The following is a 56,476-nucleotide window of genomic DNA, read 5'->3' on the forward strand; positions in this document are numbered from 1 at the left end:
GGGGACCCCGCTCAATCCGCGGGACGTACTTCCATGCGGGTCCTTTGGTGCAACGGAGCTCACATCAAGCGGAAGCTGGCGCAAGTCGAATGTAGCAGCATAGGGACCCGACCTTGCCACGAATGTTCTGAGCTCTCGCCAAATGGTCACGGCCCGATGGTTGTCGGTCGAGCGAATCGGAACGAACTCGTGTGCGGCGCGACAACTTCTGCCGGGCTCCGCGCCGCTGGCGAGAGAACACAACATGCTAGGAAGGAACACTGCAAATGCGGATAGCCGAGTGTGCCACGATCATTGTTGCGACGTGCACCTTTCTCACGCCGGCAGAGCCGCAAGAGCGGATTGCAGTCACCGTCTTCGAGAACGTGCGCATCTTTGACGGGAAGAGCCAGACGCTTTCCGTCCCATCGAATGTCGTCATCCGCGGAAACATCATCGAGCGGATCGTGACCGCGCCCATTCCAACCGATCGTCGCGTGGACGCCCGCGTCATACAAGGCGGTGGACGCGTGCTGATGCCCGGGCTCAGCGACATGCATTGGCACGCGATGATGGTCCGTCCGACACCCGCGCAGATGCTGTCGAGCGACCTCGGATATACGACGCTGCTGGCGAGCGCGGAAGCGACAGCGACACTGATGCGCGGATTCACGACAGTCAGGGACATGGGCGGCCCCACCTTCTCACTCAAACGCGCGATCGATGAAGGTCTCGTCCCGGGTCCTCGCATCTATCCATCGGGAGCCGTCATCACGGTCACCGGCGGCCATGGAGACTTCCGCGAGCTTTGGGAGCTGCCGCAAAGTCAGGGCGGAACAAGCCGCGTCGAACAGCTCGGCGGAAGCATCATCGCGGATGATCCCGACGAGGTCCGCAAGCGCGTGCGCGAACAGCTCATGCAGGGCGCGTCCCAGGTCAAGCTGACGGCAGGGGGAGGCGTCGCCTCGCCTTTCAGCCCACTTGATGTGACCACATTCAGCGAAGCGGACTTGCGCGCGGCCGTCGAAACCGCCACCGATTGGGGGACGTATGTTGCAACACACGCATATACACCGAGCGCAATTCGACGTTCCATCGCCGCGGGCGTCAAAGTGATCGAGCATGGTCATCTCATGGATGAACCGACTGCACGCCTCATCGCCGAAAAGCAAATCTGGCTGAGCACTCAGCCGTTCGTAGACCTCGGCGGCGCAGCCATGCTCCCGCCCGCCCAACAGGCGCAGATGCGCCAGGTTGTTGCGGGAACGGACACCGTGTACGGGTTCGTCAAGAAGTTTGGGATCAAGACCGCCTTTGGGACAGATATCCTCTTCTCGAAGCCACTGGCCGAGCATCAGGGTCAGGGCATCGTAGACCTCACGCGGTGGTTCACGCCGGCGGAAGCGCTGACGATGGCGACCTCAACCAATGGAGAGCTGCTCGCGCTTTCCGGAGCGCGGAATCCTTATCCCGGCAGGATCGGAGTAGTCGAGGAAGGCGCATTGGCCGATCTCCTGCTCGTCGATGGCAATCCGCTGGAAGACATTCGCCTCATCGAGGACCCCGCAAATAAGCTTGTCGTCATCATGAAGGACGGGATCATCTACAAAGACACCAATCCCAAGTGACCTATTCTCACGGCTGCCCCTGTGACCGATAGTGATTGCCCCTCACCCTGCCTGACGGACGTCAAACCGGATATTTCGACAACCAGCGCAGACCTTTCGCTTGGGTAAGCCAAGATGTGATGGACTCCATGGGCCTGACCGACTTCATGAGCTCCGAGTCCACGAAGTGGGCCGGGATCATCAAGAAGATCGGCATCGAGCCGATGTAGCGATGCTTGACGAAGACCTTTCGTTCCAATCCGCTTGGCGCCTCCAACCTGACCGCATCATGATCTAGATGCTGCGCGGTTGCGTTCCTCTGCATGCCGGCCTCGCAATACGCGACCGGCACCGTCGTCGCCATCGATGGCGGCTTTCTGGCAGGATAGTCAGCCGTCTCCGATCGGCCGCAGATCGTGCCAGAGTTGAAGATGCGGAAGCTCGACAAGGATGCCGTGCGTGGTCCTCTCGCCGCCCTAGGAGTGAGCAGGCCCGGACGGCGCCACATCCAAGCGGACCGCGATCCCGTCCAGATCCGGGGTCGGCGCTGGATAATGCATCATGACCAGCGGATCGTGACCTGGAACGATGTGGTCCGCATCCGGCGCTGCGGCGCGCAGCTTGTCGAACCCCACCAGCATGTCGCCGACATGAAACGCCGTCGTAAAGGGACGCTCGCTGGTCAGGTTTTCGTAGAAATGACTGACGTCGGAAGCGAGCACGACCGGACCGCGGCGCGTGTTGGCCCGGACGAATTGAAGCCCGGCGGAATGTCCCCCCGCCGCATGGACCGTCAGCCCGGGAGCGATCTCAGCATCGCCATCGTAGAACAGGACTCGGCGCGCATAGTTCAGCCGCACGATGCCGCAAACGTCCTCGACCTCGAAAGAATGCGACAACCTCGGATATTGCATGTAGCGGCCGGTGGCGTAGGCAAGCTCGCGCTCCTGGAGATGAAATCGTGCGTTCGGAAAGCGGTCGAAATTGCCGGCATGGTCGTAGTGCAGATGTGTGAGGATCACGTCCTTTATCTCGGCCGGCTCGATATCGAACGCCACAAGAGTCTCCACCGGGCAGCGCAAGAATGTCCGCCTGCGCTGCTTCGCAATTTCGGCGTTGAATCCGGTATCGATGACGAAGGTGCGCCCACCTCCCCGCGCCAGCCACATGAAATAGTCCATCGGCATCGGCCCGTCATGCGGATCGCCGCCGATGAAGTGGTCGCTCCGCTGCGCATCCCGCGTTGCGTAGCGGATGGCGAAGAGTTCGTAGATCGGGTCAGCCATGGATTTGCTCAGGAGCCGGCCGCGTCGACCTCGTTGAAGGCCTCGCGCGCATTGCGGAAGGCGTCGATGCCGGCGGGCACGCCGCAATAGACCGCGACCTGGAGCAGGATCTCCTTGATCTCCTCCTTGGTCAGCCCGTTCTTCAACGCGCCCTTCACGTGCAGCTTCAGCTCGTGCGGCCGGTTCAGTGCGCCGAGCATCGCCAAATTGACGATCGAGCGCGTGCGACGGTCGACGCCGGGTCGCGTCCACAGCGCGCCCCAGCAGAATTCGGTGGACCATTCCGCCATCGTGCGCGTGAACTCGTCGGCACCGGCGATCGATTTGTTGACGTAGTCCTCGCCGAGCACCTCCTTGCGGACTTTGAGGCCCTTTTCGAACAGTTCGGTCTTGGTCATGATCGTCCCTTTCAGGTCTTGCGAGAGTCTAGATGGAAGTTGTTCGGCGCATCGCCGAGGGCGGCCGCAACGATCGCAGCAGTTCGGCGACGTCAGCCACCGCATCGAGACGCCAGACGGCGTCGATGACACCGTCCGCGTCCCAATTGCTCTGGCCCGTTCGCACGCTTTCGCGCAGCTTGGCCTCGAGATCGCGATCTTCAAGCGGCGCTGCCCGGCTGCCGCGCGGCGAGATGACGGTCTCGGTGAAAACCTCGCCGGACGACAGGCGCACGGTCGCGCGTGCCGCACCATCCGGCATCCCGTCATCCCACTCCGCCCTCACCTTCTGCCGCAGCTGCACAATATCGGGCCGGACGACCGTCTCGCGTGCAAACTCGGCGACGCCGGCTCTGCCGAGCAGCAATCCGCACGCCACGCAATGATGGATGCTGACGCGCGCATCGCGCTCGTTGTTGACGGGGCGGTCGCCGCGCGCAAGCAGCAGCGTCGAGCCTTGAACGGTCACGGTGTCAATCTGGTCGAATCGCCGACCGATCCGCTCCCGCAACTGAAGGCAGGCATCAATGACCGCATGAAAAACGATGCCGGCGGGGTAGGGCTTGTAGGTGTTCCTGGCGATCTCAAAGGTCTTGCCGAGACCATCAAGCAAGCGGGCAATATCCGGCTCGTCACCCATGGTGCGTGCCCAACCGAGCGGGCCTTCAATGGCGTGGGGGGCTGCCTCATAACCCTGCTCTGCAAGCAGCGCCGCAAACAAGCCGTTGCGCGCCGCGTTGCCGACGCTGACATTCTTCGCGGCACTGGGCAGGTTCTCGACATTGCCGGCCGACTGGCTCGCCGCGAGCCCGATGGCATTCGCAATGCCCTCCGCGGGCAGCCCCAATAGTTTGGCGCAAGCCGCCGCGGCGCCAAAGATCCCGCAGGTCGAGGTGATGTGCCAGCCGCGCGCATAATGGCGCGGCGAAACGGCGGCGCCGATGCGGCATTCGACGTCCACACCGAGGATGAACGCCGTCAACAATTCGTGTCCAGACAGTTTATGCGTCTCCGCGAGTGCGAGGACTGGAGCTGCGACCGGTGCCGCCGGATGAATGATCGTCTCGGGATGGGTGTCATCGAAATCGAGCAGATTGACCGAGATGGCGTTGAGAAACGATGCGCACATCGCGTCCATCGGCTGCGAATGACCGATGACCGTCGCGGTCGCGGCGCCGCTGAACGGCGACAGGGTTCGCATCGCCGCCATCACCACCGGATCGCGTGCGGAGCCGAGTGCCGTGGCGAAGAAATTCAGAATCGAGCGCCGCGCCTCGCCGCTCTGCGCCTCCACGTCCGCCCACGACGTCGCCGCGACGAAATCGGCGAGCGTCCTGCTCACGCTGGGAATTGGGTCTTGCGGCACGCGGGGCGTCTTCCTCGTTTTTCGGACCTTATGCCGATCCGCGGCAAACTGTCGACCCCAAATGTTATGCTTGACAGCTTGTCTGACAATCATAACAATCCGGCGCGCTGGCACGGGAACCCGCCGCCGCAACGACGGCGGTCGTCAGGGCCGGCCGGCGAACTGACAACGACAAGATCAAGACGGCGCGCCCCGCGTGGGATCGCGCGACAGGGAGTGAACGATGGCGGGAGAGACGCTCGGTGTGATCGGAACGGGCCGCATGGGCGGCCCCATGGCGGCGCGGTTGATGGACGCGGGCTATTCGCTCGTCGTCTACGACACGCAGACCGACGCGACGCAGCCGCTGGTCAAGCGCGGCGCCTTGGTCGGCAAGTCGCCGGCCGACGTCGCCTCGCGCGCCGACATCGTGCTCGCCAGTCTGCCGACGCCCGACATCGTCAAGGGCGTCACTCTCGGCGAGGACGGCATCAGCAGCGGCAACCGCGCCAAGATCGTCGTTGATCTCTCGACCTCTGGTCCCGGCGCGGCGAAGCTCGTTGCGGAAGGGCTGAAAGCCAAAGGCATGACGCTGGTCGATGCGCCCGTCAGCGGCGGCATCAAGGGCGCCGTGAACGGCACGCTCGCCGTTATGGTATCGTGCCCGCAAGCGACTTACGACATCGTGCAGCCGATCCTGAAGAATTTCGGCAAGCTGTTCTACACCGGCGACAAGCCCGGCGTGGCGCAGACCGCCAAGCTCGCCAACAATCTGATGGCGGCGGCGGCACTGGTGATCACGTCGGAAGCGGTCGCCATGGGCGTCAAGGGCGGCGTCAACGCCAAGGTGCTGATCGATATCATCAACGCCAGCAGCGGCCGCAACAGCGCCTCCGAAGACAAATTTCCCCGTTCGGTGCTGCCGGGCACGTTCGATTTCGGATTCGCCACCGGCCTTTCCTACAAGGACGTCCGTCTCTGCGTGGACGAGGCCGAGGCCATGGGCGTGCCGATGGTCTGCGGCGCAGTGGTACGGCAGATGCTGGCGATCACCAACGCCAAATACGGCCCGTCGTCCGATTTCACCTCGATCGCCAAGGTGCTCGAGGAGTGGGCCGGGGTCGAGATGCGCGGCTGAGCGCAAGAGCCTTTGGGAGAAACACTTGCGATGACGAACAGCCCGACCGGATCAGGCAAGGTATCGCTCGCGCGCCAGATGGCGCGGAGCGCACTTGCCGTTGATCTCGGAGATTTCGGGCCTGAAGTGGTCGCCAAGGCCAAGCTCTGCCTGCTCGACTTCCTGTCCTGCGCCTTCGAGGCGGGCCATCATCCCTGGAGTCGTCAGGCAATCGCGATCGCACAAGGTGGCGGCAGCGCAACCATCGTCGGAATGTCGCGACTCTCCTTGCCGGCCGATGCCGCCTTCGCCAATGCCGTGATGGGGCACGGACTCGTGCGGGAAGACATGCATGCCGCCAGCATTGCGCACCACGGCGTGGTGATCTGGCCGACATTGCTCGCGCTGTCCGAACAGTCGCAGCTGCACGGCTCAAGGCTGCTCGCAGCCGCGATAATCGGCTATGAGACCGGCGCGCGGATCGGCCGCGCGTTGCTGACCTCCGATCTCGCCCGGCTCTATCGTCCGACCGGCCTCGTGGCCCCTCTGGGCGCGGCGCTCGCCGGAAGTTTCGCGCTCAACCTGTCCGAAGACGCAGCGACCAGCGCCATCGCGATCGCAGCCAACACGTCCAGCGGTCTCAACGAGTGGCCGCATGCAGGCGGCTCCGACATGTATTTTCATCCGGGCTTCGCCGCCAGCAATGCGATCAAGGCAATCGGCCTCGCCGCAGCCGGCGCTTTCGGCTCCGAAACGATCCTCGAAGGCGAAGCGGGCCTGTTCGCCGCCTATCGTCGCCAGGCCGCGCCCGACAGCATCGCGCTGTTCCCGAATGGCGAATGCGAGATCATGGCGGTCTACAACAAGCCGGTCCCGGCCTGCAATTTCGCGCAGACCGCCGCGCAAGCGGCCCTTCGCGTCTCGCACGAACTCGCCGGCACCGAGGAGATCGACCGCGTCGTCATTCGCGCTCCCGATGCCGCCGTGCGCTATCCTGGGTGCGCCTCCACCGGCCCGTATCGGAACGCGCTCCAGGCCAAGATGAGCATTCCCTTCAGCGTCGCGGCCACCCTCGTGAGGGGCGAGATCGAGGAAGGCAACTACGCCGAACTCGATGATGTCGATATCATCCGCCTGGTTGCGATCACGAAGCTTGAGCCGGATGTCGGCTTCACCACCGCTTTCCCCGACAAGCAGGGCGCGGATGTGACCGTGCATCTGCAGAGCGGCCGGACGATCCGGCACGCGCTACCCGACGTCATCGCCGCAACGCCTTCAGATATTCGCACGCGCTTTCGCACGGCCGCTCAGGGAGTCCTCGGTGAGGACCGCACGTGCCAGTTGGAGCAACTCATCGAGAGCTGCGAACGGCTCGGCAACGCCGGCGATATCGCAGCACTATGCCGCCTGGACACGGCGGAACGGGTTTTACGATCGGCATCATAAGAAGTGCCGGAGCGTACGGGGGAAACATGGTCGACTTCGAGACCCGCTTAGGTTCGTCAGCCGCGCGGAGGCGAAGCTGATGGAAGGATTTTTGCAAGCGCTCGCCGCGGGCCTTCTGATCGGCGCCGTCTACGGCCTGATGTGCGTCGGGCTCGGCCTGATCTTCGGCGTCATGCGCGTCATCAACTTCGCCCATGGCGATTTCATGATGCTCGGCATGTACACTGCCTTCTATCTGTTCACCGCCGCCGGCGTTCAGTCGTTCTTCGGCAACGCGGTCGGACCGTTCGTCTCCATCCTGCTGGCCGGCCCCGTGCTTGCCGTATTCGGCTACTTCGTCCACCGGGCACTGATCTCGCACGTCTCGGGGACGCGCACCGCCTCGCTCGAAGGCGAGGGACACTACGCCCAGCTGATCCTCACGCTGGGCATCGCGCTGATCCTGCAGAACGGCGGCCTCATCGTGTTCGGCTCGGTGCTGGCCTCGATCCGCACGCCGCTGTCGAGCTCGGCCTGGGAGCTCGGCCCCTTCTTCGACATGAGCATCTTTCTCAACAAGGCGCGCAGCATCGACATGATCGTTTCGCTGATCATGATGATCCTGCTTTCGCTGCTGATCACGCGCACGCGGATCGGCAAATCGCTTCGCGCCGCCGCGGATAATCCGACCGCCGCGACCTATATGGGCATCGACGTCGACCGCGCGCACCGAACCGCCTTCGCGCTCGGCTGCGGCATCACGGCGATCGCCGGCGGCCTCCTCGCTACGAACTATCCGTTCCACCCGTTCGTCGGCCTCGAATACGTCATCGTCATGTATGCGGGCGTCGTGCTCGGCGGCATGGGCAGCATCATCGGCGCGTTCTGGGGCGGCATGACGATCGGGCTCGTGCAGCAGATGTCGACGCTGATCCTGCCGACGCAGCTGCAGAACGCCGCGATCTTCGCCGTCTTCCTCCTCATCATCTTCTTTCGACCGCAAGGCTTCTTCGGGCGGATGGTGGAGAGGACGTGATCATGCTCCGGATGCGCTCCTTTCTTCCTCCCCTGCTCTTCACCATCGCCTATGCCGCGCTGTCGCTCGGCGTCACCAATTCCTACTACCAGCTGATCCTGACGCTGGTGCCGGTGTGGGCGGTGTTCGGCCTGTCCTGGAACCTGCTCAGCGGCTACACCGGACTGATCTCGTTCGGCCATGCCGCCTTCTTCGGCATTGGCGCCTATGCCACCGCGCTTGGCCAGATCTATTTCGACATATCGCCCTGGCTGCTGATCCCCATCGCCGCCGTGCTCGGCGGCATCGCCGGGCTGCTGATCGGATTTCCCACCTTCCGCCTCCAGGGCCACTATTTCGCCCTGGCGATGCTCGCCTACCCGCTTGCCATCCTCTACGTGTTCGAGTGGCTCGGCTTCCAGGAGGTGACGCTTCCGATCAAGCGCGAAGCGCCGATCGCCTACATGCAATTCGCCGATCCGCGCATCTACACGCTGCTGGGACTCGCAATCATGCTTGCCACCATCGTGCTGACGCAATTCATCGAGCGCTCCCGCTTCGGCATGGCACTGCTCGCGATCAAGCAGAACGAGGCCGCCGCCGAGGCGGCCGGGATCAATACGCTCGCCTGGAAGCTGCGCGCGATCACGCTGAGCGGGGCCATTGCCGCGGCGATCGGCGGCTTTTACGCGCAGGTGTTGTTGGTCGTGACGCCGCAATCGGTGTTCGGCATGCTGGTGTCGGCCCAGGCGCTGACGGTCGCGATGTTCGGCGGCGTCGGCACGGTCTGGGGGCCGGTGATCGGCTCGGTGATCCTGATCCCGCTCGCCGAGATACTGCATGCCGAAGCCGGCGCGCGCTTCCCCGGCATCCAGGGCGTGATCTTCGGCTTCGCCATCGTCTGCGTCATCCTGCTGGCACCGGAAGGCCTGTTCTGGAAGCTGCGCGATCTCCTGCGCAAACGGATCGCGCCTAAGGCGGCTGCCTCCGACCTGCCTGAAACATCGGCTGCCAACGTCACCACGCTGAAGCCCGCACCGCGACAGCGGGCTGCCACCGGGGAAGTCATGCTCGAAGTCAAGAACCTGTCGCGGTCCTTCGGCGGCCTCAAGGCGGTGCAGGATGTCAGCTTCAAGCTGCACCAGAACGAGATCCTCGGCATCATCGGCCCCAATGGCGCCGGCAAGACCACGCTGTTCAATCTCCTCAACGGCTTCCTGAAACCGAGCGAGGGCGAGGTCTTGATCGATGGCCGCAACATGTCCGGCCAACGGCCGCACGTGATCTGCGAGGCCGGCATCGGCCGCACCTTCCAGGTGATGCGACCATTCCTGCGCATGTCGATCCTCGACAATGTCGTGGTCGGTGCCTATGTGCGCGCGCGGTCCGACGACGAAGCCCGCAAGCTTGCCGCCGATGCAGTTGCCCGTGTCGGGCTCTCTGCCGTCGCCGACCGTGTCGCCGGCGAGCTTTCGACCAAGGAGCTGCGGCTGATGGAGCTTGCCCGCGCGATCGCCGGCCAGCCACGCATCCTGCTGCTCGACGAGACCCTCGCGGGCCTCGGCCACGGCGAGGCGGACGAGGTCGTCGCCGTGATCCAGCAGCTCGCGCGCGACGGCATGACCATCGCGATCATCGAGCACACGATGCAGGCGATGGTTCGGCTGGTCGACAGGTTCGTCGTACTCGACCACGGCGCCGTCATCACCGAAGGCCTGCCGGAAGTGGTGACGCGCGACAACCGGGTGATCGAGGCCTATCTGGGCAAGAAATGGGTGGGCCATGCTGCGAATTGAGGGATTGAGCGCGGGCTATTCCGCCAAACCCGTGCTGAACGACATCTCGATCAATGTCGGCGCCGGCCAGTTCGTCGCGATCGTCGGACCCAACGGCGCCGGCAAGACCACGCTGTTCAAGACCATCTCCGGCATCGTCAAGCCGAGCGGCGGGGCCATCACCTTCGACGGCGTCGACCTCCTCGCAGTGCCGCCGCCGCAGCGCGCCCATCTCGGCATCGCCCACGTCCCCGAGGGCCGCCAGGTCTTCCCTTCACTGACCGTGATGGAGAATCTGGAGATGGGTGCGATGACGGAGAGCGGTCGACGCGACTGGCAGAGCAACATCGAGCGCATCTTCGAATGGCTGCCGGTGCTGAAGGAGCGTCGCAGCCAGTTCGCGGGCACGATGTCAGGCGGCCAGCAGCAGATGCTCGCGATCGGCCGCGGCCTCGCCTCCTCGCCGAAACTCTTGATGCTGGACGAACCCTCGATGGGGCTTGCGCCCTCAACCGCCGACTTCATCTTCGATCGGCTGATCGAGATTCGCCGCCAGTCCGGGCTGACCATGCTGCTGGTCGAGCAGCGCGTGGCGGAAGCGCTGGAATCCGCGGACCACGGCTACGTCCTCGAAGCCGGCCATGTCGTGCTCGAAGGCAACAACGACACGCTGCGCGCCGACGACCGCGTGCGCAAGGCCTATCTCGGCATGTGACGACGATAAAAAGAGACCAGGGAGCAAACAAAATGAACAAGACATCGAAGGGACTCTCGCGACGGACCGTGCTGTCCGGCGCCGCCGCCGTGGGCCTTGCCGGCGTGGCACGCGCGCAGACACCGGCCGAGATCAAGGTCGGACTGATCGTGCCGTTGTCGGGTATCTACACCCGCCCCGGCCAGGTGATGAAGATGGGCGCCGAGATGGGTATCGAGCACATCAACGCGCAGGGCGGCATCAAGGCGCTCGGCGGCGCCAAGCTGAAGCTCGTCGTGATCGATTGCGGCGACACCACCGAGAAGGCCAAGAACGCGGCGCAACGCATGGTGGCGCAGGAGCCGGATCTCGTCGCGGCCACCGGCGCCTATCTGTCGTCCTTCACGCTGGCGGTCACCGAGGTGACCGAGCGTGCCGAGCTGCCGGTGCTGACGCTGTCCTATTCGGACCTTCTGACCGACCGCGGCTTCAAATACATCTTCCAGACCGCCGCGACCGCGAGCCGCCAGTCCGAGCTCGGCTTGCCGACTCTGATGAAGCTCGCGGAGAACGCCTCGGGCAAGAAGCCGAAGACGGTCGCGATGCTGATGGACAACACTGCGACTTCGGTTGCCACGGCCAAGGCGCTGAAGGAGAAGCTGTTCGCGCAGGAAGGCCTCCAGCTCGTCGTCGAGGAAGTCTGGACCCCGCCGCTGTCGGATGCGACGCCGCTGATCCAGAAAGTCCGCTCGGCCAAGCCCGATCTGCTGCTGTTCATGCCGAACGCGGTGTCGGACGCCAAGCTGGGGCTCGAGAAGATCAGCGAGTTCGGCCTTGGCCAGGGCAAGATCCCGACCGTGTCCTTCAGCATCACCATCGCCGAACCGGACATGCTGCAGAGCGTGAGCCCGGAGACAGTGCAGGGCATCATGACCATCGTCGCCAATTGGGGATCGAAAGGTCACGAGGCGCTGATCGCCGAGCTCAAGGCGAAATACAAGGAGCCCTGGATGACGCAGAACGTCATCTCGACCTATGGCGACATGTGGCTGATGAAGGAAGCCTTGGAAAAGGCCGGAAAGGCCGACCGCAATGCGGTCGCGCAGGCCTTCCGCACCATGGATGCCGGACCGTCGAAATACTATCCCGGCGGACAGCTCAAGTTCGACGAGAAGGGCCGCAGGGTCGGCGCCGGCGTCGTCATCGTGCAATGGCAATCGGGCGTGCCAGTCACCGTCTATCCGCCCGAGCTCGCGCAGGCGCAGCCGTTCTGGCCGAAGAAATAGCATCGCACGCTTTTCAGGGAGGAGGATTGTCATGAGAACAACGAGCAAGATCAGGATCACCCGTCGAACACTGCTTGCGGGCGCGTCGGGCATGCTGATCGCATCCCGTGCCTGGGCACAGCAGCCATCTGAGGTGAAAGTCGGCCTCTTGGTGCCGATCTCCGGCATCTACGCCCGTCCCGGCACGGTGATGCGTCAGGGCGCCGAGATGGCGGTCGAGCACATCAACGCGCAAGGCGGAGTCAAGGCGCTCGGCGGCGCCAAGCTGAAGCTCGTGGTGCTCGATTCCGGCGACACAACTGAGAAGGCCAAGAACGCCGCCCAGCGTATGGTGGCGCAGGAGAGCGACCTGGTCGCGGCAAGCGGCGCCTACCTGTCATCCTTCACGCTCGCGGTCACCGAGGTCACGGAACGCGCCAACTTGCCCGTCCTCACCCTCTCCTACTCCGACCTGATCACGGATCGCGGCTTCAAATACGTGTTCCAGACCTCGGCCACGGCAGCCTCACAGGCCCGTCAGGCCTTGCCGCAAATCATCAAGCTGGCCGAGACGGCATCGGGCAAGCGGCCGAAGACGGTCGCGATCCTCACCGACAACACGGCCGCGTCGATCGCCTCGGCGAAATCGATGCGCGAGGGCCTCTTGGCAGAGAACCAGCTGCAGCTGATCGTGGACGAGACCTTCACGCCGCCGCTGGCGGACGCGACGTCGCTGGTTCAGAAGATTCGCTCGGCCAAACCCGACCTGCTCTTCTTCCTGCCGACCGTGATCTCGGACGCCAAGCTGCTGCTCGAGAAGATGAACGAGTTCGGCCTCGGCCAGGGCAAGGTGCCGACCATCTCGTTCGGCATCGCCATCGCCGAGCCTGACATGCTGCAGACCGTGAGCCCGGAACTGCTCCAGGGAGTCCTGACCTGCGTCGCGAGCTGGGGCGCCAAGGGCCACGAGGCGCTGATCGCCGAGTTGAAGACCCGCTACAAGGAGCCGTGGATGACGCAGAACGCGATCTCCACCTATGGCGACATGTGGGTGATCAAGGACGCGCTGGAGAAGGCCGGCAAGGCCGACCGCGTCGCCGTCGGCGAAGCGCTGCGCACCATGGATGCGGGTCCCTCGAAATATTACCCGCTGGGCGAGATCAAGTTCGACCAGAAAGGCCGCCGCGTCGGCGCCGGCATGACCATCGTGCAGTGGCAATCCGGCGTGCCGGTGACGGTGTTCCCGCCCGAGCTCGCGCTGGCGAAGCCGTTCTGGCCCAAGAGCTAAGGTGAGAACCTGATACCGCTCGAAAGCGAAACGGAGAACAGAATGGACAAGGCGACCTACGACCGCGGCCTCGAAATCCGCAAGAGCGTGCTCGGCAGCGAGTTCGTCGACAAGGCGATCGCGTCCGCGGACGAGTTCAACCGCCCGATGCAGGATCTGACCACGGAGTATTGCTGGGGTTACGTCTGGGGCCGCGAAGGGCTGACGCGAAAGACTCGCAGCTTCCTCAATCTGGCGATGCTCTGCGCGCTCAACCGTCCGCACGAGCTGAAGACCCACGTCCGCGGCGCCCTCGCCAATGGCGCGACCAAAGAGGAGATCCGCGAGGTCTTCATGCAGGTCGCGATCTATTGCGGCGTGCCGGCCGGCGTGGACGCGTTCCGCAACGCGAAGGAAGTCTTCGCCGAGCTCGACAAGAAATAAGGGCGCGCGGGCTGCGATGAAGGGCAAATGGACACTCGTGACCGGCGCGACCGCAGGCCTTGGCCTCGCCATCGCGGAAGGCCTGGCCGGCGCGGGCTGCAACATTGTCCTGCACGACATCGTCGCGCCGAAGCAGCCCGCGGACGACCTCAGCGCCCGCTTCGGCGTCGAGGTCATCCCCGCCGCTGCCGATCTGTCCGGGCGCGACGACATCGAGAGCATGATGGTCGGCCTGCTCGACCGCTGCGGAGCCATCGACATCCTTGTCAACAACGCCGTTGTCAGGCATTTCTCGACGATCGAGCAGTTTCCACCCGATCGCTGGGACCAGGCGCTCGCTGTTAACCTGTCGGCGCCGTTCCACCTGATCCGCCTTGCGCTGCCCGCGATGAAGCAGCGCGGCTGGGGCCGGATCATCAATATCGGCTCGATCTATTCGAGCCGCGCGGTCGAAGATCGCATCGACTACGTCACGACCAAAGCGGCAATTCTGGGCATGACCCGCGCGGTGGCCATCGAGACCGCCCGCAGCGGAATCACCTGCAACGCGCTCTGCCCGGGTACGCTGCCGACGCCGGCGATCCTGAACAAGATCGCGACGATGGCAGCGAATAACGGACGCCCCGTCGATGACGTGACCCGCGAATATCTTGGCGAGCGCCAGCCGACGCAGCGCTTCGTCGAAATGGATGCGGTCGCCGCCATGGTCGTCTTTCTCTGCGGTACCGCGGCAAATGACATCACCGGCGCCAGCCTGCCCATCGACGGCGGCTGGTCAATCGCATGAGAGCATTGGAATGGGAGTGCTGAGATGACCGAACAACCAGGCCAGACCGTCGTCCTGACCGGCGCTGCCGGCGGCATGGGACGTGCCATCACCAAGGCGCTGCTGGACAGCGGCCGCCGCGTCGTGCTGGTCGATCGTGACGCCGAGGCGCTTCAGCAGCTGGCGGCCACCGTCGGCGACAGGGTGTTTCCGATTCAGCTCGACGTCAGCGATTCCCGGAACGTGGATAGTCTGCCGGAGGCCATCCCTGCTCATTTCAAGCCGGTCGAAATCCTCATCAACAATGCCGGGCATGACATCGGCGGCCGGACACGCTTCGACGCCGGCTCCGCCGACGACTGGTCCAACATCATCCAGACCAACCTGATTGGCCTGATGCGCGTCACCCGCGCGATCCTCCCCGACATGGTCAAGCGCAACGCCGGCCATATCGTCAACATCAGCTCCATCAACGCCGTCCGTATAATCCCGGATATGGCGGCCTACAGCACCAGCAAGGCAGGCGTGCACATGTTCACCGAGACCCTCCGGGGCGAGCTGGCGGACACCGCGATCCGGGTCACCGAGCTCCAGCCCGGCCTGACCAGGACCAACATCATCCTGACCCGCTACCGCGGCGACAAGCAGAAGGAAAAGGACTATTTCGACCAGTTCAGGATGGCGCTCGAGCCGGCCGACATCGCCCGCTCGATCGTGTTCGCCCTGGATCAGCCCGCCCACGTTCAAATTGCCGAAATGATGATTCTGCCTGTAAACCGGTATTGAATCATTCCAACCAAGGCCCGGACATGGAAAGACGCCGCGAATTGCAGTCGACACTCCGCATCGATGACGTACCGACCGTCCGAGCGATGGTGGCGCAAAAGCTGCGCGAGGCGATCATGTCCGGCACGCTGAAACCGGGCCAGCGCCTGGTCGAGCGCGAGCTTTGCGAGATGATGGGCGTCAGCCGCCCCTCGATCCGCGAAGCACTACGCGCCCTCGAGGCCGACGGGCTGGTCAATACGGTCCCTCACCGCGGCCCTGTGGTCTCCACGATCAGCCTGGAGGAGGCCCGGCAGCTCTACGCCGCCCGCGCGGTGCTCGAAGGCTTCGCCGGCCGTGAATGCGCCAGGCTTCACGACCCGGAAGTGGCTCGCCGGATCGGGGAAGCCCTGACCCGGCTGAAGGCAGCCGCAGCCAAGCAGGACCTCGTCGGATGCCTGGAAGCCAAGACCGACTTTTACGCCGCTCTGATCGGTGGCTGCCGCAACGCGTTTATCGAGCGCATGCTCAAGCCGCTGCACGACCGAATCCAGCTGTTGCGGATCACCTCGATGTCGCAGCCGAAGCGGATCAACAAGAGTTTGCGCGAGGTGACCGCGATCTGGCGCGCGATCCAGAACGGCGATGCGGACCTCGCCGAGCGCTGCTGCGTCGACCACATCAACGCGGCTGCGGTAGCCGCGCTCGACATGATCGAAAAATCGTCGGCAGCCAAGGAGGCGGCGCCTTCCGACGACTAAAACATTGCCGCCAGGGAGTGTTCGATGACGTATCTCGTACGATCGCTGATCCTGTTTGTCCTGCTCTATCCCTGCCGCGCAGCCATTGCGGAAGACTACCCCACCCGCCCGGTCACGATGATCGTGCCGTTCTCAGCTGGCGGTCCCGGCGACGTGATCGCACGCATCCTCGGCGGCGCGATGAGTGCGACGCTAAAACAGTCGATCGTGATCGAAAACGTCGTCGGCGCCGGCGGCACGCTCGGCACCAACCGTGTCGCCAAGGCGGCCGCCGACGGCTACACGCTGCTGCTGATGCATGTCGGCCAGGCCACCGCGCCGGCCCTCTACGCCAAGCTGCCGTTCGATCCGGTCGGCGATTTCGCCCCCATCGGGCTCGTCACCGACGTCCCGATGATCCTCGTGGCGCGGCCGAACTTTCCTGCCAAGGATCTCAACGAGCTCATCGCGCGGATCCGCAATGCCGGCGACAAGATCACCTTCGGCAATGTCGGTCTCGGCTCGGCCTCACAGCTCTGCGGTTTGATGTTCATGAGCACCACCGATACCAAGCTTACCCCGATCTACTACAAGGGCGGCGGCCCGGCGCTGAACGACGTCATCGCCGGCCACATCGACGTTTATTGCGACCCTGCAACCGGGCCGACGCCTTATATTCAGTCGAACACGATCAAGGGCTACGCGATCACGAGCAAGAAGCGGGTTGCAACGCTGCCGAACGTGCCGACCTCGGCCGAGGCCGGCCTTCCCGCGTTCGACGTGACGACCTGGTATGGCCTCTACGCCCCGCGCGGCACGCCGAAGCCCATAGTCGACCAACTCGTCGGCGCGCTGCAGACCGCGCTGAAGGATCCAGCCCTGATCAATCGGTTTGGTGAGCTCAGCATGTCCCCGGTTGAACCCGAACGCGCGACGCCGGAAGCCCTTGAAGCCTTTCTCAAGGCTGAGATCGGCAAATGGGGAAGGATTATCAAGGCAGCCGGCATCGAGCCGCAATAGGTTAGTTAGAGCGGATCGACCCCGTTGCTAACTGTAAAAGATGCCTCCGTCCACGTTGAGGGCTTGGCCGGTCACAAACGCAGAATCGTCAGACGCAAAGAACGCAACGGGCCCGACGACGTCCTCCGGCTGCCCGAGCCGGTGCAGGTCCGTGACCTTCTCGAAATAGGCGACACGCTCGGGATCGCGGAGATTGTTCATCCCCATCTCCGTCACGATGATGCCCGGGCATACGGCATTGACCGTGATGCCGTAGCCGCCGAACTCCATAGACGACACCCGGGTGAAGCCGACCACGGCCGACTTCGACGCGGCATAGTGGGACTGTCCCGGACCGCCCGTCCGTGCGGCGAGCGAGGCGATGTTGACGATCCGCCCGTATTTGCGCTCCTTCATATGTGGCACCACGGCCTGGGTCATCTGGAAGACGCCGCGCGTGTTGACGGCGAAGGTCTGATCCCATGTATCCGTCGTCAGCTCGTCGATGGTCGCCAGCCTGAGGATGCCCGCATTGTTGACGAGGACATCGACGTGCCCGAGACCCTGGACGGCTTCAGCCACCGCACGCCTGCAATCGCCGATATCGCTGACGTCGCCCAGCACCGGGATGCAGCGGCCGCCAAGCTTGCCGACCTCGGCGACGGTCTCGAGCAGAACCTTCTCCTGGGCCGCGATGTCGGTCAGCGCGAGATCGTAGCCTCGCCTTGCAAGCCCAATGGCTATTGCACGGCCAATGCCGCGGCTTGCTCCCGTCACGATCGCATGTCGGGCCATGTTGCGTTCTCCCCTGTTATTTCCAATGAATGTTGGTTCTTTACCGGCGTTGAAAAGATCAGGCGCGAGCCGGCTTGCGGACTGGCAAGGTGTTCATGGCCTTCACGGTTTCCTCGAAGGATACGAGATTGGCGCCCGAACCCAGCCCCGTCGCGACGATCGCGGCCGTCGCGGTCGCAAGCTTGGCGCAATCGAGCAGGTCCCAGTCGCGAGCCAGCCCCGCGATGAAGCCGCCCGTATAGGAATCGCCGCATCCCGACGTATCGCGAACGGCAACGTCGAACGCCGGCACCGTGAACTGGCGTCCGTCGCGGGTCATCACGAACGAGCCGTCGGCGCCGAGAGAGATGGCGCAGGCCCCCGCCCCCTTGTCGATGAAGAACCGCGCGCATGCGGCGGGATCGTCGGTTCCGACCATGGCACTGGTCTCGTCGATACTCGGCATGAAGAAGTCAACGTAAGGCAGCAGAGGCTCGACCAGCGCCAGCGTCTCACGCCGCGCCTGGATGAGATCGAGCGTCGTCGTGCAACCAGCGGCTTTCGCGTCCTGAAGCAATGCGACGGAAGGCGCTCCATCCATCGCAAGCAGAGAGCCGACCCCGCCGAGATGGAGAATTTTGCTCCGGCATGCGGCTACTTGCGTTTCGGGCGCGATCCGCCATCGGGCTGAGGCGCCCCTCGCATGCATGACCGGACGCGAGCCGTCGGGCCGGATCGGCAAAATCGTTGCAGAGGTTGGAGCGCCGGTCATTCGCTCCATCAGAGCGATATCGATGCCTTCGCGCTCCAGCGCGTTCAGCATCCAATCAGCCTTCTCGTCGGAGCCGACGGCACCAACCGCGAGCGCCCTCAAGCCGAGCCGCGCGCAAGGAACGACCGTTCCGCCGGCCGTGCCGGCGACCGCGAGCCGGATTTCCTCGATCAACAACCGGCCACCTCCGGGTGGGATCTCGGTAACGGGGACCCCGAGAATATCCAGGATGTAAGTGCCGCAGACGCTGACGTCGTGAGTGTAGGCCATGAGTTCTCGCAAGGCAGAGGATTATTCGTGATCTAGCTCGACAGCTGGGTAATCTTGGGCGCGCCCTCGCTATCGCGCAGGCCGTAATGCCCCCATCGCTTCAGGATGCTGTCGATCTCCTCGTCCGGTAGCAGCGGAGGAGAGCCGAGTTGAAGACAGCCGTGATACTGCTTGGCGAGCACCTCGACCTCCACCGCGAGCCACAAGGCTTTGCGCAAATTGGGACCGATGGCGATCAGCCCGTGATGTGCGAGGAGGCAGGCGCGGCGATAGCGAAGCGCGTTCAGGGCCGCCTGCGACAGTTCGGCCGTACCATATTGCGCATAGGGCGCGCAGGGGATGTCGTTGCCGCCGGCCGCGGCAATCATGTAGTGAATCGCAGGGATCGAGCGATTCATGATCGCGATGATGGTGCAGAAGACCGGATGGGCGTGAACGACGGCGCCGACCTCCGGCTTCGACTTGAGGATGTCGAGGTGAAAACGCCATTCGGTCGACGGAACATTGCCGGCCGATGCAGTCCATGAGCCGTCCCACTTCATGGCCACGATGTCTTCGGGCTTCATGCGGTCGTAGGGAAGACCGGACGGCGTCAGCAGGATGCCGTCGTCGGCTCGAACGCTGATGTTTCCGGACGTTCCCTGGTTGATGCCTTGCGCCGCCATCTCGCGGCACGCGTCGATGATGGATTGACGAAGTTCGAGCTCTGCTTCGCGGCCGGTCATACCTTGCTTCCACCCTGGTTCATGCACTTGCTCCGAGCTGGACCTGACGGTCGACCAACAGCCAGGTGGCTCGCGCGGTCGCCAGCACCTCCTGCTCGGCATCGAGCAAAGCACTTTCGGCAAACAACTTGCGGCCTTCCCGCCCGGTCGGCCACGCCACCACCGCACATCGATCTCCGGGACGCGGCCGGCGTTCGATCCGAGCGGCCATGCGTCCGAGCAGCGCCGTTTCGTCGCCCTTCAATCCCAGGTGACGGGCGCCAACGCTGCAATAGCCGGTCGGGCAATCGAGAGCGGCCCAGACGAATTCGGGCGCGACATGACCGTCCGCACCGGACAGGCTCCCATGAGGTACCCAGGAAGCCGCGAACACGACGGGCTTGCCCGGGACAGCGCCCGCCTGCAGCGGGCCTGCGAAGATGCGAAGACCATCGCCGTGACCACGCGCGGGGCCACAGACAAAACAAGTCGGAAGGTTATGAGTCTGCTCTTCGTAGGGTGTTCGGCCGGCCGCCTCTTCGGCCGCCTCGTAGCTTACCCTGGGAACGTCCAGCACATCGATGTCTGTTGCACGCGCCGTCGCGAGCAGCTTGCCGTTCTCGCGCAACTCGATCCCGCCGTCGGCCCCCGTCAGCACGTCGAGCGACCGCTCCAGCGGCGGTGGGGCGCGCAACGTCACTTCGGCGTCTCCACTGACGTGCCTTGCGAGACATCCGCATACATAACCGCCGTTGCCGGAGTTGGGTGGGCCCCGGAAGCGCCTGTCGATGACCAGCGATACCATTGCAGCTCTCGTTCGCGGCGTTTAGCGTCCCATCGCGAAGAACTCGTCGTTCGGACGCATGCTGGTGACGTTGGCGAGGCGGTTCGACATGCCGAAGAATGCAGCGATGGCTGCGATGTCCCAGACGTCCTCCTCGGTGAATCCATGTCCCTTGAGATCCACGAGGTCGGAATCGTCCACCTCATAGGCGCGCACCGAGACTTTCATCGCGAAATCGAGCATCGCCCTTTGCCGCGCGGTGATATCGGCCTTGCGGTAGTTGACGGCGACCTGGTCCGCAATCAGCGGATTCTTCGCGCGCACGCGCAAGATGGCGCCGTGCGCGACCACGCAGTACTGGCATTGATTGGCGCTGCTGGTCGCGACGACGATCATCTCGCGCTCGGCCTTGGTGATCGGCCCGGGCTTGTCCATGAGAGCGTCGTGATAGGCGAAGAACGCCCGGAATTCGTCCGGACGATGCGCGAGTGTCAGGAAGACGTTCGGGACGAATCCAGACTTCTCCTGAACGGCCTCGATCCGTGCGCGGATATCCTCCGGCAGCGTCGCGATATCGGGAACGGGAAAGCGGCTGATCGCGGTTGCAGACATGTTCCAAGCTCCTGTTAGACTGCCGCAAGCGCGACGAGCGTTTCCTGATAGGCCTCGAACGCATCGCGCCGATCGGCGGCGTAGGGCTCGACCCGCACCAGGCAGGTATGGGCCGAGCAGCCCTGGCCGAATTGAGACGTGCCGATGTCGAGCGTGAGCACGTTCGGATTGCCGGCGACCTCGAGGCCGCTATTGCCGGTCGGTGTGAACCAGGCGCCGGTCGGGAGCACAATCACCCACCGGCGGACCTCGTCGCTGACCTCAGCAGTCGCAAGGCATTCCCCGCGGTCGTTCCAGATGCGGATCGTCTGGCCGTCGACGATGCCGAGAGCAGCCGCGTCGTCAGGATGAAGACGGGCCTGTTCACGGCCATTGCGTTTCATGACGCGGCTCGATGGGCCGGTTTCAAGCTGGCTGTGAAGACGGCCGGCCGGCTGATGCGAGATGAGGTGCATTTGGCCAGCTTCTGCAGTGCCGAGCCATTCGGCGGGCTCGATCCAGGCAGGATGCGAGCGGCAGTCGGGATAGTCGAGCCTGGCAAGCGTCTCGCTGCCGAGTACGATCTTCCCGCTTTCGGTGTTGAGCGGGTGTTCCTCGGGCTCGTTGCGGAAGTCGGCCAGGAACGTGTGGTCTGCCTTGACCGGGCAGTGGGCATAGCCGGATTCCCAGAACGCATCGAACTCCGGCATGGCGAAACCAAAGCGCTTCGACGCGTCGTCGCGGCAGGCTTCGTAGAGATGCCGGACCCAACCCATTTCGTCGCGGCCTTCGTTGAAGCGCTCGGCCACACCGAGCTTGCCTGCAATCGCGTTGAAGATATCGAAGTCGGAGCGGGCTTCGCCCAGCGGCTCGATGGCCTTCTTCATGGCCAGGATGAAGTCGGAGCGCCTGTTGCCGGCAAGATCGTTACGCTCGATCGACGTGGTTGCCGGCAGCACGATGTCGGCCCGTTGGGCTGTCGCGGTGAACATCGGGTCCTGCACGATGATCGTTTCGGGCCTCGTCCAGGCTTCCGACAAGCGGTTGAGATCCTGATGATGGTGGTAGGGATTGCCGCCCGCCCAATAGACCAGCCTCGTATCGGGATAAGTGCGGATCTCGCCTTCATAGCTGAACGACCCGCCGGGATTGAGCAGCATGTCGCTGATCCGCGCCACGGGGATGAAGCTGTCGATCGGCCTCTTCAGCTGTGAAATGGCAGGAGCGCGGCCGAGGTTGATCGGGGCCCCGACGCCGCCCAGGGAAGCGTAGCCGTAACCGACGCCGCCGCCCGGCAATCCGATCTGGCCGACGAGCGATGCAAGTCCGAGCGCTGCCCAGAACGGCTGTTCGCCGTGATGGGCACGCTGCAGGCTCCAGCTTACGGTCAGCATGCTGCGCGTGTCGACCAGGCGCCTTGCGAGCTCGGCGATCTGGTCCGCATCGAGCCCGCAGATGCCGGCGGCCCACAAGGCGTCCTTTCGTCCGCCATCCGCCTTGCCTTCGAGATAGCGAAGAAGACGATCCGCGCCGCTGGTGCAGCGCGCAAGGAAATCCGTGTCGTGCCGGCCGGCCTTCACGATCTCGCCGGCGAGGCCGAGCATCAGCGCAGTGTCGGCGTTCGGCCGGATCGGCCACCATTCGGCATCGACCCAGTCCGGCAGATCGTCCTTCAGCGGCGAGACGTGGATGACCTTGACGCCACGCTCGACGATTTTCCTGAGATAAGTCTCGAGGCGGTGGCTGCCAATTCCTCCGGCCTCGTTTTGCGCGGTTCGTGGCGACAGAGCGCCGAACACCACCAGCGTCTCGGTGTGCTGCGCGATCGTGTCGAGCGTATTGGCGCGGCCGCCACACGCGTCGTCGTTGCCCAGCGTGTGGCGCAGGATCACCGGACCCGCCGCGATGGAATAGGTATCGACGTGCCGGGTGAAGCCGCCAACCAGATTGAGCATGCGCTTCAGAAGCGAAGAGGCATGATGCAGGCGCCCCGAATTCGTCCAACCATAGGAGCCCGCAAAGATCGATGCGTTCCCGAACGCGTCGGCGACGCGGCGCACTTCGTCGGCAACCAGCGTCGTCGCCTCGTCCCAGCTGACCGGAACGAACTTCTCTCGGCCACGCCCGCGGCGATCGCTCTTTTCGCGCTTGTCCAGCCAGCCGGAACGGACCATCGGCCGCAGCACGCGCCGCTCGGGATTTGCCCATTCGGCAATAGAATGGATGATCGGGGACGGCGCCGGATCGTGCTGGAACGGCTCGATGCCCACGATGCGATTATCCTCCACGAGGATCGTGTACGCACCCCAATGGCTGCAATGCGGGATCCGTTTGATCCTGCTCATGCGTCCACCGCTCCAAGTTCGCGCCGCATCTGCGCGGCGAATTCGGGATAGGTCTCGGCGAGTTCGTCGAACACGCGGCCGCGGAGCAGATCGAGTGTCGATCGATCGGGCAGCGCGGTCTGCCGCGGCTCGGCTTCATGCTCGAATCGAAAGCCGGTCGCTTGCTTGATCTCCGCAAGATCGTGCCCGGGGTGAACACTCTCCAGCTCGAACCCCGGCCGCGTCTTGTCGAATCGAAAGAGTCCCTTGCCGGTCAAGAGAGCCACGGGGCCGCCGCTCCGGAAGACTCCCTCGGGACTGACGCCGGGGGCACTGATGAAGTCGACCTTCTCGACGAAGACGCGCGGCGTATGCTCCTCGCGGAACAGGATGACCCGCGGCACGACGAAATAGAGATAGGCCGACCCGAACGAGCCGGGCCAGCGCACGCTCGAGCGCGGATAATCACCGGTGCCGACGAGGTTCACGTTGCCGAGGCCGTCGATCTGGCCGCCACCGAGGAAGAACGCGTCGATCCGGCCTTGACCTGCACAATCGAACAGCTCCGCCGAACCGTTGGTGAAGAAATTGTGCTCGACAGAACCGAGGATGGAGATGCGTGGACCGACGGCGCCGCCCGCCTCCTTCATTGCACGCAGCAGCATCGCGCCGGCAGCGGGAATCGGAGAGGAGGCGCCTACGGCGACATGCCTGACGCCGTCGAGCAGCCGCGCGATCGTGCAAATCAGCACTTCGCGAGGGAGAACTTCGGCCATCACGCAGGCTCCATCTGCGCCTGCGCCATATAGGCGGAGAAGCCGTCGGCCGTTCGCGCGGCCTTCGCATAACGTGCGATCTCCGCGCTGTCCGCCGGATACTCGCCCCACAGGCCGTAGGGCCATGCGCCCTTCGGTGCGCGCGCGACTGCCGTGACGTAGAGTGCCGGCAGCACGCCAGCAGCGCTCATCTCGTCGGCGAGCAGATTTTCTTCGACGATGCGCTCCACTGTGACGAGAACCGTCTGCGAAGCGTAAGCCATGGCGGCAAGCTCGCGGCGCCGCCCGATCCAGACATTGCCGAAGCGATCGGCCATCGGAACGTGGAAGATCGTGACGTCCGGCTTGATGGCCGGAATCAGGACAATCGGATCGCCCCCGTAAGCCAGCGGATTGTCGACCACGCGCCAATCGTCGCGATGGCGGAGCAGATCCGTTCCGATCAGCCCCCGCAGCGGCATGAAGGGACTGCCCTTCTGCGCCGCGATCAGGCCCGCATGGATCGCAGGACACGTCGCGTCCTTCAGTCGAACCGCGCCTTCCTTGACGGCGGCGTTGAACCGGGGTGCTCCACCCGCTTCGCCGAGCGAGACGGCGCTGGTCTCCACCGTCCGGACCAGGCCTGCGCCGACAAGCTGGTCGAGCTGCAATCCGCCGGTCGGCACGCAGACGAGATCGAGATCACCCGCGCCATGCTCGATCATCGGCCGCGTCATCGCCATGGAGACGCCGCCGTAGTCGACCGGCAACGCCACGCGCATGCCCGGCTCGATGTGCTTCGCCATTGCGCGAGGCTCGCTCAACACCATCATCCTCCCATGTTCTATATTGTAGAACGCAATTCCAAATTTATGTTAGGCGAATTTTGCTGACGCTGTCAATCTGGGTTCGCTGCGAGGGCTTTATTTGCAGGGCTCAAGCTTGCGCAGCCCGTCATGGCGGGCGCGCCAATGCCGCGCGATCGGGCGACTCGACTTGACAAGACAGCGCGCTGAGCCAACAATAATTGGAATAGCGTTCTACAATATAGAACATGGCGGGAGGAAAGAATGGGTGAGCCTGCGGCTCAGCGCGCGATGCGCTCCGGCGATGCGAAGGTTCGGACATTGCCGACCGGGCACCTCCGGGACCGCGACGCGATCGGATCGAGCATTGCCGTCCGCGAAGCGGTGAAAGCTTACGGCAACTTTCATGCGGTCGACCGGATCAGCATCGACATCGAGCCCGGCGAGTTCATCACGCTTCTTGGCCCATCCGGCAGCGGAAAAACGACGCTGCTCAACCTTGTCGCCGGATTCCAGAGCCTCGACAGCGGCGAGATCCTCGTCGACGGCAAGCCGGTCCACAACGTACCCACGCACAAGCGCGGCTTCGGCATGGTGTTCCAGAGCTACGCGCTGTTTCCGAACATGACGGTCAGCCAGAACGTCGCGTTTCCGCTTCGCATGGCCGGTGTAGACCGGGCGACTGCGGAGCGGCGCGTCGCCGAAACGCTGGAGATCATGCGGCTGACGGAGCATGCGACGAAGTCTCCCTCGCAAATGTCGGGCGGACAGCAGCAGCGCGTCGCGATTGCCCGCGCCATCGTCAGGAAGCCCAAGGTCGTGCTGATGGACGAGCCCCTCAGCGCCCTCGACCGGCGGTTGCGCGAACAGATCCAGATCGAGATCCGCGACCTTCACCAGACCATCGGGAGCACGATCCTGTTCGTCACCCATGACCAGGGCGAAGCCCTGACGATGAGCGACCGCATCGCGGTACTCAACGCCGGCAAGATCGTTCAAATCGGCCGCCCCCTGGACATCTACCGGCATCCGACAGATCGCTTCGTCGCCTCGTTCGTCGGCGAGAGCAATCTGATCGAGGCGGAGATTCTGCAGAAGCGCGGATCGACACTGACGATGAAGAACCGTGCAGGATACGTGTTCAGCGCCGAAAGCCGGGACACGATCGACGTCGGACGCGCAACTGTGCTCGTGCGTCCGGAACGCATCGCCGTGTCGAACGAGCCGGCTGCGAATTCCACGCCCGTCAGCGTCACGTCTGCGATCTTCCTTGGCGAGATCCTGCGGATCGAGGCGCAAATGGAGGGTGGAGATCCTCTCCTGATCCGCTGCACCGACATGGCCGACCGGCCGCTGCCGGCCGTCGGCGATCGTCTGCACGTGAGCTGGGGCGCCGCGGACTGCTGGGTGCTTGCATGACCGCGGCATCGATCGGCGCCCAGGCAGGCCGTCCTGCGGATCTCGATCTCGTCAGGAGGTTGAAGGATCCGGCGCTGCTGCTCCTGCCCGCGCTCGCGTTTCTGGCCTTCATTTATCTGCTCCCGCTGATCGATCTCATCCGCATCAGCGTGAGCGGGCCGTCGTGGTCGACCTATTTCGAGCGGGTATTCGCCATACCGCTCTATTGGGATTCGCTCGTCCGCACGATGCAGATCTCGGTCACCGTCGCCGGACTGTGCCTGCTGTTCGGATATCCGACGGCGCTGCTCATTCACCGCAGCCGCGGCATGACCCAGGCCCTGATCGCGACCGCGATCGTGCTGCCCTATTTCATCGCCATCCTGATCCGAACCTACGCCTGGATGGTCCTGCTCGGCCGCAACGGGCCGGTCAACAAGCTGCTGGTTTCGGTCGGAATATTGAGCGAGCCGGTGCAGCTCCTCTTCAATCGCGGCACGGTGCTTCTCGGCATGACCGCGGTGCTTCTGCCGCTGATGGTGCTGACGATCTATTCCAGCGTGGCGCGCCTCGATCAAAGCCTGACCCGCGCGGCGCTGGCCAGCGGCGCCGGGCCCATTGCGGCGTTCTGGCGCGTGTTGCTGCCGCTGACCCTACCCGGGATGGGCGCCGGCTTCCTGCTGGTCTTCGTCGCAGCGATCGGGTTCTTCATTACGCCCACGCTGCTCGGGGGACCCGGCGACCAGATGTTTGCCATGCATATCACGCAGCAGGCGGACTCGGTCACATCGGAGGGATTCCTGCAGGCCTTGGGCGTGGTGCTGCTGACGATCACGCTGGCGGTGGTCGCGGCGGCCGGACGCTTCCTCGGCTTCGAGTTCATTTGGGGCGGCCGCAAGCTGACCGAGGCCGCACCGACGACGACTAACCGCTACGCCGCCGATGACGGCCGCCGTAGTTTCGGCGCCTCAGCTGCCGACTTGATAGGCTGGCCGCTTCTGAGACTTTTCGGACGACTGCCGGCGAGCTTCGGGACCTGGACGGTTCGCCTCATGGGCGGACTGGTCATTACCGTTCTCATCCTGCCGATCATCGTGGTGATGATCATTTCCTTCAGCAGCGCAAGCTATCTGACCTTCCCGCCGCCGGGCTTCTCATTTCGCTGGTATGAGCAGTTCTTCTCCGATTCGAACTGGATGCGGGCGTTCTGGACATCCTTGGTCGTCGCGGCGATGTCGGCCGGAATCGCGATCGTGCTGGGCGCGTCAGCCGCCCTCGGCATCGTCAGGAGCAGCATTCGCGGCAAGTCCACCATCATGCTGCTGCTCGTAAGTCCGATCATCGTGCCTCCGGTCGTGCTCGGCCTGTCGCTCTACAGCCTGTTCCTGCGTTTCGACCTGGTCGGCTCCGTCTTCGGCCTTGCCGCGGCGCATGCGATCGGCGGCCTTCCCCTCGTCGTGGTGATCCTGTCCGCATCGCTTCAAGGCGTCGATACAAGGCTCGAACAGGCGGCTGCCGTCCATGGCGCATCGTCCCTGACGGTGTTCCGCCTGGTGACGCTGCCGGCCATCATGCCGGGCCTCGCTGCAGCGACATTCTTCGCCTTCCTGCACTCGTTCGACGAGTTGGTGCTGACGCTGTTCCTATCGAGCGCGGAGCTGAAGACGCTCCCGCTCATGCTGTGGGGCGACATCAATTACCGGCTCAATCCGGTGCTGGCCGTGGTCTCGACGCTGGAGGTGCTGCTGGTGGTCGCAGGGCTCGTCCTTGCACGGCCCGTTCTCGCCACGTCGCGGAAGGCAACGTGACACAGATCAATTTCAACTGGAGGAAAGAGAAAATGCTGGGAATGAAACGCTGGCGACTGTCGGTTTCCGTATTGGCCTCGGCCCTGTGCATCGCGATGGGGACGGGCCCGGCTCAGGCTCAGAGCAACGTCGTGATCATGCAGGACCCGGGCGGCGGATATGGCGATGCATTGCGCAAGGTCATGTACGATCCGTTCGAGAAGGCGACCGGCATCAAGGTGGTCACCGTCCAGGAGGCGCGTAGCGGCCCACGCATCAAGGCTCAGGCCGAGGCCGGCAAAGCTCAATGGGACCTGACGTTCATCTTCGACCAGGAGACCAAGCTGCTCGGCGACTGTTGTCTCGCCGACATCGACTATTCCAAGCTGTCCGACGCGGCCAAGCAGACGCTGGCGGCCATGCCGGACAATCTTAAGCGCAGGAAGGGCGTGGCGCTGCAGGTGATCGGCGTCGGCCTCGTCTACAACAAGGACAAGTACAAGGGCGAGAACGTGCCGACCAGCTGGGCCGACTTTTGGGACGTGAAGAAATTCCCTGGCCGGCGCTGCATGCCCGCCTGGCCGCGTTTCGTCTTCGAGGCGGCGCTGATGGCCGACGGCGTAGAGAAGAGCAAGCTCTACCCGATCGACATGGAGCGGGCGCTGAAGAAGGTCAAGGAGATCAAGCCACACATTGCCAAATGGTGGACGACATCCGCACAGCCGCCGCAGCTCCTGCTCGACGGCGAGGCCGACATGTGCATGGCCTACACCGGTTCGATGAGCAAGCTCGCGCTGGAGGGCGCCCCGATCGAGCTGACTTTCAATCAGGGCTTCATCTACTACGACTTCTTCTCGATTCCCAAGGGAGCGCCGAACTACGACAACGCGCTGAAACTGCTGTCCTGGCGGCTCGAGCCCAAGCGCGCGGCGCAGCTCACCTCGACCTTCCCGGTCGCCCTTCCCTCCCAGGTCGTGTTCGAGGCCGCAACCGACAAGAAGCTCGCGCGCTACTGGGCCAACAACCCGGACAACGTCTCGAAAGCGATCGAATGGAGCCCGGATTATTGGGGCGCGACTTCGCCGGCTGGAAATTCCACCAATGAAGAGTACGGGCAGGAGAAGCTCAACGCCTTGCTGGCCCAGTAAGCAGGCTGATCAGCCCCGATCCGAAAGGATCGGGGTTAATTCCACACCTGGGCTATTGCCGTTCGCGCGGCCATGCTAGATCGAGTGAAATATCATTCTATTTTGGCTGGTGGATGGATAAGGCTTTTACCAAGGGACTGCGTCTCCTGGAAGCACTTGCTCTGAGCGAGCAGCCCCGCGGCGTCACTGACCTCGCGAGCGAGCTGAAGCTCACCAAGAGCAACGTGCATCGGCTGCTGATGACTTTGCAGTCTCAAGGCTATGTGCGCCAGATCCCCCCGCACAGCACCTACGAGCTCACGACCAAGATCTGGGCGCTCGGCAGCCATGTCATCCACCGGATGGATCTCATCAACGTCGCGCGACCGGCAATGACGAAGCTTGCCGAGATCACCGGCGAAACCATTCACCTGTCGGTGCTCGAGGACACCGACGTGGTCTATGTCGACAAAATCGAAAGCGCTCACCATATCCGCGCCCATACAAGCGTGGGCATGCGCGCACCCGCTTTCACCATGGCGACAGGCAAAGCGATGCTCGCACATATGCCTGATGACTACCTGGAACGGTTTCGGCCGCATCTGAGGCGCTACACGGAAGCGACGCGAACGACGATCGAGGAGCTGCGGGAGGACATCGAGCTGGCACGCGCGCAGGGCTACTCCTCCGTCCTGCACGGCGAGTGGCGCGAGGGCATCGCCGCCTGCGCTTGTGCCATCCTCGGTCGTTCCGGCGAACTCGTGGGAGCGATTGGCATGTCCGGGCCCGACAGCCGCATCAAGCGCAAGCAGATAAAAGAATATTCGGTTCACGTGATGGAGGCAGCCCGAACCATCGGCGCTGCCCTCGGCTATTCCAGTAGGCCGGCGGCATATCCAGCAATGCGAGGCGGTCCTAGACAGTCACATCAATCACGACGAGCCACCTGATCTTTCCAGGACGGCGTTGGTGCCGGGCAACGGAAGCAGCCGCTGCTCGTCCATCGCGGACTTCAGATCGAGGTCCGCACCCGTATACCCGGCCAGGAAGTGGGCATCACCCGCTCACTCGCAAAAGCCGAGGGCGACAACGGCATCGGCTTCACGGACGCGCTTGATTCGCTCGACCGCGCCCGCGCCGCCGATCGCAGCGGCGACATCGACGCGTGCAGCCGGGAGATCGCACGCGCGCGGGCCGTCCTGAGATAGCAAATGCCGCTCAAGGGTCGAAGGCAAGGCGATGCGCGCAACGCGGTCGTGCAGCCGTGGGAGCAGGACGTGCGTTCTGGAAATACCCGCCCGAGCGCAGGTTTCTAATGTCAATGCAATCAGGTGGAGCCTTCTCCATGCATAAACAGCACTCATCGAACAATAGGCCACACACGGGCCGGGATCGCGCCGAGCCTTCTTGATGAATTTCAGTGCGATGCTTGCTGCGTCTTGCACCTGCCACTAGGGGTTCGATCAGCGTCCGACTTCAGCATCCGGGCGGCAGCACCGGCGACACGCCGGGCGTTGGTGCTGCGCCTGAAGCGTTCGCCGGCAGCACAGTCGCAGGCGAGGCGAGATTCATCGAGACGCCTTCCATGCAAGCCGAGCTGTTCGGGCTGGGCACAACCGCAGCGTTCGGGTCTATGCCCGTCCCACCGGCACCACTGGCTTCCGCCTGAATCGTACCAGGTGCGGGGCTTGTAGCCACTTGCGGGATCGACAATGGCAGGGACGCAGCGCTCGTCACCTCTCCCCCCGGCGTCGAGCTGCATCCGACCGTCGTACCTGTTCCTGAGGGCGCAGCTGAGGAGATCGTACCGGTGGCGCTGCTGTTCTGCCTTATCACCGGCAGCAACGGCGCCGCGATGCCCGGTGGTGCAAGGCCTGTCGGCGATACGGTCGGCGTCGCCGGCACCGGCGTCGGCGATGACGACGGCGGAGCGCAGACGACCACCGTCCCCGGCGTCGTCAGATCCGACGCGAGCGGAACCGGCGCCAGCGTCGTGTCCGGAGCACCTGACACGGTCGTTGCGGAAAACGGCCCGGGACTGTTGAGCGGTGAGACCACGATCGCGCCCGGCACCGTCGGCAGATCCATTGCAGTAGTGCCGGTCGTTGCGACCTGTGCCTGACCAGCAGAGCTTCCGAGCAGCAACGCCGTCGCCGCTGCGAGTACAATTCGCATCATCTTTCGCGTCCTAGCTCGCCTCGCTCTTGCGAACGGTGACCTTGCTTCCCTCCGCCAGATTGACCGCGGGATTGAGCACGACCTGGTCGCCGGGCTGCACGCCGTCGCGCACTTCCACCGTGGTGCCGAAATCCCGGGTGATCGAGACCTGCTGAAAATGGACCGTGTTGTTGCGCACAACCACGACATGGAGGCCGTTCTGGTCGAAGACGAGCGCATCGGATGGGATCGTCGTCGATGCTGTCCTGCGCGGGATCGATAGTTCGACCGTGCAATATATGCCCGGACTGAGCAGGCCATCCGGATTGGGCACGTCGATCTCGGTTAGCAGCGTCCGGCTTCCCGGCTGCAGCGCGGTTGCGATCCGCGTGACCTTGCCCGCAAACGTCCGCCCCGGAATCTCGGGGACGCGGATATCCGCATCGACGCCCGGGCCAACGCCGAACGCTTCGTCCTGTGGCACGAACACCTGGGTTCGGATCACGTCGGAATGCATCAGCGTGAACATGAAGGTGGACCCGGCTGATACCAGGCTGCCGTTGTCCACGTTACGCTGCGTGACCACGCCGTCGAATGGCGCCACTACACGCTGATAGGACTTCTCCTGCTGAAGAACTCGGATCTGCGCTTCCTGCGCCGTGATATTCGACTGGGCGACACCCACCGCGCCTTGCTGCGCGCGCAGGGTGAGACGATCGTTGTCGCCCTGTTGTGCCGTCAACCAGCCCTGCTTGACGAGATTGCTGTCGCGCGAGTTGGTCACGTCGGCCAGCTCCCGGCTTGCCTCCGCCTGCTGAAGCGCGGCCTGGTCCTGCGCGAGCGTCGCTTGGGCCTGCGCGATTTGCTGGTCGAGCTCGGGCGCAGTGATTTCCACGAGCAGCTCGCCCTTCTTGACCCGATCGCCGATATCGACGTAGCGCTTCTCGATGTAGCCGCTGGTCCGCGCGAAGATGTTGGCCGCCTCGAACGCGGTCGTCGTCGCCGGCAGGCTCACCTTCATGATGTCGCCTCCGGGCTTCACCGTCGCGACCCGAACCTCGGGAAGGTTGGTTCGAGCCTGCTCTGCCACAGCGGCAACGCCACGCATGGCCTCATAGTGCCGCCAGCCGCCGATGCCGAGACCGCACGCAAGCATGAGGAGCACGCCTCCGCCGAGCAGCGCGCCGCCGTAACGGCGTCCGGATCGAGGGCCCTTTCCCGGCAATTCCACAATCCGGAGGCTCTCCGCCCCCGGGCGGTGTGTCGCCCCGTCGTCATCGGTCCTTGCGCGAACGTCACTCATTCCGGTTGCTCCTCGAATACCCCATGATGAGGCTTGCCGTCGTTGCCTTTGCGCAGCATGGCGAAGAGATAAGGCACGATCAGCAGGGTGGTCGGTGTTGCAAACAGCAGACCGCCGATGACCGCCCGCGCGAGCGCTGCATTCTGCTCCTCGCCGGGCCCGCCGATCGCCATCGGGATCATGCCGACGATCATCGCCGCCGCGGTCATCAGCACGGGCCGGATTCGCGTCCGGCCTGCGCTCAGCGCCGCCTGGAATGCCGAATGCCCCTTCAATTGCTCGTCGCGTGCGAATGTCACGAGCAGGATGGAGTTCGCGGAGGCTACGCCGATCGCCATGATGGCTCCCATCAGCGAAGGCACGTTCAGCGTCGTCCCGGTGATAAACAGCATCGTCACGATGCCGCAGAATGTCGCCGGCAGTGCCAGGATGACGACAAAGGGATCGCCAAAATTCTGGTAGTTCACGACCATCAGCAGGTAGACGAGGATGGCCGCGAACAGCAGTCCAAGGGAGAGATCGCGGAACGATTGGTGCATGCTCTGGATCTGGCCGAGAACCTGGATCGAGTTGCCCGGCTGGAGTTGCTTCTGCAGCGTGGACGTCACCTTCTCGATGTCAGCCGCGACGCTGCCGAGATCACGGCCCTGCACGCTCGCATAGACATCGTAAACCGGCTGCACATTGGCTTGGTTCGAGTTGGTCGAAACGGTGCCCCGCTTGAAGGTCGCAACATTGCTGAGCAGGCCCGGCACCGTCTGCCCGCTTGCGGCAAGCGAGGCCGAAACCGGCGTATTGCCCAGCGCGTTCAGCGAATTGGTCCTGTACTCTGGCGTCTGCACAGCCAGGTAATAGGGAATGCCGGAAGTCGGATCCGTCCAGAAGTTCGGCGAGACCTGCGCGGACGATGAGAGGCTGACATTGATGTTGGTTGCCACCGTGCTCGCATTGAGACCGAGTTGCGCGGCGCGGGTGCGGTCGATGTCGGCGTAGAATGCGGGAGCATCGACCTCCTGCTGCAGATGGGCATCGACCACGCCGGGGATCGCGGCGAGACTCTTTTGCAGTTCCTTGGCGACGGCGAGATTGTTGTTGCCGTAACCGACCGTGCGGACATCGATCTGCGCCGGGAGACCGAAGTTCAGGATCTGCGTGACGATATCGGCCGCCTGGAAATAGAACGTGTCCTCCGGGAATGCCGTCGGCAGCACCTGCCGCAGCCTCCTGATGTAATCCGCCGTCGGCTGGTGCCCTTCCTTCAACGACACGAGAATGGTGCCGTCGTTCACCCCGATGGTGGAACCGTCCGTGAAAGCAAGGTTATAGGGCCGCGCCGGCAGGCCGATATTATCGACGATCAGCGCCCGGTCGTGCTCGGGAATGACCTCGCGGATCTTGTCCTCAACTGCCTGGAAGATCGCTTCCGTCCGCTCGATCCGCGTGCCCGCGGGGGCGCGAACATGGAGCTGGATCTGGCCGCCGTCGATCAGGGGATAGAAGTCCTGGCCGACATAGGCGAACATCGTGGCACCGAGCGCCAGCACCAGCACGGCGACGACGGGTATCACTGCGCGGTGCCGCAGCAGTTTCAGCAGCAGATCGGAATAGCCGTCGCGCAGGCGTTCGAAACCGCGCTCGAATGCCGCGGAGGCGCGTGCGAGGATGTTTGACGGCCGATTGCCCTCGCCATGACGTTGCTCGCCCTTCAGGAGCAGGCCAATCGTGATCGGCGTCAGCGTCCGCGACAGGCCATAAGACGCCAGCATCGCGAACACCACGGCAAGGCCAAGTGGCGTGAACAGATATTTGGCCGGACCCTCGAGGAATACGACCGAGATGAACACGCAACTGATCGCGAGCGTCGAGACCAGCGTCGGAATGGCGATTTCGGCTGCTCCGTGCAGAGTCGCGTCCGGCAGCGGCATGCCTTCCTCGGTCCAGAGCCGGTGCGTGTTCTCGATCGTCACCGTCGAATCGTCGACGAGAATACCGACGGCAAGAGCAAGGCCGCCGAGCGTCATGGTGTTGAGAGTCTCGCCGAGGAAATAGAGGACGATCAGCGAGGACAGCATCGCCAGCGGGATCGAGATCAGGACGACGAGCGTCGATCGCCACGATCCCAGGAACACCAGAATCATCAATGCCGTCAGGCCCGCCGCGATGGCGCCTTCGCGCAGCACACCATCGACCGAGTGTGTGACGAAGATTGACTGGTCGAACAGCTCGTTCACCTTCAGCCCCGCGGGCGCCGACGCGCGGATCGACGTCAGGGCCGCTTTCACGCCGTTGACGACGGCCAGCGTGGAGGCATTGCCGTTCTTGATGACGCTGAGCAGGACGGCGCGGTGGCCATCCTCGCGCACAATGTTCTGCTGAACCTGGGCGCCGTCGCGGACCTGGGCGACGTCCTTCAGGAAGATCGTCGCCCCGTTCGCGAACTTCACCGGGATCATGTTGAGATCCTGGATCGTCGCCGGCGTCGCGTTGGTACGAACGGTGTACTGGGTGTCGCCGATCTTGGTCGTGCCGGTCGGCAGCGTCAGGTTCTGCGTGTTCACTGCGTTGACGATGTCGAGCGGTGTCAATCCGCGCGCCAGCAGCTTGTTCGGATCGAGGTCAACCATGATCTGGCGGTATTTGCCGCCGGTAGGCGTGGGCAGGGTCACGCCTGGAACGGGAGCCAGTTGCTGGCGGACCCGGTAGATGCCGAAATCGTAGAGCTGCTGCTCATTCAGGTTGTTCGATTCGAGGCTGAGCTGGAGCACCGGCACGCTTGAGGCATTGAACTGCACGATGATCGGCGGCTGGATGCCGGGAGGCATCAGAGCGCGGATGGCGTTGGTCGCCGAGACGATCTGCGAGATCGCGAGATCGAGATTGACGTCCGGCTGAAAGTAGATCTTCTGAACCGACAAGCCGTTGAGGGTCTGCGCCTCGATATTCTTGATACCGCTGACATTGGCGCTGATCGAATACTGGCTGTAGGTGCTGACGCGCTGTTCCATCTCCGGCGTGGAAAGGCCGGTGTAGCTCCAGATGACAGTGACGACGGGAATCCGGATCTCCGGAAAGATGTCTGTCGGCATCGAGCGAATTGCGATGCCGCCGAGGAACAGGATCAACGCCGCAAGCACGTAGAAAGTATGCGGAAGCCGCAGCGCGAAGCGAACAATTCCCATGATTGGTCTGCCTGAAACAGGGTTACGCAGGATCGTCGGACAAGTGAGGGCGGCCGCGCCTCCGTTCAAATGAAAACGAATTCAGTCGCTGCACGCGGCGGCGTGTGACACATCATGCGCGGCGTTCACGACGGCCCGTTTGACTTTGGCGAAGGTACGGATCTCGATCTGCCGAACCCGCTCGCTGGATATGGACAGCTCTCGGGCGAGCTGATCGCGCGTAACAGGACATTCCTTCAGGCGCCGCGCCTCGAAGATATGACGCTCCCGCGGCGCGAGCCCGTCCAGTGCAGCGCGCAAAGCCCTGCTGCGCTGCTCCGTCTGGTCGTGATCGGCAAGCATCGTCTCGGCGTCGACCGCACCATCGACCAGCAGGGCCTCCAGCTCGGTTCCACCGTCCTCGTCACCGACGCGCGCGTTCAGCGACATGTCGCGGTGGAGTCGCGCGTCCATCTCGATCACCTCGCGCGCCGTCACCTCGAGCTTCCCGGCGATCAATTCGGCGATTTCGGGTGTGAGCCCGGCCATCGCACTGCTGGTGGCTTTCCTGATCTCGCCGCGGAGTTTGAAAAACAGCTTCTTCTGCGCAGCCGTCGTCCCGATCTTGACCAGGGACCACGATCGCAGGATGTAGTCGTGAATGGTGGCCTTGATCCACCAGATCGCATAGCTGGAGAATCGGGCGCCGTGCCCGGGCTCGAAGCGCGACGCCGCGATCACGAGGCCGAGGTTCGCTTCCGCGATCAGATCGACCAGTGGCAGACCGTATCCCTTGTAACCCCTCGCCAACTTGGCGGCGAGCCGAAGATGGCTGGTGACGAGCGCATCCGCGGCGCGCCGGTCCCGCGTTTCCTGCCAGCGACGCGCCAGCTGCTGCTCCTGACCTGATTCAAGTAGCTCGTAGCGCCGGATTGCGGCGGAATAGGCGGTGAGGAACGGCGTCGACACCGCTGCGATCGGCACGGCAACAGGATCGCGGCACACCACCTCATGGCTCGTCTGCATTTGTCACTCCTATAGTCCGGGCCGGCTGATTGATCTCGGAGGCACCGCACGTCATTTGGCTCATCCCATCTGGCCGGCCTCTGCGTGCAGCAATGCGCGTGACCGGCGCGCGATGGGCCTGCCCGCACTCCCGGTCCAGGCGAGGATCTCGATCCGCCCACCGGGAGCCGGGCCAATGATCAGCCGGAAGCCGTGCAGCTTGACGATCGCCGCCACCAGCCTCAGTCCAAGCCCGACGCCCGGCGTATTGCGCATCTTGTCGGAGCGGTAGAACCGCCGCAGCACTGCTTCGCGCTCCTGCTCGCTGATGCCGGGCCCGGTATCGCTAACGCGCACCAGCGCGGTCTCGTCCTCCGCCTGCAGGGCGAGGTCCACCCGCCCGCCGGACGGCGTGAACTTGATGGCGTTGTCGACGAGGTTGGCGACTGCCTCGAACAGCAGGTCGCGGTCACCCCACACCTGCACATTGCACTCGGTGACGACGCCGAGCCCGACATGCTTGTCCTCGGCGATCGGGTCGTAGACGTCGCACACCTCCCGCAGAATCTCGTCGAGCGCGACGTCGCCAAACCCGGCCATACGGCGGTTGTTCTCGATCTCTGTCAGGCGCAGCAAGGCCGTGACGATCGCGAGCGACTGGTCGATGCCGGCGATGGCCTTGTCCGCAACGTCCTGCAGCTGTTCCAGCGTCCCCGCATGCGTCCGGCCGCGCTCCAGCGCCAGACGGACGCGGGTCAGCGGCGTCCTGAGATCATGAGCGATGTCGTTGCCGACGCCGGCGAGCGCATTGATCATCGTCTCCATCTCGTCGAGCATGCCGTTGACGATCCTGGCCAGCCGCGCAAACGGGTCGTCCGTCCCGCCCTCCGGAAGCCGCTCGCGCAGCTCGCCGGCCACGATGCGCTGGACCCGCTGGTTGACCTCCTCTACGCGTCGCTGGGCGCGCAAGCTCAGCCAGGCACCCGCAAGCAGGCAGAGGCTGAAGGCCGGCAGCAGGCCCAGGGCCAGAGCCTGGCCCACCACGCTCGATATCTCGCGCGTCTCGTCGACGTTCCGTCCCATCACCAGGACATCGCCGCCCTCGAGACGGCTGCCGACCGCCCTGACGACGGGACCATGCTCCGTCGGCTTCTCCAGCAGATCGAGTCGCACGCCCTGCGCCGCCCCATCGAGCCCGAGTTCGCGCGGCACGCGGTCGATATTCCCGGCCAGCCTTTTGCCGGCAGCATCGAACAGTCCCGCGTACTGAACGCCCCTGGAATCCTGCGCGAGGTGATCCGCGATTGCGCTGACGCGGCGGGCCGGGGACAATTTCGCGACGAAGTGGATCTGCGTGGTGATCATGCGATCGGACCGCGCGACCAGATAGGCGTCGAGCTTCCAGTAGATGAAGGCGAACAAGGCGACCACGAACAGCGCAAAGGACGCCGCCACGGCCAGAGCCCAGAGAAATGTGCTGGAGCGGATCAACTGTGTCTGCTGCATCGCCCGTCTCTCCTACCGCGAGCGAAGGACGAAGCCGGAGCCTCGGACATTGTGGATGAGCTGTGTCTCCCCGGGACCGTCCACCTTGTGACGAAGCCGGCCCATATGCACGTCGATCAAGTTGGTGGTCGCCGGAACGAACTTGTAGTTCCAGACCTCCTCGAGCAGCATCGCGCGCGTCAAGAGCTGATCGCTCCGGCGCATCATGTACTCGAGCAAGCGGAATTCGCGCGGCAACAGGTCGAGCCTGCGCTCGCCGCGTCGCGCGGTGCGCTCGATCAGATCGAGCTCGAGGGGCCCGACATGCAGGATGGTTTCGCGGCTGTCGCTCGGCCGGCGCAGCAGCGCCTCGATTCGCGCAACCAGTTCGATGAGCGCGAACGGCTTTGTGAGATAGTCGTCCCCGCCCATGCGCAACCCGCGCACCCGGTCATTCACGGCGCCAAGCGCACTCAACACCAGCACAGGCGTCCTCACCTGCTCCTTGCGCAGCACCTCGATGACGGTCAGCCCGTCAACTCCCGGGAGCATGCGATCGACGATCATGGCATCGGGGCTCGACGCACGCGCGCGCTCGAGACCGTCGACGCCGTTGCCGGCCCACTGCACCTCGAAGCCGCGATCGCCGAGTTCGGCGAGGATCGCCTCGGCGGTTTCAGTGTCGTCCTCAATCAGGAGAATCCGGGTCATGAGCCTCGTACCATAATTCCCACGGCGTCTCGACGCGCGGTTGGGCAGCACGGGTACGGCGTCGGGCCGTGTCATGCTCAGTGCCCGCGTACGTCGGACGCGCGTCGCTGATGCCGCCTGTTGCCGGTCGCCCGCTGCGCTATGAGGTAGCTCTGCCGCGCGCACCGCGCCACTAAATTGCGGTTCATGTTGTCGGCTGTGCGTGCCGCCAACGGCACGAGGACCCGCACCACGCGTGTTACAAATGCAATGATCATCTTCCGCGCTCCGCTGCCAACCGACTGGATCGAACATATGCCGTCAACGCACGTGCCGTCGTCTCAGGGACCACGGATGTTATGCATTCGCACGATCGTGGTTGCGACACCGCAGCGGCTCTCGGGCGGTTGAAATGCAGTGAGCAAAACGTGCGTTGGAAACGTGGCCGATCGTTCACACATCGTCGCTGAGCCGGCTTGATCGGCCTGATGTCGTCAGAGGAGAGAGCGAATGACCACGTCCAAACTATTGTCGATAGGATTGATCGCGGCCGCAATGCTGGGTGGCCCAGTCATGGCGCGCGAGCACCAGCGCGCCGCGCAGCAGCCCGACGTGGCCGCCGATACAGTCGCGGCGACCACGCCGTTCCATTATCCGGGCGAGCGCGCCTGCGTTCCGGCGCCGCGCGTCGGCGCCTTTGCAACCGCGCCGTGGACCGGCAACAACGTACCGTGCGAGCCGGGCACAGGCAGCTAGTACTGATTGGGTGACGCGGCCTGCCCTATAGCTTCGCCGCGTTTTGCAATAACGAGGAGCGGACTGCGCTGGTCGGCCCGCTCCTACGCGTGCGTCGCGCCGATCCGCGAGACGCTCTTCGCGAGCGGCTTGCCTGATATTCTGACATCGAATTCAGTTGGATCGCCTCGTACCGGAGCTACCTCTCCCTCATCACTGACCCGGCCATCGGCAACCTCGCGCGGAACATGGCCGGACAGCGCAACAAGAGGAGTCATCCATGAAACGTGCAATCATGATTCTGGCGACAGCAGCACTCGCCTCGACGCTCGCCGTTGGCGCGGCCAATGCCCATGGCGGCGGTGGTGGCGGTGGCCACGGCGGTGGTTTTGGCGGTGGCGGCTTTGGCGGCGGACATGCAGGCTTCGGCGGTGGACATGCGGCCTTCGGCGGCGGCGCGCATTTCGGCGGCATGGGCCATGAGGGAGATTTTGCCGGCGGCGCCCGGTTCGGCGGCGAGCACCTTGGCCTCGGTGGTCATGACGTAGGCCTGCGCCAGCACGCGTTTCACCACTTCCGCCGAGGCGGCTATGGATTCTACGGCGCCTATCCAGATTGCTACGACTGGTACGAGTTGCATCCCGACCTGCCGTTACCGCTGAGCTGCAGCTAACCGCCGCACTCTGCAACCATTGGTCTGGAGCAGCGGGGGCGCATTGCCGTTCGCGTCGAGGCAGGAGTCGATGAAGTGCGTCGTTCTATGCGCGTGGCCACGTCAGGCACGCCCTGCGGTAAGCTCGTGAGCATCGCCTCCTTCTTCCGAGGTGCGCTGCCCGCGCTGTGCTTCCGTGCACTTCTGCAAGGCGGCCTAATCGCTGCGATGCGGTCTGCGCGACCGCAGAATAGCTAAGGCGGAGCCCCGCTCATCTCTCGCGATCGAGGAGGCTGTTGCGCTCCCCTGGGCCCGTCCCGACTATAAAGCCTCGACCGGCGCGGCGCTCGACGATCGCACATCGGTCTCTCGATAGCGTTCCACCGCTTCAGACGACTTGTACTAAATTGGCCCCGACGGTTTTCCTCGAGCAGGTTGTTCATTGCGGGCCGCGCTCGCAGCACCCAGCTCCACAAGACCACGACATCTGGACAACAAATCGCGGCATCCAACCCAAGATCTAGCGTCATCACCCATTCGACTAGCAGATCTTTGGAATTGACCTAAAACGACTCGCGAATTTTTGGCGACGGACGCGAAACCAATGACTTAATCGACTCGCATTTGATGGTCCCGACAGCACTCAGAAATCGCTGAAAACGGTCGCGTACCGAAGGTGCGCGGATTGATTTCTGATCATTCGACTTGGCGCGCTACGGTTTCTCCGCCGGAATCCGACCATCCGGATCCATTTTCAGATACTCACCGCGATCGGTGGTGAAAGCCGCGGTGCTGGGCAACGCCAGGCGTTGTCTGGTAGGCCCTGTTGGGCCCAAACAAGGGAGCCGCGCCGCCAGGGCGTTCCAGGCCCATTCTGCCTGCTGGCGTCAATTCGCAGTTGTTCAACACATCCCGATCGGGATATTGCGCCTGAAACAAATCTGGATGTTGAGTCGCCCACAATGGGCACTGGGCGCTTGCAGAGCTTATCGCGCCAATCGACATCATCGCTGCAATAACAAAGGTCCTGAATCCAGTCATGGTCGTGCTCCGAACGGCTGTTGTTTTCGTGCGGAGCATTCGCGCTGACTCGAACCGGCTGCTCTGTTGAAATGCGCTTCCTTCGAATTTCTTGGTTGAGCATTAGGTGGGTATGCGCTCGGGAAAAACACGTGGGTGAACAATCACGCCTGCGCGAATGGCAAATCGGTGTGCTCATCATCGCGTGACGCACCCCGGCGACGAAAGACTCCAAACCGTGACGCAACTGCCAGCATGAAGCCGAGTGCGGGGTTTACAGATTCGCACGAATTCGACCGCCAACCCGCGCGTGATGCCGAGGACGTTACCAGTCTTGCAGGCGTCACCGATTGCGAGGGCGTGGACCGAGGCTCATCTAACTCATCATCGTAGTCTATCGGAGAAACTCCCATGCGATCGGGTCTCGTTTTGAGCCTTTTGATTATCCTGTGGGCCCCCGTCAGCGCCGCGGTGGCAGGCCAGGCCCATCGGCATCATGCAAAAGCGCATCCTCGTGTTCTGACGACTGGGAGTACTGCGGCCTGGGCTTATTCACCGGCACGGCCGGACCGCCGTCAACCGGCCCCGCACTATGATGATCAACCAGAGCCAGGTCATAATCCTTACGAGAGATGGGGTGGTTAGCACCCCGTCGCCTCCGCGTCGCCGCCGACTTGGCGCCCCTTCGAGCGCGGCGATGGACCGCTAGTTCGTTGCCGACCTCAATCCCGGTTCAGGAGGCGTTCGCCCGCGCCCGTTCGCGGGCTTCGCGGCGGCGCTCTCGGCGCTCGCGCCTCCGCTTGGCCCGGTCGGCTGGCTGCGGCAGCGGGGAAAGCGGAGCAATCTCCAATACCGGCTGGGACGTCTCATCGCCCGGGGCCGCCAGGCTGGGCTCGCTTGGTGCCGGTCGGGCTTCCATGAACGCCAAGATGTCTCGCCCCTTCGACGTCAGTCTCCAGCCACCGCTGATGCGCTCGACCAGCCCCTGTGAAAAGATGTCGAGGTCCGGCACGCGGCTGGCAAGACGCCTCGTCCGGTCGGCCCAATCGCGGCCGCTGGTCGCCAGGATCGCCATGTCGCGCTTGAGGTCTTCCATGACGGCAAAGCCATCCGGATAGCTCACCAGGATCTTCAAAACCGTAACCTGGAAATTCACGCCCCGGCCCCCGCTCTGGCTCAATCAGCGCCAGAAGATTCACTCCCGCGAAAACGCCCACCGTACTTTGCTTCGGTGCCTTCGCGATTCAAAAATGTTAAGTTCGAGAAAGAAGTGCGCACCGGAGAGCGGGGCTGCAGCCCGCGTCGGGCGAACCTAAAGCTTCCGATACGTCACATGCGCCGTCGCGAACGGAATGCCCGCGCGCCCGGCGGATCCGCGCACGATGCAGGCGCGGTCATCGATCGCATAGAACCAATCGTCGAAGTTCAGCTTGAACGACTTTCCGTCGCCTTGGGGCGTGTCGCGCGTGTACTTCCAATGGAATGCACAACCGGTCTGCTCGCCCGTGGCTTCACCCTCCAGTCGATTTTCGTGGCCGATGTATTGACCTTCGCTCAGCTTGTGGATCGTCCAGCGCAACGTGTCGCTATGGCCGTCATCAAAGGTGTAGGTTTCAGTCAGAACGACAGTGTCGGTGTCCGCGTCCAATTCGCCATGCGCCGTGATCGTCGCCCGCTTCAACAGCCCGCCGACGAGACTCTCGACCACCGCCCATCCTTCCAAGCGACCAACGAAGAACTGCTCAGGGAGAAACACCGGCGTGGTGCCAGCGAACGCATCAATGACCATGCTTTTCCTCCGAAACCGATGACAACATAAGCCGCCTCTCAGCACCAGGGTTCCTCAGGAGGAAACCTGCCTGGCTCTGCTGGGTGCTTGCAACGCATACAGACGCTGCGTCACAACGCGCGCTCCCCTTCATCCGGAACACGTGGACAAGCCCAGCCCTGCCGTTTGGGAATCTCTGACCCGTGCTAACAGCCCGGAACGATCTGGCGGCGGCACGGATTCGTCCCGCAGGAGCAATCTCGCATGCTGATGACCAGGGAAAGACGGCCGGCGATCCGGACCTTACGGGGATGGGCCACCCACGTGCTGCACGAGGCCGGCGCGATCTGCGAATGCGAGGAGCACGGCTGGGCCAGGGACCGCGCCGACCCGCACGCGCGCCATCGCGCGGTCGTGCTTGCGCGCCAGGATCCGCCGGACGGCGTCTCTGCCGATCAGGCGGTCGCGGAGATCAACGATGTCCTCGATTCGATCGGCGATACATGTCCGGAGTGCCCTGACGAGGGCCTTTGAGGCCTGCGACTAGGACCTTCGCGTACCAAGCGGCATAGGGCGTGTTTTCGATTTAAGTCCGGCGTCACGGGATGCTTCATGCCGATTTCCGCCGCGCCCCTGCGGCCGGCTTTTTCGCGGACGTCTCCCTGGCGGCCGCCTTCTTGCCGGCGATCGGCATCAGCATCTCCTTCTGGCCGGCCGCCGCCTTCCTCGGCTTCTTCGCCGGCTTGTCCGCCTTCGCGGGCGCGGCCTGCTTCCCGACTTCCTTGCCGACGCTCCGCCGCAGCGCCTCCATGAGGTCGACGACGTTCTCGCCCTTCGGCCGCTCCTTCGGCCGGATCACCTTGCCGGCGCGCTTTTCGTTGATCAGGTCGATCAGCGCGGTCTCGTAATGGTCCTCGAACTTTTCGGGCGCGAAGCGTCCGGCCTTCTGGTTGACGATGTGCCGGGCGAGATCTAGCATGTCCTTGGTGACCTTCACGTCCTGGATGTCGTCGAAATATTCAGCCTCGCTGCGCACCTCGTAGGGGTAGCGCAAGAGGGTGCCGACGAGGCCCTTGTCCATCGGCTCCAGCGCGATGATGTGCTCGCGGTTGGTCAGCACGACGCGCCCGATCGCGACCTTGTTCATCTCGCGAATGGTCTCGCGGATCACCGCGAAGGCGTCGTGGCCGACCTTGCCGTCGGGCCGGATGTAATAGGGGCGGATCAGATAGCGCGCGTCGATGTCCGATTTGTCGACGAACTCGTCGATCTCGATGGTGCGCGTGGACTCCAGCGCGATCTCCTCGAGCTCTTCCTTGGAGACCTCGATGTATTGGCCCTTCTCGAGCTCATAGCCCTTGACGATGTCCTCGTTCGTCACCTCGTCGCCGGTCTCCGCGTCCACCTTCACGTATTTGATGCGGTGGCCGGTCTGCCGGTTGAGCTGGTTGAACGAGATCTTCTCGCTCTCGGAGGTAGCGGGATAGAGCGCCACGGGACAGGTGACGAGGGACAGTCTCAGGAAGCCTTTCCAATTGGCGCGCGGGGCCATTTACGCAGAACTCCGGTTCGAGGCGGCTTGGATTCAAGACGAACGGCCGGCCCGGGTTCCGACATCGGGAGCAACATTCATGACGAGCACGCTTTGCGGCGTCTTGCTCCATGTTTTGGTTTAGGCGGCGCCCGACTTGACAGAATCGACCACCAGCCGGCGCAACCAGACCGCGCCGGGATCGTCGTGACTTCGTTCGTGCCAGAGCAGGCGATAGCCGTAGGGCGTCACCTGCGCCGGCGGTTTCAGCATCACGAGACCGAGCCGCGGCGCAAGCTGCCGGGCCGCCCGCGAGGGCATGGTCACCAGGTAATCCGACGCAGCCGTGATCACCGCGGCCGTTGCGAAATATGGAACACGCAGCGCGACGTGCCGCTTGTAGCCGCGCTCGGCCAATGCGGTATCGATCGGCCCGCCCTGCCCGCCAAAAATGCTGACCACGATGTGCGGGCAGGCCGTGAACAGCTTGATCGGCAGCACGTCCTTTGCCCCGCGCATCTGCTTGAGCAAAGGATGCCCTTGCCGGACCAGCGTCACGAAATTTTCGCGGAACAGCTCGCGCGCCCGAAACGAGCCGGATACCGGATTATCGGCATACAGCACGAAATCGACCTGACCGTCAGCGAGCATGCGGAACACATCACGCGAGAAGCTGACGACCTCGACCGCCGCCCCGGGTGCCTCGCGCGCAAAGTGGGCGGCGACATTGGGCAGGATGGCGAGCGCCCCATAATCGGTCGTCGCGATGCGAAAGACGCGGTCGGTGGCGGAAGGATCGAATTTCGGCTTGTGGAGAAATGTCTCGACGCCGCCGAGCAAGGTCGCCAGCGGCTCGCGCATCGCCTCGGCGCGCAGCGTCGGCGTCATGCCGCTTGCCGCCTTCACCATCAGCCGGTCACCGAACAGGCGCCGCAGCTTTGCCAGCGCACGGCTGATCGCGGGTTGGCTGCTGCCGAGACGCTCAGCGGCGCGCGTGACGCTGCCGGTCTCGAGCAGCGCATGCAACACCACCAGCAGGTTGAGGTCGACTTTCGCCAAATCCATCGAACGCATAATGTAAATTCTATCATGACATTTGTGGATGATGCCAGATCATCGTACACAGACCCCACCGCGATAGGCCGGAGAAGCCGTATGCCATCACCTCTGAACATCAGCCGCCGCATAATGCTCGCAGGCGGCGCGGCCGGAGCGATGACGCCGCTGCTGGGCATGCCGGCCGCGATCGCGCAAACGCCTGCTGGCAGGGCCAATTCCGGCCACTACAGTTTTCGGATCGGCGATATCAAGACAACCGTCGTCAGCGACGGCACGCTGAGCGGCAATCCGCGCATCTATGCCCACACCGCCCAGGCGGAGGAACTCGGCAGGACGCTGAGCGATGCGTTCCTGCCGACCGACACCTTCACGCTCAACCTGAACACGCTTCTGCTGGAAACCGGTGGCAGGAGAATCCTGATCGAGGCAGGTGCAGCGCAAACGCTCGGCCCCGATGGCGGACATCTATTCCGCAATCTTGCGGCGATCGGCGTGGAGCCCGAGCACATCGACGCCATCGTGATCACGCATACCCATCCCGATCACGTCGGCAATCTCAGCCGCGCCGACGGATCGAGCGCTTTTCCGAAGGCGACGGTCCATCTTCCCGAGGACGATTTTGCGTTCTTCATCCGTAACGAGCCTGACCTGTCGCGGCTGCCCATGCCGGAAGATTTCCGGCGCGCCTTCATCGCCAATATCAAGCGAAGCGTGGCGCCCGTCGCCAAGTCTGCCGTGCTGTACCGGCCGGGCAGCGAGTTGTTGCCGGGCATAACGACGATCGCCGCCGGCGGCCACACGCCGGGCATGTCGGCGATCCTGGTGCATTCCGGCGCGCAAGCATTGCTGATCGCGTCCGATGCCGCCTATAGCCCCCTACTCAACATCGACAATGCCTGGCGGCCCGGGCCGGATCTCGATCCCGATACCGCGTTGCAGTCGCGCAGGCGCTTGTTCGACCGCGCTGCGACGGACCGCATCCCGGTGCTTGGATTCCATTTCCCGTTTCCGGGCATCGGCAACATCAGGAAGACGGACGACGGCTATCGCTGGGTGCCGGCGAACTGGCGGTTCGAAGGCTGAGCCAGCCCGAAGATGCGAAAGCGGCTATCGTAGGATCTCAAGCCCATCATTCTACGACCGCCGTATGCAGAAGCGCTGTTCTATCCAGGCGCCGCCCCGGCGATTTCCGAGATGAATCGTCCGCAGCGCTCTACGATCAGATCCTTGTCGTTATCGAGCGTGGCGACATGATAGGAATTGTCGAGCCAAAGCAGGCGCACGTCGTTGGAACTGACCTCCTGCGCGATTCGCTTGCCATTGGCCGCCGGCACGACGTGGTCCTCTCTGGAATGAATGGCGAGCGTGGGACAGCTGACCTTGCGCAGCAGGCTTTCGGTCGCAGCAATCAGGACGTGGACCTGCCGGAGGCAAGCGACTGGCACCTCCTGATAGGCCAGCTCCTTGACGCCGGCGGCCTTGATGTCCGATCCGATGCCGGGAACGCGCTTCGGCGCCGCGCCGTCCGATACGAGCTCGGCCATCGCGCCATCGAAGATTCCGGCGGCACCGTTGATCGGCACGGCGCCTGCGACGATGTTCGGAAAACGTGCGGCTAGGTTGAGCGTCAGCGTGCCTCCCATGGACAGGCCGGTGACGAAGACCTTGGTGCCCTGGCCAGCCAGCTCGTGAAGCGCCTGCTCCGCCGACGCGAGCCAATCGAGATAGCCGGTCGTTTCCATGTCGTCCGGTGAGGTGCCGTGGCCCCGCAGGCGAGGCCCGCTGACGGTGAAGCCGAAGCGCCGGTGAAGCTCTTCGCCGAGATACCGCATGCTTTGCGTCGTTCCCGTGAAGCCGTGGAGCACGAGGACCGCAGGCCCCTTGCCCTGCATGAAGAATGGTTCGGCTCCAGCCATCACATCGGTCATGTCATCTCTCCTGTTGTCATCGCGGCTGCGGCCGCATCCGTTCTCGTTCCGATATCGAGGCAATCATGACTGGCGCCTTGCCGAATATGCGGCCGCTGCAAGGCCGATGATCGCACCCTGCAGCATCAGCTTGGCGGATCCGCCAAGCCCCAGACTCGTCAGCAGGTTGAAGCTGAATGTCAACATCAAGGCGGCGACGGTCGGGCCGAGCCCCTCTCCCAGGACTATTGCATATGGTGCTTTGCGCGAGCTGAGCGCGCGCCTCGTCCTTCAACGCCCGCTAACGGCGGGCGTCTCGAAGAATGGCCACAGGCGAGATCGCTCCCATATGCGATCGCCCTGCCCCTTTCCGGAGCCGAAGGTAACGCCGTCGGCGTGAACGGCGCTAGCGGACCCGCTCGAACGTGATGCGGATCTTCGTGCCGTCAGGTCGTTCAAAATTCTCGGTCATGACGTCGCCGTCGACCACCAGACGCAATTCCTTCCGCGTCCGAACGCTGCCGATCCAGTTCGGAAAGGTGCAGCCCTCGACCTTGTTGCCGCTGAACTCGCCGTTCTCATCCACCGTGTAGGTGCCGAAAAAGCCGATGCTGCCGGCCATGGCCGCGCGGTTTTCCGCGTCCGTGCCCTCGCCCCGCACGCTGGAGGCAAAGCGCGGGACGTCCGAGTCGGTCAGCACCTCGATGAAGTGCATGTCCGGCGTGAAGGTCAGCAGCCCGTTCGGCCGCGCGCCATAGGCCGGCAGGTTCTTTCCTTCCGGATCGATCTGAGCGGAGACCATTCTCCAGGTGCCGAGCACCTTGTTCGGCGGCGTCGCGTGGACTGGAGCACTCATCAGGCAAACTCCCAAAGCGATCAGCACCAGATTTCGACGGGTCATGTTGGAGTCCTCTGCTTCGTCTTTCTACGCGGCCGCCGGGCCTCGGAATGGCGGACCTGCGCGAGGCCGCTTCAAGTGCACAGATCCGTCCTCGCCTGGGTGCGGGACGACTCCGTCGCTAAGCGAGCGCCGGTCAGTCTTGCCGAGACATCCCACAGATGAGACGCCACCGCATCGTCATCGGCCTGCGGCGGCACGCGGGCCACGGACGGCGAACCGCGGATTTCGCCGAACTTGTCCGGACCGTAATAGCCGCCGGGGACGATGTCCGGCGACGTCGCCGCGAACAGCGTCGGCAGCGCACCTTGCGCCGCCGGCTGAAACAGGAACCAGAGGGCGGTCCGCGCCAGGCCGGGAAGGCTCATCCGGCCGGCGCCATTCGGAATGAGGTCGGTCCGCGATACGCCGGGATGGGCCGCAACGCTGGTGATGCCCCAGCCGAACCTCCGGCTGCGTCGCTGCAGCTCGAACGCAAACATCAGGTTCGCAAGCTTGGACTGGCTGTAGATCGGCATCGGCTGGTAGCGACGCTCAGCCTGCAGATTGTCGAACTCGATCGCTCCGCTGCGCGCTGCCAGGCTGGACACGGTGACGACGCGCGGCTCGACGCCCTTGTGCAGCAGCGGCAGAAGCTCGGCCGTCAGCGCGAAATGGCCGAGGTGGTTCGTGCCGAACTGCATTTCGAACCCGTCGGCCGTTACTTGCCGGACAGGGGGCATCATGACCGCGGCATTGTTGACGAGCAGGTCGAGACTGTCCCGTTGGCCACGCAAACGGGAGCCGAAGGCCCGCACCGAATGAATATCCGCAAGGTCGAGCCGTTCGAACCGGACGTTCGCGTTGGGCTGACGGGATCGGATCCGCGCGACGGCGTCTGCTCCCTTCGAGGCATTGCGACCGGCAATGATCACTTCGCCGTCCGCACGCGCCAACGCCAGCGCATCTTGGTAACCCAGGCCACCCGTGCCCGTGACAACGGCGCAACGCCCCCGCTGGGACGGAATATCGCTCGCACTCCAACCAGGCATCGGGCCATCTCCCACGGCACAACATCACATCCGACCAGTTAAATTACACCTAGTGTAATTTTCAAGCGTTGTGCCGCCCGAGCCTGTTGACCTTCTCGTGAACGACACCTGCGCCGCGGCCCTCCCGCGCTGCGCGATTCAGTGGCCGCAGCGAAGCTCTGAGGATCCCGCGCAGCCGGACAAGCAAGAGGGCGGCTAGCGCCCGCAGCTTGGCCAGCGTCCCGGCGCGGATGACGGTCAGCACGGGGAGCAGCGCGAGCAGAAGGCTGAGGCCAATCCAGCGCAGAAGGCGGCCGGCCAGAAAGGCCTGGATCGTCGGGGTCCAGTCGTCCACCACGAGATTGACAGTCGCGGCGAACGCCGCCTTCGCACCCAGACAGAGGAAGCTGTTCGAAACGACGTTCGGCAGATCGAAGCAGGGATGGAACGAGATGGCGCACAGCAGGATGAGAACGCCGAAATTGCCGAGATGCGGCGAACGTATGGCCTTCACCGCGCGCGCGAGGGTCCGAGCGACAAATCGACGCTGGTCACGTTCCCTTGACGAGCCTTGCACGGCGCCGTCGAGGCGCTGCTCGCCGGCATGACGGGCTCGCGCGTCATGTATCGTCCGGGGGACGGATTGCAGGCTCCTGCGAGGTCTGCTGATTGCACGGCGAGGCCGGTGCGGCGCGCCCTGGCGATGGCTGGAGGCGACATAACCGGCAGGATTGCGGCGTAGAAGCTCGATGTTGCCGGAGCTGCGCGTGCGCTGGTCCTTCCCGGCCGCCGCTTGCAGCAAACCGGCCTCGGCATCGTGGAAATCGCAACGCGAAGCATCGGCATCCCGGTCGTTCGCCGGGCCGTCCCTGTCTGCAGTCATCTTGATCCAGTTCGGTGGTCTTGGACGCCTCGAATCGGCCCGAGCCTTGCTGGCCGGCCTCACATGCAGTAATTTCGCACTTGATGCGGAATTTTATCGCACTGAGTGTAATTTTGAATGAGGCCGTTGTGTGTCGAAACAGGACGGAAACGACCCATCACCGAAAAGCGAGGGACTGAGGGAGCAAAAGCGCCGCGAAACGTTGCGACGGATCACCGACACCGGTCTGAGGCTCTTCCTTCGGAACGGCTATGAGGCGACGACGCTCGATGCCATCGCGGAGGCAGCGGGAATTTCGCGTCGGACCTTCTTCTATTATTTCAAGTCGAAGGAAGACATCATCCTGGCCTGGCAGGGCGGTCTCGCCGAAGCCATAGGGCGCGCCGTTCTGGAGCAATCGACCAAGCAGCCGCCGCTCGAAGCGGTGAAGAATGCACTGGTCAGACTCACGGCGTCCTACGAGGACGTCCAGGCCCGGAAACAAATGATGGAGATCGACCGGTTCATCCGCACCAACGAGACGCTTCGCGCCCGCGAGGCCACCAAATACGCCCAACAGGAACAGGCGGTCTTCGACGCGCTCTGCACGATGTGGCCGCAGCCCAAGCGGCGAACGGCACTCCGCATAGTCGCGATGGTCTCAATCGGAGCTTTTCGCCTTGCGATCGACAGTTGGAGCCAGGATGAGGGAAGGCGTCCCTTCGCCGCCTATTTGCGGGACCGTTTCGCAAACATGAAGGCGGAAGCTTGAATCCAGGGGCTGTGACTGAGGCGCAGCCTCGCAAGGCTTATTGCGCCGCGATGCCCTCAGCCCTCCACCCGGTACAGCCGCCACCTTTCGGGCACCCCCTTGAGCCGGTGCTGGCCATGATCCCTCAGGTTGATTGCGGACTGCGCCGCCATCAGTTCCTTTACCGCGCTCGAAACCAGCACCTCGCCCGCGCGTGCTTTCGCTGCAACCCGGGTGCAGATGTGGAACGCGAGGCCGACCATTTCGCCGCCGCTGATGGTGTATTCGCCCGCGTGGAGACCCACCCTGATCTCGAGGCCGAGCGTGCGCACGGCTTTCTGAATCGCGGCCGCGCAGGCGATGCCGGCAGCGGGTTTCCTGAAGGTCGCCAGCACGCCGTCGCCCGTGGTCACGACCTCCTTGCCGCGGCACGTCTTCAGCTCCTTGCGGACCGCCGCGTAATAATGGCCCATCACCTTGGTCCAGCGCGCATCGCCGAGCTTGGCTGCCTTCGCCGTGGAGCCGACGATGTCCACGATGAGGATGGTGGCGAGCGCCTGCTTGAGCTCGGCGGCGCGGGCAGCCGACCGGCGCCGGTTCGCGATGGGTCCGGTCAGCGGCTCATAGCGGTGATTGCGGCGCCGCGCGATCGCGGCTTTCGTGTACTCCTGCGCGCGCTGCGCGGTGCCGCAACGGATCGTCTTCTCCTGCGGCGACCGCGACCAGTAGACCTTGCGCCCGGCGCCGGCGCCCTGCACCTCCACCGCGCCCCATTTCAGGAAGACCGCCGCGCCGACGCGTCTGACGCACCACGCCTTCGAGGTGTATCCGGAGACGTTGGACTGATGGACACCGATGCGGAGAAATTTGGGCATGAAGGTGCGGCCAGAGACCGTTTGGGCGTAGCTTCGGCAAGGCTAGTCGGACAATCCGGCCTTGGCAACCGGACCTCCGGCCTCTGACTCCGGCGGGACAAGCTTATCCAGGAGCGATGTCCAGATCGATGTGCTATCCTCCTATGGGGCGGCAGAAGAAAATCCGGAGAGAATTTATGGCAACGAGTGTCAAGCAAATGCTGGAAGCTGCGAACGCGGCGGTCCCGAAGATCACCTCGGAGCAGGCGGCCGAGATGATCAACAAGGGCAACACGCTGGTCGTGGACGTTCGCGATGCGCCGGAAGTCGCCGCCAGCGGCAAGATCGCCGGCGCCGTGAACGTCTCGCGCGGGATGCTGGAGTTTCGCGCCGACCCGGAGTCGCCCTATCACGACAAGGCGTTCGACAAGGACAAGACCGTCATCCTCTATTGCGCATCCGGCGGCAGGTCGGCGCTGGCCGGCAAGCTCTTGAAGGATATGGGTTACGAGAACGTCTACAACGTCGGCGGCTTCAAGGACTGGACGGGCGCAGTCGAGAAGTAGCGAGAACAGCGGCGCGGTTCCGTTGACTGCGCTGCGAACTCCGATTGGCACTTTCTGCGGCAAGGCGCGTTGCGGTGTTGTCGAGGAGGCGCAGATGACCAAGACCAAGGCTGCCCACGCACAAGACGCCAAGATTCCCACGCAAGCAGCGCTCAATCCCGGTGACGAAGCTCCGCCCGGAACCAAGGGCACCGGCGACGACGTCTGTCCCGATTGTCACGGCAAGGGACGCATCGACGGCGCGCCTTGCGCCACCTGCGGCGGGAGCGGCACCATCACGCGGGCAGTCGGCGGCGCCTGACGCCGCCTCGTCCAGCGGCTTCATCTTCGTAGCAACGATCGGCCCTTCACGTGTGTTTTCCCCAACTGGAGACAGTGAGGCGCACCATGAACAAGACGACCGGACTGACACCCGACGACTTTCCGATCGAAGCCGACAAGGACAAGCTGAAGACACACAAGGGCGAGCCGGTGGCCTCGGCCGAGACCGAGCAGATTGCGGACGAGATCGCCGACCGGCTGAACGAGCAAGCCCACCAGGAAGAGCAGGACCGCTGGTCAGCCTAGTTCAGCGGGTTTGCGGCGCCCCATCGAATTTGGAACGACCACGCGTTCCCGCGCATTGGCCCTTCGCCGGCGTCTCACCATTCCGGCAAATGGCGGCCCCGGCTCAAGCCCGCCCCCGGATGCCGGGCCGGGGCCGCCTAGAGCGCGATGCGATTAGGATGAACCGTCATCGCGCTCCAGGTTATTGTTTGAGCATGATCTTTTCGGAAAACCGCTGCGCACTTTGCGCTGCGCGGCCCTCCGGGTCCGGATCATGCACCAGGCCGAGCACAGGAGCGGACATGAAAGCACTCGTCATAGCAGGGCTCATCGCGGCGCTCGCCTCGTCTCCTTCCGCCTTCGCGCAAAGCGGCGCGGGGCCGTCGAGGACGGGCTCCGGCATCAATTCGACCGGCACCGGCGGCACGACCGGCGCGGGCGCCTCCAGCCTCAATACGTCGTCGGACGCCAACAACGGCGGCGCCAATGCACCGGCGAAGTCGTCAACGATGAGGCCGGGCGACAACGATCCGGCCAGGCAGACCCAGGGGGGCCAACAGGCCCTGCCGAACGCCCCCGGAACTAACCGGAAATAGCGCGAGCCGGATAGGCATAGAGCTCGATCGGGGCGTTGAAGCCGCGCACCTCGTGCCGGCCGACATGCTCCAATGCGAACTCCTTCTCGACAAGCTCGGCGAAATCGCGTGACAGCAGCACATTCCTGCCGAGCGTCTTGGTCAGCGCCTCCAGGCGGGAGGCCATGTTGACGGCCGGGCCGATCACCGTGAAATCCAGCCGCTGGGCAGATCCGATATTGCCGTACATGACATCACCGACGTGGACGCCGATGCCGTAGTTCAGCGGCGCGCGGCCGGTCGCGCTGTTCCGATCGTTGAGCGCGGCCATGGCTCCCCTCGCCTCGGCCACCGCATGCAGAAGATTGGCGCAGGCGTTCGGCTGATGCAGCGGGAAGATGGCGAGCAGCCCGTCGCCGATGAACTTCAGGATCTCGCCGCCGTGCCGCGCGATCGGCTCCGACATCGCGTCGAAATAGTCGTTGAGAAGGTCGATGACATCGTCGCGCGGCCAGTTGTCGGAGATCTTGGTGAAGTCCCTGAGGTCGCAGATCATGATCGCGGCGCGCACCGTCGTGCCGGTGCCGCGCCTGGTGGCGCCGGCCAGGATCAGCTCGCCGGCATGGGAGCCGACATAAGTTTCCAGCAGCGTGCGCGCCAGGCGATTCTTGATGCGGATCTCGCTGACCAGCGCCAGCACCGGCAACAGCTTCTTCAGGCCGGCGATGTGGACATCCTCGAAACCGCCGGGACGATCAGTGGCGAAGGTCACGACGTGGCGCTTGCCGAGCGTGTGCAGCAGCGGCCAGGCCACATAGTCGGTCATGCCCAGCGACCGCATGTCGTCATAGAGGGCATGCTTGCGACCGAGCGAAGAATCCTGCTCGAGCTTTTCGCGGACCTCGTCGGCACCGTCATGGATCTCGTTGGCGGAGCTGCCGATATATTCGGACCGCTCGCGAACGTCATAGTCGGCCAGCGTGATCTCCGCCTCGCGCTTGCCGTCGGACCACATCATGCGGGCACCCAGCCATTGCGGATGATGGATCATCACGTGAAGCGTCGATCGCTTGAGCGGAATGCCCGCCTGCTGCAGGCGGATGCACATCAGCGCGAAGATGTCGTCGATGAAGCGCTCGTCGCGCGTGCCGTTGGTCAGCCAGTCGATGACGCCGTCGGCCAGTGTGGGGGCGTATGTGTGTGGCGCATTCATATCCTGCCCCTCGAGCTGCGGTTTAGCCAGCAGATATCGTGCGCCGGCCCGGCGGCGTCAACCTAGCCAGTTGCATGGATTGTGCGCATCGGTCTGAGGTTCTAGACCAGAAGCCGGATCGACCCCAGCACCGCCAGACCCGCGACGAGCGCAAGCTGCGACGGCCCGGCCAGCTCGACCTTCAACGTGCCGGTGCGGGGAATCGCAAATTCCTCGTTGTCGAGGCGGATGCGGCATTCGCCGCGCGGGGCGTAGACCAGATGCGTGCCGGCGGCGAGGTGCCGGTCGCCGGGCTGCTTCAACGCGAGGAGATCGATCTCGGCCGCGCCGCGCCGCGCCATGAGGTTCACGACCTCGACGGGACCGGCCTCGAGCTCGGTCACGATCTCGAGCTCGCCGGTGAACCGCACCGTCGTAAAAGGTTCACGTTCGTCGAATTCCTGCGTCGGCGACTTCAGCACCAGCCCGCGGCCCTCGACGACCATTTGCAAGCGGTCGATGCCGGGCATGTGGGAGAACGGACCGGACGCAAGAATCGGCGTCGACGCAAAGCGCCAGAGCAGGCTGTCCCAGTCCTTCCGCGGCGCATCGGCCCGATGCGCATCCGCGATGTCGGTGAAGACGCCGGCGCCGTTCTTCCACGGCGAGCGGGTGTAGTCTTCAGGATTGAGCAGCGTCGCCTTCATGTCTTGAGCTCGTCCGGGAAAGTCGGAGTATGTACCAGAGTTTGTAGCCGGATGATGTCGCTATTTCGACGCCAATGCCGCCACAGGCCGCCAGCTGACGTCGGGCGCAGCTGCAGCGAGCCGACGGCAGCGGTCACGCATCAGCTCTGCCGGACGATCGTGGCCGCGCTGCTTCAGCACCGCCTCGAAATCGGCCAGCGCATCGGCAAAGCGGCGGGCGCGATAGGTGGCGAGGCCGCGCTCGTAGTCGGCGATCCAGCCGGTGCTGCCAACCGCCATCTCGTTCGCCATCCCGATCAGCTCGTGAACGGAGAGTCCCTCCTCGCGTCCGTAGACCGCGATGCTGTCGACCTCGCGCGTGACGACGGTGCCGCGCGCCAGACGTTCGGTCGCCGCGCCGACCAGGATCTGCGTGCCGTAGTATTTGTTGGCGCCTTCGAGCCGGCTCGCGACGTTCACGGCATCGCCGATCACGGTGTAGTTCAGCCGCAGCTCCGAGCCGATATTGCCAACCAGCATACGGCCGGAATTGATGCCGATGCGGATCTGGAGCGGCTGACCGAGATCGTCGACGAGGCCCGACTCGCCGATCGCCCGGCGGCAGGCGAGCGCGGCGCGGCAGCATCGCGCGGCGTGATCGCCTTGCGGCTGCGGCGCGCCCCAGAACGCCATCACGGCATCGCCGATGAACTTGTCGATGGTCCCGCCATTGGCGACGATGATCTCCGAGGTGAGGTCGAGATAGCGCGACAGCAGCGGCACGACGCGGTCGCCGAGCCGCTCCGACAGTCCGGTGAAGCCGGCGATGTCGATGAACATCACGCTGAGCTCCTGAACGCTGCCGCCGGGCTTCGCCTCGACGCCCTGGCGCAGCAGGCCGCGGACGAGATCCGCCGGGATGAACTTGCGGAATGCGGACAGGCCGGCCGCCATCTCCGCGATCGCACCCGACAGGCTTGCGATCTCCTTGAGCCGCGACGGATGCCGACGGACCTGCTCCAGCGCGAAGGCTTCGACATGGCGCAGC

Annotated in this window: 57 protein-coding genes (1 of these 57 cut by a window edge); 26 read left to right on the forward strand and 31 right to left on the reverse strand. The window is 64.0% G+C overall.

Annotated features, from left to right (window positions below; genetic code table 11):
* Positions 1–266 precede the first annotated feature (266 nt).
* The gene (locus XF30_RS34130) at positions 267–1,607 is read left to right on the forward strand and encodes a metal-dependent hydrolase family protein (protein WP_109145134.1); all 1,341 of its coding nucleotides are present in this window, start codon (positions 267–269) and stop codon (positions 1,605–1,607) included.
* Between the two features lie 61 nt (positions 1,608–1,668).
* Here XF30_RS34130 and XF30_RS38725 read toward each other — a convergent pair whose 3' ends face one another.
* From XF30_RS38725 to XF30_RS34150, 4 genes are all read right to left on the reverse strand, one after another.
* Positions 1,669–1,950: a hypothetical protein gene (locus XF30_RS38725; RefSeq protein ID WP_192893331.1), complete on the reverse strand. Its 282-nt coding sequence runs from the start codon at positions 1,948–1,950 to the stop codon at positions 1,669–1,671.
* Between the two features lie 112 nt (positions 1,951–2,062).
* Positions 2,063–2,872 carry an N-acyl homoserine lactonase family protein gene (locus XF30_RS34140; RefSeq protein ID WP_109145135.1) on the reverse strand — a complete coding sequence of 270 codons (810 nt, stop codon included), beginning with the start codon at positions 2,870–2,872 and terminating at the stop codon, positions 2,063–2,065.
* 8 nt (positions 2,873–2,880) lie between these two features.
* Entirely contained in the window at positions 2,881–3,270 is a 390-nt protein-coding gene (locus tag XF30_RS34145) for a carboxymuconolactone decarboxylase family protein (RefSeq protein ID WP_036011521.1), read from the reverse strand.
* A 28-nt stretch (positions 3,271–3,298) separates the two neighbouring features.
* The gene (locus XF30_RS34150; RefSeq protein ID WP_244609073.1) at positions 3,299–4,651 is read right to left on the reverse strand and encodes an MmgE/PrpD family protein; all 1,353 of its coding nucleotides are present in this window, start codon (positions 4,649–4,651) and stop codon (positions 3,299–3,301) included.
* Positions 4,652–4,898: 247 nt separating this feature from the next.
* Here XF30_RS34150 and XF30_RS34155 point away from each other — a divergent pair, with 247 nt between their 5' ends.
* From XF30_RS34155 to XF30_RS34210, 12 genes are all read left to right on the forward strand, one after another.
* Positions 4,899–5,792 carry an NAD(P)-dependent oxidoreductase gene (locus XF30_RS34155; protein WP_109145137.1) on the forward strand — a complete coding sequence of 298 codons (894 nt, stop codon included), beginning with the start codon at positions 4,899–4,901 and terminating at the stop codon, positions 5,790–5,792.
* Positions 5,793–5,822: 30 nt separating this feature from the next.
* A complete protein-coding gene (locus tag XF30_RS34160) occupies positions 5,823–7,217 on the forward strand; it encodes an MmgE/PrpD family protein (RefSeq protein ID WP_109145138.1) in 1,395 nt (464 codons plus the stop codon).
* A gap of 79 nt (positions 7,218–7,296) precedes the next feature.
* Entirely contained in the window at positions 7,297–8,232 is a 936-nt protein-coding gene (locus tag XF30_RS34165) for a branched-chain amino acid ABC transporter permease (RefSeq protein ID WP_036011532.1), read from the forward strand.
* A gap of 2 nt (positions 8,233–8,234) precedes the next feature.
* Positions 8,235–10,007 carry a branched-chain amino acid ABC transporter ATP-binding protein/permease gene (locus XF30_RS34170; RefSeq protein WP_192893332.1) on the forward strand — a complete coding sequence of 591 codons (1,773 nt, stop codon included), beginning with the start codon at positions 8,235–8,237 and terminating at the stop codon, positions 10,005–10,007.
* On the forward strand, positions 9,994–10,701 hold the full coding sequence (locus XF30_RS34175; RefSeq protein ID WP_036011537.1) for an ABC transporter ATP-binding protein: 708 nt from the start codon (positions 9,994–9,996) through the stop codon (positions 10,699–10,701). Before XF30_RS34170 ends, XF30_RS34175 begins: the two co-directional genes overlap by 14 nt.
* A gap of 32 nt (positions 10,702–10,733) precedes the next feature.
* Positions 10,734–11,966, forward strand: a complete 1,233-nt coding sequence (locus XF30_RS34180) for an ABC transporter substrate-binding protein (protein ID WP_109145140.1) — start codon at positions 10,734–10,736, stop codon at positions 11,964–11,966.
* Positions 11,967–11,997: 31 nt separating this feature from the next.
* Entirely contained in the window at positions 11,998–13,233 is a 1,236-nt protein-coding gene (locus XF30_RS34185; RefSeq protein WP_109145141.1) for an ABC transporter substrate-binding protein, read from the forward strand.
* Between the two features lie 42 nt (positions 13,234–13,275).
* Entirely contained in the window at positions 13,276–13,656 is a 381-nt protein-coding gene (locus XF30_RS34190) for a carboxymuconolactone decarboxylase family protein (protein WP_036011548.1), read from the forward strand.
* A gap of 16 nt (positions 13,657–13,672) precedes the next feature.
* Complete coding sequence (locus tag XF30_RS34195; RefSeq protein WP_109145142.1) at positions 13,673–14,443, forward strand: SDR family oxidoreductase; 771 nt, start codon at positions 13,673–13,675, stop codon at positions 14,441–14,443.
* Positions 14,444–14,467: 24 nt separating this feature from the next.
* Positions 14,468–15,208 (forward strand): SDR family oxidoreductase, encoded by a 741-nt coding sequence (locus tag XF30_RS34200; RefSeq protein ID WP_109145143.1) that lies wholly within the window; start codon positions 14,468–14,470, stop codon positions 15,206–15,208.
* A 23-nt stretch (positions 15,209–15,231) separates the two neighbouring features.
* Positions 15,232–15,948, forward strand: coding sequence for a GntR family transcriptional regulator (locus tag XF30_RS34205; RefSeq protein WP_050991723.1), 717 nt, complete (start codon positions 15,232–15,234; stop codon positions 15,946–15,948).
* A 24-nt stretch (positions 15,949–15,972) separates the two neighbouring features.
* Positions 15,973–16,947, forward strand: coding sequence for a tripartite tricarboxylate transporter substrate-binding protein (locus tag XF30_RS34210; protein WP_109145144.1), 975 nt, complete (start codon positions 15,973–15,975; stop codon positions 16,945–16,947).
* A gap of 27 nt (positions 16,948–16,974) precedes the next feature.
* Here XF30_RS34210 and XF30_RS34215 read toward each other — a convergent pair whose 3' ends face one another.
* From XF30_RS34215 to XF30_RS34250, 8 genes are all read right to left on the reverse strand, one after another.
* Positions 16,975–17,721, reverse strand: a complete 747-nt coding sequence (locus tag XF30_RS34215) for an SDR family NAD(P)-dependent oxidoreductase (protein ID WP_036011561.1) — start codon at positions 17,719–17,721, stop codon at positions 16,975–16,977.
* Between the two features lie 58 nt (positions 17,722–17,779).
* A complete protein-coding gene (locus tag XF30_RS34220) occupies positions 17,780–18,742 on the reverse strand; it encodes a carbohydrate kinase family protein (RefSeq protein WP_109145145.1) in 963 nt (320 codons plus the stop codon).
* A 32-nt stretch (positions 18,743–18,774) separates the two neighbouring features.
* Entirely contained in the window at positions 18,775–19,467 is a 693-nt protein-coding gene (locus tag XF30_RS34225) for an L-fuculose-phosphate aldolase (RefSeq protein ID WP_109145146.1), read from the reverse strand.
* Between the two features lie 19 nt (positions 19,468–19,486).
* The gene (locus XF30_RS34230) at positions 19,487–20,146 is read right to left on the reverse strand and encodes a hypothetical protein (RefSeq protein ID WP_349644185.1); all 660 of its coding nucleotides are present in this window, start codon (positions 20,144–20,146) and stop codon (positions 19,487–19,489) included.
* A 126-nt stretch (positions 20,147–20,272) separates the two neighbouring features.
* Complete coding sequence (locus XF30_RS34235; protein WP_036026687.1) at positions 20,273–20,842, reverse strand: peroxidase-related enzyme; 570 nt, start codon at positions 20,840–20,842, stop codon at positions 20,273–20,275.
* A gap of 14 nt (positions 20,843–20,856) precedes the next feature.
* Positions 20,857–23,166 carry a molybdopterin-dependent oxidoreductase gene (locus XF30_RS34240; protein ID WP_109145148.1) on the reverse strand — a complete coding sequence of 770 codons (2,310 nt, stop codon included), beginning with the start codon at positions 23,164–23,166 and terminating at the stop codon, positions 20,857–20,859.
* A complete protein-coding gene (locus XF30_RS34245) occupies positions 23,163–23,921 on the reverse strand; it encodes a CoA transferase (RefSeq protein WP_109145149.1) in 759 nt (252 codons plus the stop codon). The genes XF30_RS34240 and XF30_RS34245 overlap by 4 nt, the downstream gene beginning before the upstream one ends.
* Positions 23,921–24,706, reverse strand: coding sequence for a CoA transferase subunit A (locus XF30_RS34250; protein WP_244609074.1), 786 nt, complete (start codon positions 24,704–24,706; stop codon positions 23,921–23,923). Before XF30_RS34250 ends, XF30_RS34245 begins: the two co-directional genes overlap by 1 nt.
* A 264-nt stretch (positions 24,707–24,970) precedes the next feature.
* Here XF30_RS34250 and XF30_RS34255 point away from each other — a divergent pair, with 264 nt between their 5' ends.
* From XF30_RS34255 to XF30_RS34270, 4 genes are all read left to right on the forward strand, one after another.
* Positions 24,971–26,125, forward strand: a complete 1,155-nt coding sequence (locus tag XF30_RS34255) for an ABC transporter ATP-binding protein (RefSeq protein WP_109145150.1) — start codon at positions 24,971–24,973, stop codon at positions 26,123–26,125.
* Positions 26,122–27,912 (forward strand): ABC transporter permease subunit, encoded by a 1,791-nt coding sequence (locus tag XF30_RS34260; protein ID WP_109145151.1) that lies wholly within the window; start codon positions 26,122–26,124, stop codon positions 27,910–27,912. The genes XF30_RS34255 and XF30_RS34260 overlap by 4 nt, the downstream gene beginning before the upstream one ends.
* A gap of 32 nt (positions 27,913–27,944) precedes the next feature.
* Positions 27,945–29,039, forward strand: coding sequence for an extracellular solute-binding protein (locus tag XF30_RS34265; protein WP_109145152.1), 1,095 nt, complete (start codon positions 27,945–27,947; stop codon positions 29,037–29,039).
* Positions 29,040–29,152: 113 nt separating this feature from the next.
* Entirely contained in the window at positions 29,153–29,968 is an 816-nt protein-coding gene (locus XF30_RS34270) for an IclR family transcriptional regulator (RefSeq protein WP_036026695.1), read from the forward strand.
* Between the two features lie 114 nt (positions 29,969–30,082).
* On the opposite strand, the gene XF30_RS38730 is transcribed toward XF30_RS34270, so the two are convergent.
* A complete protein-coding gene (locus XF30_RS38730; protein ID WP_192893333.1) occupies positions 30,083–30,463 on the reverse strand; it encodes a hypothetical protein in 381 nt (126 codons plus the stop codon).
* 365 nt (positions 30,464–30,828) lie between these two features.
* On the opposite strand from XF30_RS38730, the gene XF30_RS39670 reads away from it, so the two are divergent.
* Positions 30,829–31,140 (forward strand): hypothetical protein, encoded by a 312-nt coding sequence (locus tag XF30_RS39670; protein WP_244609075.1) that lies wholly within the window; start codon positions 30,829–30,831, stop codon positions 31,138–31,140.
* A gap of 66 nt (positions 31,141–31,206) precedes the next feature.
* Here the strand turns inward: XF30_RS39670 and XF30_RS34280 are convergent, their stop codons facing one another.
* The 5 genes from XF30_RS34280 to XF30_RS34300 all read right to left on the reverse strand — a co-directional run bounded on the left by XF30_RS34280 (position 31,207) and on the right by XF30_RS34300 (position 38,837).
* On the reverse strand, positions 31,207–32,478 hold the full coding sequence (locus tag XF30_RS34280) for an efflux RND transporter periplasmic adaptor subunit (protein ID WP_036026697.1): 1,272 nt from the start codon (positions 32,476–32,478) through the stop codon (positions 31,207–31,209).
* On the reverse strand, positions 32,475–35,657 hold the full coding sequence (locus tag XF30_RS34285; RefSeq protein ID WP_109145153.1) for an efflux RND transporter permease subunit: 3,183 nt from the start codon (positions 35,655–35,657) through the stop codon (positions 32,475–32,477). The genes XF30_RS34280 and XF30_RS34285 overlap by 4 nt, the downstream gene beginning before the upstream one ends.
* 81 nt (positions 35,658–35,738) lie before the next feature.
* Positions 35,739–36,662: an RNA polymerase sigma factor RpoH gene (rpoH, locus tag XF30_RS34290; protein ID WP_109145154.1), complete on the reverse strand. Its 924-nt coding sequence runs from the start codon at positions 36,660–36,662 to the stop codon at positions 35,739–35,741.
* 60 nt (positions 36,663–36,722) lie between these two features.
* Entirely contained in the window at positions 36,723–38,147 is a 1,425-nt protein-coding gene (locus tag XF30_RS34295) for an ATP-binding protein (protein WP_109145155.1), read from the reverse strand.
* Positions 38,148–38,159: 12 nt separating this feature from the next.
* Complete coding sequence (locus XF30_RS34300) at positions 38,160–38,837, reverse strand: response regulator transcription factor (RefSeq protein WP_192893334.1); 678 nt, start codon at positions 38,835–38,837, stop codon at positions 38,160–38,162.
* 489 nt (positions 38,838–39,326) lie between these two features.
* Between XF30_RS34300 and XF30_RS34305 the strand changes: the two genes are divergently transcribed.
* Together XF30_RS34305 and XF30_RS34310 are read left to right on the forward strand one after the other, a co-directional pair.
* Positions 39,327–39,572 carry a hypothetical protein gene (locus XF30_RS34305; RefSeq protein WP_109145157.1) on the forward strand — a complete coding sequence of 82 codons (246 nt, stop codon included), beginning with the start codon at positions 39,327–39,329 and terminating at the stop codon, positions 39,570–39,572.
* Between the two features lie 259 nt (positions 39,573–39,831).
* Positions 39,832–40,224 (forward strand): hypothetical protein, encoded by a 393-nt coding sequence (locus XF30_RS34310; protein WP_109145158.1) that lies wholly within the window; start codon positions 39,832–39,834, stop codon positions 40,222–40,224.
* Positions 40,225–41,956: 1,732 nt separating this feature from the next.
* On the opposite strand, the gene XF30_RS38340 is transcribed toward XF30_RS34310, so the two are convergent.
* On the reverse strand, positions 41,957–42,379 hold the full coding sequence (locus tag XF30_RS38340; RefSeq protein ID WP_158284440.1) for a hypothetical protein: 423 nt from the start codon (positions 42,377–42,379) through the stop codon (positions 41,957–41,959).
* A gap of 156 nt (positions 42,380–42,535) precedes the next feature.
* The gene (locus XF30_RS34325; protein ID WP_036026708.1) at positions 42,536–43,012 is read right to left on the reverse strand and encodes a DUF3833 family protein; all 477 of its coding nucleotides are present in this window, start codon (positions 43,010–43,012) and stop codon (positions 42,536–42,538) included.
* 243 nt (positions 43,013–43,255) lie between these two features.
* Between XF30_RS34325 and XF30_RS34330 the strand changes: the two genes are divergently transcribed.
* Positions 43,256–43,525, forward strand: a complete 270-nt coding sequence (locus XF30_RS34330) for a hypothetical protein (RefSeq protein WP_109145159.1) — start codon at positions 43,256–43,258, stop codon at positions 43,523–43,525.
* 76 nt (positions 43,526–43,601) lie between these two features.
* Here the strand turns inward: XF30_RS34330 and ku are convergent, their stop codons facing one another.
* Positions 43,602–44,543, reverse strand: a complete 942-nt coding sequence (ku, locus tag XF30_RS34335; RefSeq protein WP_109145160.1) for a non-homologous end joining protein Ku — start codon at positions 44,541–44,543, stop codon at positions 43,602–43,604.
* A 120-nt stretch (positions 44,544–44,663) separates the two neighbouring features.
* Positions 44,664–45,587 carry a LysR family transcriptional regulator gene (locus tag XF30_RS34340; RefSeq protein WP_158284441.1) on the reverse strand — a complete coding sequence of 308 codons (924 nt, stop codon included), beginning with the start codon at positions 45,585–45,587 and terminating at the stop codon, positions 44,664–44,666.
* Between the two features lie 123 nt (positions 45,588–45,710).
* Between XF30_RS34340 and XF30_RS34345 the strand changes: the two genes are divergently transcribed.
* Entirely contained in the window at positions 45,711–46,664 is a 954-nt protein-coding gene (locus tag XF30_RS34345) for an MBL fold metallo-hydrolase (protein WP_109145162.1), read from the forward strand.
* Positions 46,665–46,744: 80 nt separating this feature from the next.
* Here XF30_RS34345 and XF30_RS34350 read toward each other — a convergent pair whose 3' ends face one another.
* The 4 genes from XF30_RS34350 to XF30_RS34365 form a co-directional block, all read right to left on the reverse strand.
* Positions 46,745–47,509: an alpha/beta hydrolase gene (locus XF30_RS34350; protein ID WP_036026712.1), complete on the reverse strand. Its 765-nt coding sequence runs from the start codon at positions 47,507–47,509 to the stop codon at positions 46,745–46,747.
* A gap of 385 nt (positions 47,510–47,894) precedes the next feature.
* The gene (locus XF30_RS34355) at positions 47,895–48,344 is read right to left on the reverse strand and encodes a lipocalin-like domain-containing protein (RefSeq protein WP_225114035.1); all 450 of its coding nucleotides are present in this window, start codon (positions 48,342–48,344) and stop codon (positions 47,895–47,897) included.
* Between the two features lie 116 nt (positions 48,345–48,460).
* On the reverse strand, positions 48,461–49,417 hold the full coding sequence (locus tag XF30_RS34360) for an oxidoreductase (RefSeq protein WP_036011654.1): 957 nt from the start codon (positions 49,415–49,417) through the stop codon (positions 48,461–48,463).
* A gap of 61 nt (positions 49,418–49,478) precedes the next feature.
* Entirely contained in the window at positions 49,479–50,198 is a 720-nt protein-coding gene (locus XF30_RS34365; protein ID WP_146207772.1) for a hypothetical protein, read from the reverse strand.
* A gap of 283 nt (positions 50,199–50,481) precedes the next feature.
* On the opposite strand from XF30_RS34365, the gene XF30_RS34370 reads away from it, so the two are divergent.
* On the forward strand, positions 50,482–51,030 hold the full coding sequence (locus XF30_RS34370) for a TetR/AcrR family transcriptional regulator (protein ID WP_225114033.1): 549 nt from the start codon (positions 50,482–50,484) through the stop codon (positions 51,028–51,030).
* A gap of 56 nt (positions 51,031–51,086) precedes the next feature.
* Here XF30_RS34370 and XF30_RS34375 read toward each other — a convergent pair whose 3' ends face one another.
* Positions 51,087–51,884, reverse strand: a complete 798-nt coding sequence (locus tag XF30_RS34375) for an adenylate/guanylate cyclase domain-containing protein (RefSeq protein ID WP_109145165.1) — start codon at positions 51,882–51,884, stop codon at positions 51,087–51,089.
* A 176-nt stretch (positions 51,885–52,060) separates the two neighbouring features.
* On the opposite strand from XF30_RS34375, the gene XF30_RS34380 reads away from it, so the two are divergent.
* From XF30_RS34380 to XF30_RS34390, 3 genes are all read left to right on the forward strand, one after another.
* Positions 52,061–52,429: a rhodanese-like domain-containing protein gene (locus XF30_RS34380; protein ID WP_109145166.1), complete on the forward strand. Its 369-nt coding sequence runs from the start codon at positions 52,061–52,063 to the stop codon at positions 52,427–52,429.
* 94 nt (positions 52,430–52,523) lie between these two features.
* A complete protein-coding gene (locus tag XF30_RS34385) occupies positions 52,524–52,730 on the forward strand; it encodes a hypothetical protein (RefSeq protein ID WP_050991724.1) in 207 nt (68 codons plus the stop codon).
* A gap of 86 nt (positions 52,731–52,816) precedes the next feature.
* Complete coding sequence (locus XF30_RS34390; RefSeq protein ID WP_036011671.1) at positions 52,817–52,996, forward strand: hypothetical protein; 180 nt, start codon at positions 52,817–52,819, stop codon at positions 52,994–52,996.
* A gap of 181 nt (positions 52,997–53,177) precedes the next feature.
* Here XF30_RS34390 and XF30_RS38345 read toward each other — a convergent pair whose 3' ends face one another.
* The 4 genes from XF30_RS38345 to XF30_RS34410 form a co-directional block, all read right to left on the reverse strand.
* Positions 53,178–53,501 carry a hypothetical protein gene (locus XF30_RS38345; RefSeq protein ID WP_158284442.1) on the reverse strand — a complete coding sequence of 108 codons (324 nt, stop codon included), beginning with the start codon at positions 53,499–53,501 and terminating at the stop codon, positions 53,178–53,180.
* Positions 53,502–53,557: 56 nt separating this feature from the next.
* Positions 53,558–54,763, reverse strand: coding sequence for an adenylate/guanylate cyclase domain-containing protein (locus XF30_RS34400; RefSeq protein WP_036011675.1), 1,206 nt, complete (start codon positions 54,761–54,763; stop codon positions 53,558–53,560).
* A 101-nt stretch (positions 54,764–54,864) separates the two neighbouring features.
* On the reverse strand, positions 54,865–55,449 hold the full coding sequence (locus XF30_RS34405) for a HutD/Ves family protein (RefSeq protein ID WP_109145167.1): 585 nt from the start codon (positions 55,447–55,449) through the stop codon (positions 54,865–54,867).
* A gap of 60 nt (positions 55,450–55,509) precedes the next feature.
* Positions 55,510–56,476, reverse strand: partial view of an adenylate/guanylate cyclase domain-containing protein gene (locus XF30_RS34410; RefSeq protein ID WP_109145168.1) — the 3' end only. It continues 1,124 nt past the right edge of the window; only the last 967 of its 2,091 coding nucleotides appear in the window; its start codon lies off the right edge, out of view; its stop codon occupies positions 55,510–55,512.

This window comes from Bradyrhizobium sp. SUTN9-2, from assembly GCF_003122645.1.
GTDB lineage: Bacteria > Pseudomonadota > Alphaproteobacteria > Rhizobiales > Xanthobacteraceae > Bradyrhizobium > Bradyrhizobium yuanmingense.

Bases quoted from the DNA above. Each gene is read 5' to 3' on its own strand.
- XF30_RS34130 (WP_109145134.1), top strand. From the start codon at position 267: ATGCGGATAGCCGAGTGTGCCACGATCATTGTTGCGACGTGCACCTTT.
- XF30_RS38725 (WP_192893331.1), bottom strand. From the start codon at position 1,950: ATGGCGACGACGGTGCCGGTCGCGTATTGCGAGGCCGGCATGCAGAGG.
- XF30_RS34140 (WP_109145135.1), bottom strand. From the start codon at position 2,872: ATGGCTGACCCGATCTACGAACTCTTCGCCATCCGCTACGCAACGCGG.
- XF30_RS34145 (WP_036011521.1), bottom strand. From the start codon at position 3,270: ATGACCAAGACCGAACTGTTCGAAAAGGGCCTCAAAGTCCGCAAGGAG.
- XF30_RS34155 (WP_109145137.1), top strand. From the start codon at position 4,899: ATGGCGGGAGAGACGCTCGGTGTGATCGGAACGGGCCGCATGGGCGGC.
- XF30_RS34160 (WP_109145138.1), top strand. From the start codon at position 5,823: ATGACGAACAGCCCGACCGGATCAGGCAAGGTATCGCTCGCGCGCCAG.
- XF30_RS34165 (WP_036011532.1), top strand. From the start codon at position 7,297: ATGGAAGGATTTTTGCAAGCGCTCGCCGCGGGCCTTCTGATCGGCGCC.
- XF30_RS34170 (WP_192893332.1), top strand. From the start codon at position 8,235: ATGCTCCGGATGCGCTCCTTTCTTCCTCCCCTGCTCTTCACCATCGCC.
- XF30_RS34175 (WP_036011537.1), top strand. From the start codon at position 9,994: ATGCTGCGAATTGAGGGATTGAGCGCGGGCTATTCCGCCAAACCCGTG.
- XF30_RS34180 (WP_109145140.1), top strand. From the start codon at position 10,734: ATGAACAAGACATCGAAGGGACTCTCGCGACGGACCGTGCTGTCCGGC.
- XF30_RS34185 (WP_109145141.1), top strand. From the start codon at position 11,998: ATGAGAACAACGAGCAAGATCAGGATCACCCGTCGAACACTGCTTGCG.
- XF30_RS34190 (WP_036011548.1), top strand. From the start codon at position 13,276: ATGGACAAGGCGACCTACGACCGCGGCCTCGAAATCCGCAAGAGCGTG.
- XF30_RS34195 (WP_109145142.1), top strand. From the start codon at position 13,673: ATGAAGGGCAAATGGACACTCGTGACCGGCGCGACCGCAGGCCTTGGC.
- XF30_RS34200 (WP_109145143.1), top strand. From the start codon at position 14,468: ATGACCGAACAACCAGGCCAGACCGTCGTCCTGACCGGCGCTGCCGGC.
- XF30_RS34205 (WP_050991723.1), top strand. From the start codon at position 15,232: ATGGAAAGACGCCGCGAATTGCAGTCGACACTCCGCATCGATGACGTA.
- XF30_RS34210 (WP_109145144.1), top strand. From the start codon at position 15,973: ATGACGTATCTCGTACGATCGCTGATCCTGTTTGTCCTGCTCTATCCC.
- XF30_RS34215 (WP_036011561.1), bottom strand. From the start codon at position 17,721: ATGGCCCGACATGCGATCGTGACGGGAGCAAGCCGCGGCATTGGCCGT.
- XF30_RS34220 (WP_109145145.1), bottom strand. From the start codon at position 18,742: ATGGCCTACACTCACGACGTCAGCGTCTGCGGCACTTACATCCTGGAT.
- XF30_RS34225 (WP_109145146.1), bottom strand. From the start codon at position 19,467: ATGACCGGCCGCGAAGCAGAGCTCGAACTTCGTCAATCCATCATCGAC.
- XF30_RS34235 (WP_036026687.1), bottom strand. From the start codon at position 20,842: ATGTCTGCAACCGCGATCAGCCGCTTTCCCGTTCCCGATATCGCGACG.
- XF30_RS34240 (WP_109145148.1), bottom strand. From the start codon at position 23,166: ATGAGCAGGATCAAACGGATCCCGCATTGCAGCCATTGGGGTGCGTAC.
- XF30_RS34245 (WP_109145149.1), bottom strand. From the start codon at position 23,921: ATGGCCGAAGTTCTCCCTCGCGAAGTGCTGATTTGCACGATCGCGCGG.
- XF30_RS34250 (WP_244609074.1), bottom strand. From the start codon at position 24,706: ATGGCGAAGCACATCGAGCCGGGCATGCGCGTGGCGTTGCCGGTCGAC.
- XF30_RS34255 (WP_109145150.1), top strand. From the start codon at position 24,971: ATGGGTGAGCCTGCGGCTCAGCGCGCGATGCGCTCCGGCGATGCGAAG.
- XF30_RS34260 (WP_109145151.1), top strand. From the start codon at position 26,122: ATGACCGCGGCATCGATCGGCGCCCAGGCAGGCCGTCCTGCGGATCTC.
- XF30_RS34265 (WP_109145152.1), top strand. From the start codon at position 27,945: ATGCTGGGAATGAAACGCTGGCGACTGTCGGTTTCCGTATTGGCCTCG.
- XF30_RS34270 (WP_036026695.1), top strand. From the start codon at position 29,153: ATGGATAAGGCTTTTACCAAGGGACTGCGTCTCCTGGAAGCACTTGCT.
- XF30_RS34280 (WP_036026697.1), bottom strand. From the start codon at position 32,478: ATGAGTGACGTTCGCGCAAGGACCGATGACGACGGGGCGACACACCGC.
- XF30_RS34285 (WP_109145153.1), bottom strand. From the start codon at position 35,657: ATGGGAATTGTTCGCTTCGCGCTGCGGCTTCCGCATACTTTCTACGTG.
- rpoH (WP_109145154.1), bottom strand. From the start codon at position 36,662: ATGCAGACGAGCCATGAGGTGGTGTGCCGCGATCCTGTTGCCGTGCCG.
- XF30_RS34295 (WP_109145155.1), bottom strand. From the start codon at position 38,147: ATGCAGCAGACACAGTTGATCCGCTCCAGCACATTTCTCTGGGCTCTG.
- XF30_RS34300 (WP_192893334.1), bottom strand. From the start codon at position 38,837: ATGACCCGGATTCTCCTGATTGAGGACGACACTGAAACCGCCGAGGCG.
- XF30_RS34305 (WP_109145157.1), top strand. From the start codon at position 39,327: ATGACCACGTCCAAACTATTGTCGATAGGATTGATCGCGGCCGCAATG.
- XF30_RS34310 (WP_109145158.1), top strand. From the start codon at position 39,832: ATGAAACGTGCAATCATGATTCTGGCGACAGCAGCACTCGCCTCGACG.
- XF30_RS34325 (WP_036026708.1), bottom strand. From the start codon at position 43,012: ATGGTCATTGATGCGTTCGCTGGCACCACGCCGGTGTTTCTCCCTGAG.
- XF30_RS34330 (WP_109145159.1), top strand. From the start codon at position 43,256: ATGCTGATGACCAGGGAAAGACGGCCGGCGATCCGGACCTTACGGGGA.
- ku (WP_109145160.1), bottom strand. From the start codon at position 44,543: ATGGCCCCGCGCGCCAATTGGAAAGGCTTCCTGAGACTGTCCCTCGTC.
- XF30_RS34340 (WP_158284441.1), bottom strand. From the start codon at position 45,587: ATGGATTTGGCGAAAGTCGACCTCAACCTGCTGGTGGTGTTGCATGCG.
- XF30_RS34345 (WP_109145162.1), top strand. From the start codon at position 45,711: ATGCTCGCAGGCGGCGCGGCCGGAGCGATGACGCCGCTGCTGGGCATG.
- XF30_RS34350 (WP_036026712.1), bottom strand. From the start codon at position 47,509: ATGACCGATGTGATGGCTGGAGCCGAACCATTCTTCATGCAGGGCAAG.
- XF30_RS34355 (WP_225114035.1), bottom strand. From the start codon at position 48,344: ATGAGTGCTCCAGTCCACGCGACGCCGCCGAACAAGGTGCTCGGCACC.
- XF30_RS34360 (WP_036011654.1), bottom strand. From the start codon at position 49,417: ATGCCTGGTTGGAGTGCGAGCGATATTCCGTCCCAGCGGGGGCGTTGC.
- XF30_RS34375 (WP_109145165.1), bottom strand. From the start codon at position 51,884: ATGCCCAAATTTCTCCGCATCGGTGTCCATCAGTCCAACGTCTCCGGA.
- XF30_RS34380 (WP_109145166.1), top strand. From the start codon at position 52,061: ATGGCAACGAGTGTCAAGCAAATGCTGGAAGCTGCGAACGCGGCGGTC.
- XF30_RS34385 (WP_050991724.1), top strand. From the start codon at position 52,524: ATGACCAAGACCAAGGCTGCCCACGCACAAGACGCCAAGATTCCCACG.
- XF30_RS34390 (WP_036011671.1), top strand. From the start codon at position 52,817: ATGAACAAGACGACCGGACTGACACCCGACGACTTTCCGATCGAAGCC.
- XF30_RS34400 (WP_036011675.1), bottom strand. From the start codon at position 54,763: ATGAATGCGCCACACACATACGCCCCCACACTGGCCGACGGCGTCATC.
- XF30_RS34405 (WP_109145167.1), bottom strand. From the start codon at position 55,449: ATGAAGGCGACGCTGCTCAATCCTGAAGACTACACCCGCTCGCCGTGG.